Consider the following 46,989-nt stretch of genomic DNA (forward strand, 5'->3'; position numbering starts at 1 on the left):
ATTGGCATTAACTATCAAGCACACTGTTGAGTTCTCAAGCAACCGACACGCACCGACTCCAACCCGTTTCCAGGCCTTCACTCGGGGCAACTTCTTAAACCTACCAGACCGGCTTCTTCGTTTCAAACCCGACCGAACCGGGTCAAAACTGGAAGATCGGCTCCGTCGTCCGTCCTGGAGGCGCGAGGCGACCAGTTCAAGATCTCGGATTCCAACCCCGGGAACAGCCACTTCGCGGCGGCTCCGAGGAGCTTCGCAGTGGTGTCTGTTTCTCCCTGCCGGGCTGACTTCGAGAACATTACGGGGACGTGAACCCCCAGGTCAACCTGGCCGGAGGTGACCCCGGTCACCGCCGCTCCGGACCGTCCGCACCCGCGCCCCGCGAGGTCCTGCGCGTCCGCCACCGCCCGCCGTTCCACCAGCGCCGAGCCACGCTCACTGGTTCTCGAGCGCTCCTCGGTACCGCTCTCCCAGCTCACGCACCGCGTCGCGTAGCTCCTGCGGGCCGACCACCTCGAAGGGCACGTCGAACATCCCGACCCACGCCGCGAGGCCGCGCCAGGACCACGAGCCGGCGACCAGGCGGGACCTGTCCGGACCGATCGCCTCGACCACGCCCTGGTCCCCGACCCACGGCGCCAGCGCGTCGGCCCGTGCGTGCAGCACCACCTCGCCCTCGGCGGGCCACCGGGGGCGCGAGAAGACGTGCGCGACGTACGTGGCGACGTCGGGCTCCTCGTCCGTGCCCTTCCGCCCGCTCCCGCCCCCAGCCCGAGCGCCCGCACCCGCGGGCACCGCCGGTAGCGCCCTCGGTGCGAACCGTGGCCCCGTCGGGGTCCTGGGCGTCATGCGGTCGACGCGGAACGTCCGCCAGTCCTCGCGCTCGAGGTCCCACGCGACGAGGTACCAGCGGCCTCCCCACGTCACGAGGTGGTGGGGTTCGACCCGCCGCGGGGGCCGGAAGGCCGCGTCGCCCGAGCCGAGCAGGGGCGAGGACCCGCCGTCGTAGTCGAAGCGCAGCCCCTCGCGTGCCCGCACGGCACTCCCCACCGCGACCAGGACGGACGGGTCCACGACCGGCCGCGCCACATCGCGCGCGGACCGGACCGCGGTCACCTCGAGCGCGTCGATGCGCCCGCGCAGCCGCGCCGGCATGACCTGGCGGATGGTCGCGAGCGCACGCCGCGCGGGTTCCTCGATCCCACCCACCTGGGCCGTCCGGAGGGCGACCGCGACCGCGACGGCCTGCTCGTCGTCGAACAGCAGGGGCGGGAGCTCGGCGCCCGCGTCGAGGCGGTACCCGCCGTCGGGCCCCTTGGTCGCGCGCACGGGGTAGCCGAGCTCGCGCAACCGGTCGACGTCGCGCCGCACCGTGCGCGGGCTGACGTGCAACCGGTCGGCAAGGGCCTCTCCGGGCCAGTCCCGACGGGCCTGGAGCAGGGAGAGCAGGGCGAGGAGGCGGGCCGAGGTCTCGAGCATGCTCCCAGCGTCGCACGAGGTAGCGGACAGAACCTGACCTCTACCCCCGACACGATGGAGGTATCACCCACTCCTGGAGGACACCGTGATCCACACCCGCTCCCTCACGAAGGACTTCGTCGTGAGCCGCCACGAGACCGTGCACGCCGTGCGCGGCATCTCGCTCGACATCGAGCCTGGCGAGCTCGTCGCCGTCCTGGGCCCCAACGGGGCCGGCAAGACCACGACCCTGCGCATGCTGACGACGCTCATCGCGCCCACCTCGGGCAGCGCGACCGTCGCGGGGTACGACGTCGTCGCGCACCCCGCGCAGGTCCGTCACCACATCGGGTACGTCGGGCAGGGCAACGCCGCGGGCCACAACCAGCGGGCCGTCGACGAGCTCGTGACGCAGGGCGTCGTGTACGGCCTCGACCGCCGGTCGGCCCGGCGCCGCGCCGACGAGCTGTTCGAGGCGCTCGACCTGACCGCGCTGCGCACCCGCAAGGTCGCGGACCTCTCAGGCGGGCAGCGACGCCGGCTCGACGTCGCGATGGGCCTGGTCCACGCACCCTCGCTCCTGTTCCTGGACGAGCCCTCGACCGGCCTCGACCCGCACAACCGCGCCAACCTGTGGGAGCACGTCCTGCGCATGCGCGCCGATGCGCTCGCGTCGACGGGCGAGCCCATGACGATCGTCCTGACGACGCACTACCTCGACGAGGCCGACACCATGGCCGAGCGCGTCGTGGTCGTCGACCACGGCGAGGTCATCGCGGACGACACCGCGGAGGCGCTCAAGACGGACCTCGCCGGGGACCGCGTGGTCCTCGAGACCGCCGGGCCCGACGACGGCGCTCGCCTCGCACAGCTCGTCTCCCGGGCCGACGGCGTCCGGGAGGTCGGGACCGACGAGACCCCGACCGGCGGCACGCAGGTCACCGCGCGCGTCACCGACGGCCCCGCGCTGCTCCCCGCGCTGCTGCGCGCGGCCGACCACGCGGGCATCACCGTGGCCACGGCCCAGGTCCACCGCCCGACGCTCGACGACGTGTTCCTCGCCCTGACGGGACGCAGCCTGCGCGAGCCGGGCGCCGCGGACAAGGACGGCGCCTCGGGCGCCGGCGACCGCTCGGGCGCAGCAGACCACGCCACCGCACGGACCACCGAGGGCGCCGCGCTCTCCGGGAAGGACGCAGCATGAGCACCGTCGACACCACCACCTCCGCCCCCGGCCGTGGGGCGCCCACGGGCACGCGCCACGGTGCCGGCCCGACGGCTGGACGTCCCGGCACCCGCCCCGGGGGCCCGGTCGCGCGCCTGGCCCGGGACACGAGCATCGTCCTGGTCCGCGAGCTGCGCCCGTTGCTCCACGACCCGTTCTCGGTCGTGTTCGGCCTGGTGCAGCCGCTCGTGTTCCTCGCGCTGTTCGGCCCCCTGCTCGTCGGCACGCTCAGCGGGCAGGACGGGGGTGCGGCCGGGACGCTGGGCGGCAGCGTCTGGCAGTGGTTCGTGCCCTCGATCCTCGTGATGACCACGCTGTTCGGCACCTCGACCACGGGCGCCAACCTCCAGCAGGAGCTCAACACCGGGGCGCACGAGCGCATGCTCGTCTCCCCGTTGTCCCGCCCGTCGCTGCTCGTGGGGCGCGCGCTCAAGGAGATGGTGCCGATCGCTGCGCAGTCGGTCGTGGTCGTGCTCGTGATGCTGCCGTTCGGGTTCGAGCTCTACCCCGTCGGCGCGGTGCTCGGGCTGCTCATGCTCGCGGTCTTCGGCGTCGGCATCGGGTCGCTCAGCTACGCCCTGGCCCTCGCGGTCCGCAAGCAGGAGTGGATGTTCTGGCTCGTGCAGCAGACGCTGCTCTTCCCGCTCATGATCCTGTCCGGGATGCTGCTGCCCCTCGAGACCGGGCCGGGGTGGATGCGCGCCGCGGCCCACCTCAACCCCCTGACCTACCTGGTCGACGCCGAGCGCTCGCTGTTCGCGGGCGACCTGACCTCGTCGGCCGCCGCCTGGGGATGGGTGGCCGCGGTGGTGACCGCCGCCGTCGGGCTGGCCGTGGGGATCCGGACCATGGTGCGCAGCACGGACTGACTCGTCACGCGGCCGGGCCCCGGCCGCGTCCAGGCGTCAGGCGTACTGCTCGCGGAACGCGTCCGTGAGCGTGGGCCCGCCGTCGCCCAGGCGCCACACGCTCCACCCGTCGGCGGTCGCGGTCCCCGACACCGCGACCGCTGCCGCGTCCGGGTGACGGAAGCGGGCGCCGTCGGTCAGCTCGATGAATCCGTCCGGGTACAGGACCGCCTCGAAGCGCTGCCCGCGGCGCGGGCGCGACCAGACGAGCGAGACCGGTGTCCCGAAGGACCGTGCGAGCGCGTGGAGGTCGGGGTCGTCGTCCGGGTCGTCGTCGAGAGCCGGCGCGGGCGGAGGCGGCGGGGAGGGCACGAGGCCCTGCCCGAGCGGGTCGATCGTGCTCAGGGCGTCGACCACGGGGACGTTCGCGGGCGGCTGGTAGGACAGCGGGTCGTACGCGGGCTCCTCGGCCTGGAAGGACTCGCGCGTCAGCACCGACTCGCGCGTCCGGATCGACTCGCGCGTCCGGATGGACTCCCGGGTCAGGATCGAGGACCGGCTGGGCGTGCGCGACGAGAGGGCGTCGTCGGTCGGGCTCGAGTACGCCGACGACGACGAGTAGCGGCCCTGCTCCGACGCCTCGTCGCCCGGAGGGCTCGCCAGCAGCGGGACGGGCGGGACGGTGGGCGGGTCGGGGAGGACGGTCGGAAGGCTCGGCACCGGGCCGGGGACGACCGGCGGGACGCTCAGCTCGAGGTCCGCAGGGACCGGAGCGGCGGGCACGGGCGCGGGGAGCACCGGGTCGAGGACGGGCTCGAGGCGCCCCGTCTCGGCCATCGACCCCGCGGACGAGCCGTAGAGAGTCTCCGCGACGTCGAGCTCGGTGCCGCGCCGACGGTCCGCGCGCGAGCGCTGCGTGACGATCGGCAGCTTGCCGGTCAGCGCGCGGCCCACCGCGACGCCCTCCGCGAAGTCGGCCGTGGCGGCCGCGGACCGGGTCCCGACCGCAGGACGCGCCGGCGCCGCCGGAACCGTCGAGCGCGACCTGCGCTCGGGGACCAGTGGCGAGACGTCGACGAACCGGCGGCCGTCCGCGCCGTGCATGACCCCGAGCTTGAGGACCGAGACAGACGACCCGGGCTGGCGCAGGAAGTCGAGGGCGTCCACGATCCCGTCCTCCGCGCTCGAGCAGATGACGATCAGGCGGGCCCCGGTGGCGCGCGACGTGGCTTGCGAGCGGGTCAGCGGGACGTTGTCGTAGAACGTCGAGACGTCCTGCTGGAAGCGCCCCGCACCCCCGGCGTAGCGGCTCGCGAGCTCGGCGCGCGTGAGCTGGCCGGCCCGGCCCGCATGGTTCATGGCCCGGGTGAGCGTCTCCTCGGTCAGCTCGGCGACGACCTCGATGACCACGGGCAGCCCGGCCGCGTCGAGTGCCAGGAGATGCGGCTCGTCGGTCGACGAGCCCTGCCGCACGGGGAAGATCTGCTCACCGAGCAGGCCGTCCAGGTGACCGTCGACCACGCGCTGCGCGACCGTGCCGAACCCCCCGCCCGCCGGCTGCGACGGGCGGACGAGAACTGGACGCTCGGCGTCCACCTCGAAGAGGGGCATCGTGGTCTCCTGCGACTTGTGACACGGCTCGTAACGCAGCCTCGAACACTGCCGGGGACGGCGGCGTTGCCGCATAGCCTACGACGCCCATGGGTGCACGCCGTAAACGCCCGTTTCACCCTGTGGGATGCCGGTGGCGCACGGTGCTCAGTCGCGCGCGAGGCGCTCCTCGACGCGCTCGACCTTGCCCGTCAGCTCCCCCGTGTGACCTGGGCGGATGTCCGCCTTGAGGACGAGGGAGACCCGGTGCCCGCCCGCACCGACCGCCTCCGTCGCGCGCTTGACGACGTCCATGACTTCATCCCATTCACCCTCGATCTCGGTGAACATCGACGTCGTCCGGTTGGGCAGCCCCGAGGCGCGGACGATGCGGACTGCCTCGGCGACGGAGTCGGTGACGGACTCGCCGGCACCGAGCGGGGCGACGGAGAAAGCGAAGATGGCCATGCGTCCATCATGCCGCGTCCCTGTCGGTCGGCGGGCGGCCCGCGCGGTGCACGCCCGCCGTCATCTTCTGCCAGGCCCCGTGGCGCGCCGTAGCGTGGTCGCATGGTCACCAGACGCAGCACGCAGACGGTCGGGGACGACGCGGTCGTGGCCGCGACGGGACAGCCCCGGGCAGCATGGTTCGAGCTCCTCGACGCGCAGGGCGCGACCGGGTGGACGCACACCCGGATCGCCACCTGGCTCGTCGAGGAGCAGGGGGTCGACGCGTGGTGGGCGCAGTCGCTCACGGTCGCGTACGAGCAGGAGCGCGGGATGCGCGAGCCCGGTCAGCGTGCCGACGGCACGTTCGACGTCTCGGTCACCAGGACCGTGGACGCGACGCCCGCTGCGGTCTACTCCCTCGTGTCCGACGACGCCGCTCGCGCCGCGTGGTTGGGTCCCGCCCTGGCGGAGGTCGGGGTCGCGGGCGACCTGGACGTCGTCGGGCGGACGATCGACCGGTCCGTCCGGCTGCGCTGGCCCACCGAGGCCGTGGGCGGGGCGACCGGCCGCGCACGCCGGGTGCTCCTGACCTTCGACGCGACGAGCCCGTGCGTTGCGGGCGGTCCCGGACCCGGGTGGGGGTGAGCTACTCGGGGGTGCCGACGCTCGACGAGGTGGCGCCGCTCAAGGAGTTCTGGAAGGGCCGGCTCGACGCGCTCGCGGCGCTGGTCTGACGCTCCGGCACGGGCTCGCCGCGCCGGGCGTCCTGCCCTGCACGTAGCGTGGGCCCCATGCGTATCGGAGCACACGTCGACCAGGCCGACGCCGTCAACCAGGCACGAGCGATCGGCGCCGACCAGGTCCAGGTCTTCCTGGGCGACCCGCAGGGCTGGAAGGGCGCCGAGTTCACGTACCCCGGTGGCGCCGAGGCCCTGCGCGCGGACGCGGCGGCCGCGGACCTCGACGTCTACGTGCACGCCCCGTACGTCATCAACGTCGCGAGCACCAACAACCGCATCCGCATCCCGAGCCGCAAGTCGCTCCAGAAGATCGTCGACGGCGCGGCGGAGATCGGCGCCAAGGGTGTGATCGTGCACGGCGGCCACGTGACCGCGGCCGACGACGTCGCGGTCGGCTACGACAACTGGCGCAAGGCGATCGACGCGCTCGACGCCAAGGTCCCCGTGCTGATCGAGAACACCGCAGGCGGGGCCAAGTCGATGGCCCGGACGATCGAGAGCATCGGGCGGCTGTGGGACGCGATCGGGGCCGCGGAGGGCGGCGACCACGTCGGGTTCACGCTCGACACGTGCCACGCCTGGGCGGGCGGGATCGACCTGAGCACCGCCGCGGACCAGGTGCGCGCCGTGACGGGGCGGATCGACCTGGTGCACGCGAACGACAGCCGGGACACGTTCGACTCGGGGGCCGACCGCCACGCGCACTTCGGCGACGGGCTCATCCCGCCCGACGAGCTGGTCGCGGTCATCGCCTCGGCCGGGGCGCCCGTCATCTGCGAGACGCACGGCGACATGGGCCCGGACATCGCCTGGCTGCGCTCGCGCCTGGGCTGAGAGGCCCGACGGCGCAGCTCACCGCGGGCGTCCGGGTGCGGTGGGCGTCGGCCGAGCATGCGGAGGGCGTCGGCCGAGCATGCGCCGGGCGTCCGTCCTCGGGTCGAGGACGAACGCCCGGCGCATGTCCGGCGAGAGGTCAGCCCGTGTTCTGCAGGCCGGCCGCGACGCCGTTGACCGTGAGCAGCAGCAGGTGCTGCAGACCGTCCTTGTACTGGCCCTCGGCGCCCGAGCGCAGGCCGCGCAGCGCGCGCAGCTGGAGCAGCGAGAGCGCGTCGACGTACGGGCTGCGGAGCTGGACCGCGCGGCCCAGGACACGGCGACCGGCCAACGGCCACTCGCTGCCGGAGATCTTGAGGACCCACTCGCGCGTCAGGCGCAGCTCCTCGAGGATCTTCGCGGCCAGGTCGTCACGGTCGCCGAGCGCGAGGTAGCGCTCCGCGATCCGCTCGTCGGCCTTGGCGAGCGACATCTCGACGTTGTCGATGAGCGTCGCGAACAGCGGCCAGTCGCGGTGCGCCTCGCGCAGCCGCTCGAGGTCGCCGAACTCGCGGAGCGAGGTGCCCAGGCCGTACCAGCCGGCCAGGTTGATGCGGGCCTGCGACCACGAGAAGACCCACGGGATGGCGCGCAGGTCCTCGAGCGACTCGACCGACAGGCCGCGGCGGGCCGGGCGCGAGCCGATCGGCAGCAGGCCGACCTCCTCGAGCGGGGTGACCTCGGAGAACCACTGCGGGAACCCCTCGCTACGGACGAGCGCGTGGAAGTGCTCGCGCGACGACGAGTCGAGCGCGGCGGCCACGTCGGCGAAGCGCGCGGTGGCCTCGGCGTTGCGGCGCTCGACCGACGGCGCGGAGGCGAGCAGCGTCGCGGCTGCCACCTGCTCGATGTGCCGGGCCGCGATGGTCGCGTCGCCGTAGCGGGCCGTGATGACCTCGCCCTGCTCGGTCAGCTTGAACCGGCCGTCGACCGAGCCCGGGGGCTGGGCCAGGACCGCGCGGTTCGCGGGGCCGCCGCCGCGCCCGAGCGCGCCACCACGGCCGTGGAACAGCGTCAGGTTGATCTCGTGGCGCTGCGCCCACTCGGCGATGCGGCTCTGCGCGGAGTGCAGCGCGAGCGTGGCCGAGACCGGGCCGACGTCCTTGGAGGAGTCCGAGTAGCCGAGCATGACCTCGACCTTGCGGCCGTTCTCCGCGAGCCGGCGCTGGACCTGGGGCAGCTCGAGCGAGGCCTCGAGGATCTCGACGCTCGCCTCGAGGTCGGCGAAGGTCTCGAACAGCGGGATCGCGTCGATCACGGGCGCGTCGTCGGCGCCGTCGAACGCGTGCTCGGCGAGCTGGTAGACCGCGGCCAGGTGCTCGGGCTTCTGCGTGAACGAGACGATGTAGCGGCGCGCGGCACGGATGCCGTAGCGCTGCTGGATCGAGCCGATCGCGCGGTAGGTGTCGAGGACCTCGCGCGTGCGGTCGGACAGCTGGCCGTGCACGCCGTGCTCCGCGATCTCCGCGAGGGCGGCCTCGTGGACCTGCGAGTGCTGACGGACCTCGAGCTCGGCCAGGTGGAACCCGAAGGTCTGGACCTGCCACACGAGCTGCTGCAGGTCGCCGTAGGCAGCGCGGGGCGCACCTGCCGCGATGAGCGAGTCCTGGACGACCTTGAGGTCCGCCTCGAGCTGCTCGGGCGTCTGGTACGCGAGGTCCGCGTCGCGCAGGCGCGTCGCGGCGACGCGGCGGGCCACGACGAGCATGACCGCGCGGTGCGGCTCGGACGGCGACTCGGACGCCGCCTCGGCAGTGATGGCCTCGGAGAGCTGACGCTGCTTCTGCCACAGCGAGCGCAGGCCGTCGGACGCGGGCGTGCCCTGCTCGTCGAGCGTGAGCGTGCGCCCGATCCGCTGGGCCGCCTGCTCGAGGGCCCGGAGCGCGTGGTCGGCCGCGATGGCCGCGGCCTGGCGCGTGGTCTCGGCGGTCACGTTCGGGTTGCCGTCGCGGTCGCCGCCGATCCAGGTGCCCAGGCGCACGAACGGTGCGGCGAGCGGGCGGTCGTGGCCGGCCTTGTCGGCCAGGAGCCAGTCGTCGAGGCGACGGTAGACGGTGGGGAACACCGAGAAGAGGGTCGCGTCGAACACGCTCATCGCGGTGCGGACCTCGTCGAGCGGGGTCGGCTTCGCGGCGCGGATCGGGGACGTGCGCCACAGGCCGTCGATCTCGGCGAGGAGCTTGCGCTCGTTCTCGGCGAGCGACGCGCCGCCGGTCGGCAGGCCGTCGCGCTCGGTCAGCAGCGCGGACAGGCGACGGATCGAGGCGGACACGGCCCGACGGCGGGCCTCGGTCGGGTGGGCCGTCAGGACCGGGCGGAACTCGAGCCGCTGGAGCCGGGCGAGCGCCTCGGCGTGACCGACCTCGTCCGCGAGCTGCGTGAAGGCCTCGGGCAGCGTGTCGTCGACCACGGACGGGGCCAGCTCGGCCTCGCGGTCGTGCAGGACACGCACCCGGTGGTGCTCCTCGGCGAGGTTCGCCAGGTGGAAGTAGACCGTGAACGCGCGGGCGACCTGCTCGGCGCGCTCGTGGCTGAAGCTCTCGACGAGGCGTTCGGCCTCCTCGAGCGCGGCGTCGGCGTGCTCGCCGTACGCGCGGATCGAGAGCTCGCGCAGGTGCTCGACGTCGTCGAGCAGCGCGGGGTCCCCCGTCTCCGTCAGGACCGTGCCGAGCAGTCGGCCGAGGAGGCGGACGTCGTCACGCAGCGGCGCCGGGACCTCGTGCCGGGCGCCCGTGCGGCCGTTGCCGTCGGTGGATTCGGGGGGAAGGTTGTCGCTCACAGGTCGGAAGCCTAAGTGCTCCGGGTCCCGGCGCGTCCATGCGTCTGCCTGGTGGTCGGTCCGGGTCGGCCCGCGAGGGGCTCCCGGACCGCGAGAGCGCGCCCCGGGGAGCGGTCGGTTCCCCGGGCAGCACGACGCCCGGGCGAGGAGACCTCGCCCGGGCGCGTGACGTCGTCGGGCCGGGGCGCGACCACCCTGCCGCCGCGACGGCCCTGCCGTGCCGTGTCAGTCCGTGTACGCGCCCTGCCACACCGTGTCGAACGGCGCGTGCGAGCTCACGCGCGCCTCGATCGCCTCGGTGACCAGCTGCTTCGCGACGCCCACCGCGCGCTCGACGTCGTTGCCCTTGGCGAGCTCCGCGGTGATGGCCGCTGCGAACGTGCAGCCCGCACCGCTCACGCGCTCCTCGCCCACCTTGGGCACGGAGAAGACCGTGATCTCCTGGCCGTCGAACAGGACGTCGACCGCGTCCGGGCCCGGCAGCTCGACGCCGCCCTTGACGACCACGAAGTCCGGACCCAGCGCGTGGATGCGCTCGGCGGCCTCGACCAGGTCGTCGACCGACTCGATCGTGTCCATGCCCGACAGGATCTTGGCCTCGAACACGTTGGGGGTGATGACCGTGGCGAACGGCAGGATCTTCTCGCGCAGCGCGGTGTCGGTGTCGAGGGCCGCGCCCGGCTCCTGGCCCTTGCAGATCAGGACCGGGTCGAGGACCACGTGGTGCCAGCGCTGGCTCGCGAGCGACTCGGCCACGACGTCGATCGTCGCGGGCGTGCCGAGCATGCCGATCTTCACGACGTCGAGGTCGTACGTACTGGTCGCGGCCTCGAACTGGTCCGCGATGACCTGCGGCTCGACCGGGACGAACCGGTGGCCCCAGTCGTTCTGGGGGTCGAACGACACGATGCACGTCAGGGTCCCGACGCCGTAGACGCCCAGCTCCTGGAACGTCTTGAGGTCGGCCTGGATACCGGCTCCCCCGGTGGCTTCCGATCCGGCGATGACGTACGCGAGGTTGACCATGGTGCTGCCTGTGTCCTTCGAGGAAGAGTGGTGGGACGGGGCCGAGCCCCCGGGAAAGCCTACGCCGCGCGGCTCACCGACCCGGGCGGACCAGCTCCGCCTCGTACGCGAGGATCACGAGCTGGACGCGGTTCGTGAGCCCCACCTTGGTCAGGAGCGAGCGCACGTGGCTCTTGACGGTCGCCTCCGAGAGGAAGAGCTCGTCCCCGATCTCCTTGTTGGACAGGCCGCGCGCCACGGCCAGCAGGACCTCGCGCTCGCGCGGGGTCGCGAGCTCGAGCCCCGACCCGACGCCGGGGGCGCTCGCGACGCCCGAGCCCGCGTGCCAGTCGGAGAGCTCGACGTACCGCTCGATGATCCTGCGCGTGACACCGGGGTCGAGCAGGCTGTCGCCCGCCCGCACGCGGTGGACCGCGCTCACGAGCGACTCCGGGTCGGCGTCCTTGAGCAGGAACCCCGCAGCCCCGGCCCGCAGCGCGCCGTAGACGTACTCGTCGTCGTCGAACGTCGTCAGGACGAGCGTGCGCACGCCCGCGAGCGCCGGGTCGGCGGAGATCTGGGCCGCTGCGTCGATCCCGTTGAGGTGGGGCATGCGCACGTCCATGAGGACGACGTCGGGCAGCAGGGCGCGGGCCATGCGGACGCCCTGGACGCCGTCGGCGGCCTCGCCCACGACCGTGATGTCGGGCTCGTTGTCGAGGATCATGCGCAGGCCCAGGCGGATGGTCGCCTGGTCGTCGACCACGACGACGCGCACGGGCTCGCTGAACGGCCGGCTCTCCGCGACGACGTGCAGGGTGGCGGGGGCCGGTGGGCGCCGGTCCTCCGGGCGGGGGAACGGGACGGGGCTGTGGCTCATGGGGTCTCCCGGGGCAGGACGGCCTGGACGCGCCAGCCGCCGCTCTGGTCGGGTCCTGCGGACAGCGTGCCGCCGCAGGACAGGGCTCGTTCGCGCATGTTCAGCAGGCCGTTGCCGCCGTGCAGGTCGGGGTTGTCGGGCAGGGGTGGCCCGGGGTCGCGGACCGCGACGCGCACGTACCCGGGCGTCGCGACGATCTCGAGGCTCAACCGCTGCGCGAGCGAGTGCAGCAGCACGTTGGTCAGGCCCTCCTGGGCGATGCGCACGACGGCGAGGCTGACCTCGGGCCGCAGGTCGCCCAGGTCGTCGGGCAGGTCGAGCTCGACGTCTCGGCCGGCCTCGGTCAGGCGGGCGGCCGCGGCCCGGACGTCGTCGAGCGCGGGGGCGGGGGCGAGGTCGAGCGCCTCACCGGTCTCGCGGCGCAGCACGTGCACGACCGAGCGCATCGAGGTCAGCGCCTTCTTGCCCTCCTCGGCGATCCAGGTGACCGCCTCGGCCGGGGCCTGGGGCTGGTTGGGCGCGACGCGGTCCGCGGCCTGCGCCCGGACGACGATCGCGGACATGTGGTGCGCGACGACGTCGTGCAGCTCGCGCGCGATGCGCGTGCGCTCGGCGTGCACCGCCTGCTGGGCCAGGGCACCCTGCAGGGCCGTGAGCTCCTCGTTGCGCTCGCGCAGGGCCTCGCCCGTCACCGCGATGCGCCGGACCATCCACCCGAGCGCCACGGCCGCGAGCGCCAGGGAGACCGTGGTGAGGATCCCCGAGGGCGACGACATGCTCACGACCTCCCAGTGCCCGTACCAGTGCAGGCTGCTCATGTGCAGCGACCAGCCCGACAGGACGACACCGAGCGCCGCGAGCGGTGGGGGGACTGCTCCCTCGCGGGTCGCGCCGAAGCCCGCCACGAGGAGCGGGACGAGATGGAACTGGTTGCTCAGGGCGTCGTCCTGGAAGAGCGGGTAGAACACCACGGTGACCCAGAAGACCCCACCGGGCGCGACCCTCCTCAGGGCCAGCGTCAGGACGAGCCAGGCGCCGGTCCACCAGTACGACCGGATGTCCCGGGGCATCCAGTAGTCCCCCTGGTACATGAACCAGACTCCGCCGAACCAGACCAGCCCGACCGCGAGCGCGACGAGGAGGTCCTGGGCCCGCTCGGGCGCACGGCGGGTGGGCTGCACGCTCCCACCGTATCCAGGACGGGCACGGCGGCGAGTCCGCCCTGGGGCTGGTGTCCGACGGCGCCGCGTCCGTCCCCGGGACCAACGCACCCGGGCGAGACGCGCCCTGTGGCGAGGGGGACGACGGCCCCGGGGGGCGATGCCCCGGGCAGGGGCGCGCGGCGAGGGTCGAGGCATGACCTTCGACGTCCCTCCCCCGCCCCCTGTCGCTGCCGGCTCCCGGCCCGTGCCGCCGAGCCCCGTGCCCCCACCCCCTCCGCCGGCCTTCGACTCGCTCGTGCCGGGCCCGGGCGCCGCGGGCCCACGACCTGCGCGACGTGGCAGGCCGCGAGCCCGGTCCGGTCGGGCGTGGCCGTCGGGTCGCTCGTCCGCGGGCTCGGCTCGTCGACCCCGGAGCCCCGCGGACCGCGTGTACGCCGCGGTCGTCGTCGCCGCGCTCGTCGCGTGCGGGGTCTCGGCGTACCGGCTGCTCGCGCCCGACACCCCGTCGTCCGGGGCCGGGGCCGTCTCCGAGGCCGGCCGTGGCGCCGGAGCAGCCCCGGACGCGACCGGCTCGGCGGCCGAGGCACCCGCGACCGGGCTCGATCCCGAGCTGGTCCGCCGGTTCGAGCAGGCGCAGGCGCTCGCGGCCGCGGACGGGATCGAGCTGACGCTCGTCTCGGGGTGGCGGTCGGCCGAGGAGCAGGCCCAGGTGGTCGAGGACGTGGTCCGCAAGCGTGGCTCGCTCGAGGAGGCCAAGCGGTGGGTCCTGCCCCCCGAGGCCTCGGCGCACGTGGCGGGCACGGCGATCGACGTCGGGGCGACCGACGGCGCGCTCTGGCTCGGCGAGCACGGCGCGGAGCTGGGCCTGTGCCGGACCTACGCGAACGAGATGTGGCACTTCGAGGCCGTCATCGAACCCGGCGGGACGTGCCCCGAGATGCACGAGGACTCGCGCGTGGGGTGGGAGTGAGGTCGGGGCGACCCCTTGGACGCGGTCCGGCTAGGGCGTCCCGGTCCGCGGTCCCGGCACGGGGCCGTCAGCTGAGGGGTGGCCCGTCGGGGTCGGGGGGTCCTCCGACGGGTCGGGAGCAGCCAGCATCTCGGGAGCGCTGCGCACCAGGAGCCACACGGGCAGGATCGCGATGCACAGCAGCGGCAGGACGCCCACGTCGCCCACGACCGCGACCGCGACGAACAGCGCGACCCACCCGTCGCGTCCCACGGCCAGCACGACCCCGAGCACCCCGCTCGCGATCGACAGTCCGAGCGGGATCCCCGGCAGCGCGGCGTTGACGGTGACGCCGGCCGCGACCCCGATGAACACCGCGGGGAAGATCCGCCCTCCCCGGAAGCCTGCGGCCGCGGCGACCACGAGCGCGACGAGCTTGATCGCGAAGATGAGCACGAGGTTCCACGTCGAGAAGTCGGCACGCTGCTGGACGAGCTCGAACGACTGCTCCGACCCCTTGAACAGCGTGAGCGGCCCGCCGATCGCCCCCAGGACGCCCAGCACCACGCCGCCGAGCGTCACGTAGAGCACGGGGTTGCGCATCGAGTGGAAGAAGCGGTGCACGTGCGGGAACGCGAGGACCCCGAGCAGCGCCAGGCCCGCCGCGGCGGTCGCGATCAGGAGGGAGGTCCCCACGTCGCCGATGTCCGGGATGCCGAGGTCGGGCAGGTCCATCGCGGCGAACGGGCGGCCGATCGCGTCCATGGTGATGGCGCCCGCACCGGCCGAGACGAGCGGCAGGAACAACCGGTCGAACAGCGGGCCCCCGCTGCGGAAGCCCGCGACGACCCCCGTGAACACGAGCGCGGCCGCGACCGGGGTGCCGAACAGCGCGCCGATCGTCGCTGACGCCGCGAGCATCACGACGAGGTCCGTGGGGACCTTGGGCCACAGCCGCGCGACGACGGCCACGAGCAGCGCGGTGTTGATCGCGATGATCGGGTTCTCCGGGCCCAGGCTCACGCCGCCGGCCAGCCCCAGGACCGTGACGATCACGAGGCTCGGCAGGACGTGCAGCGGCAGCGGGGGCGCGATGAGCTCGGTCGTCGCCGAGTCCCGGCCCCCGTGCCCCGGCACGAGCCACACGACCAGGCCCACGAGCAGCCCCGCGCCGGTCAGCATCGCGAAGATCCACCAGCGCGCGTCGGGGTCCACGCCCAGGGCGCCCGGCAGGTCCGTCCACAGGACGTCCTCGACCGCTGCGGACGCCTGGTCGAGCGCCCACAGCACGACCGCCGCGACGATCCCGATCAGCACGGCCGGGAGCGAGAGCTCGAGCAGCGTGCGCAGCGCGGGGGCGTCCGGCGGGCTGGGGGCGGGCGTCGGTGGAGGCGTGGCTGACGCGTCGTCGTGCCGGTCGGGCATGCGCCCAGCGTGGCACGCAGGGCGCGAGCGCGCCCGGGGAGGGCCCATGGCCCCGGGAGGAGGATCGGAAGACCCGACGACGGCGCATCAGCCCCCGGGCTGAACCCGCCCCGCGCGGACCGCACCCACGGGCCGAGGTGCGAGCCGCCGTCGGGCCGATGTCCCTCTCCCCTCCCCCTTGGGAGGGTCGAGACGTGACCCTCCGCAACGACGCGCGCACCGCGCAGAGCCGCCGACCCGCGTGGGCCGCGCCGTGGCCCGACGCAACCACGCGAGCGGCCGCGCCCGCCTCCCCGTCGACCGGCCAGCGCCGCGCACGCCTCGTGACCTACGGGCTCGTCCTCGCTCTCCTGCTCACCGCCGCCGTCGAGGCCGAGCTGTGGCCGTTCACGGCGTACCGGCTCTTCAGCGAGGTGCGCACGGGCACGACGGTGAGCCTCGACCTCGTGGCCGCGACCGCCGAGGGGGACGTCGTCGTGCGGCCGGCCGACCGCGCCGCCCCCCTCGCCACCACGACCCGCCAGTACCAGGACCTTGCGGGCGCCGCGCCCGACCGGCGTCAGGAGATGGTGACGGCCTGGCTGGGGCTGGCCGGGATCGACCCCCGGACCGTGCGCTCGGTGCGGCTCGAGCGCACCGTGCGGACCCTGCCCGCGGGGGCCGACCAGTGGGTCGAGCGGTCCCGCGAGACGGTCCTGGACGTCACACCGTGAGCGGTGCCGCCGGGTCGTCGCTGCGCCGGACCGCGCTCGCCGTCGACCGGGCGCTGCTCGCCCCCGGCCCGGCGCACCGGCTGCTCGAGGTCCGCACGCTGCTCGCGCTCGTGATCGGTCTGCGTCTGGCCACGCGCGACTGGACCGCGATCGCCCGCCGCCCCGTGGCGCTCACCGACCACGGCAACGTCATGGGCTGGCTGGCCCTGACCCCGCCCGCGTGGCTGCTCGTCGCGGTCCAGGTCGCGGGGCTCACGGGTGTCGCGCTCGTCGTCGCGCACCGCAGGGGGCGTGCCGGGTTCGTGCTCGCGTGGTGCACCTACACCGCGCTCACCGCCCTGTGGGGCAGCTCGGGCAAGGTGCTGCACAACGACGTCCTGACCGTCACGGTCGCGGTCGCGCTGCTGCTCGCCGCCGATCCACCACGCCCCGCGCGCACCGCGCTGCGTGGCTCGGCCTGGGGATGGCCGCCGCGGGCTGCCCTCGCGACCCTCGCCACGGTGTACTTCCTGACCGGAGCGCAGAAGCTGCGGCACAGCGGCCCCGAGTGGGTCTTCAGCGACAACATGTCCTGGGTGCTGCGCCAGGGAGCGGGCGGGTCCCCGTTCGGCGCCCGGTGGGTCCAGACCGTCGCGGACCAGCCCGTGCTCACGCAGGCCCTCGCGGGCGGGGCGCTCGCGCTCGAGCTCACGGCTCCCCTGTGGCTCGCGATCCGGGTCACGCGGATCCCGTTCGTGCTCGCGGTCGCCGCGATGCACGGCAGCATCTGGGTGTTCCTCGGGCTGGACTACTCGGCGTGGGTCCTGACGGCGGCCGCGGTCGCGGTTCCCCTCGCGCTGCGGCCCGACCAGCGGCTGCTCGGTGGTGTGATCAGCCCTGGCAGGGGCACGGGTCGGCGGCCCGGGACGGGGGCCGAGGGCGCCGAGGCCCCCGGGGCGCCCGGGGCGCCCGACGACGAGGAGCGGCCGGTGGTGCTCGTCTGCTGGTGGGTCGCTCAGCTCGTGCGACGCAGCCGGGCGCCGAGCGCGTAGGCCCCGACGACCGTCGCGGCGGCGACCAGGACCACGTCCTTGAGCACGTACTGCCCCAGGAGCGTCATGCCCGAGCCGAACAGCTCGTCGAAGAACAGGACCGTCGGGGCGAGGATGCCCACGAACGCGCCGGCCAGGACCACGAGGCCCGCGCGCAGCAGGTACCCCGTGACGAGCGTGATCCCGATGAAGCACTCGACGACCGCCGTGCCGACCACGGCGACCGAGCCGTGGACCAGCCCGAGGGTCAGGGTGTCGATCGTGCGCTCGGCGACGACCTCGGCCGGGCTGGCCCCGGGGAAGAACTTCAGGATCCCGAACCCGAGGAAGACCAGCCCGAGCGAGACGCGCAGCGCCGGGACGGACCAGCGGGTCAGGAGGCGAGCGAGGGCGTCGACGGCGTCGCTCAGGTGGGTGGAGACGGAGCCTCGGCGGGAGATCGCCGGGCCGTCGACGGAGAGGGTGGACATGGACGTGCCTTTCTGGATGTGGTGGGTTGTCGGCGCCTCGTCGTCGGGCGCACATCCAGAAGGAGACCGCGGACCGGGTGAGTGATGCGGGTCACACCGCGTTTTCACCCGGTCGGCGCGGCTACCGGCCGAACATCTGCGCGAACGAGGGCACGCCGTCGAACATGCCCGTCGTGGTGCGCGGGTCGCGGGCCGCGACCGTGCCCGCGAGCTCCTTGGCCGCCCTGCGGATACGGGCCGGGAGCGGGCCCGCGCCGTCCGTGCTGTCACCCTCGGCGGCCCAGTCGTCCGTGGCCGCGAACACCGACGTCGTCGCGACGTCCGCGTGCAGGTACGTGAACAGCGGGCGCATCGAGTACTCGACGGCCAGCGAGTGGCGCGACGTGCCGCCCGTCGCACCCAGCAGCACGGGCACGCCCTGGAGCGAGTCCTTGTCGAGGATGTCGACGAAGGACTTGAAGAGCCCCGAGTAGGTGGTCGTGAACAGCGGGGTGACCAGGACGAGCGCGTCGGCGCCCGTGACCTTCTCGATCACCTCGGCGAGGTCGCCGCTCGCGAAGCCCGTGAGCATCGCGTCGGTGATGGCGTGGGCGACGTCGCGCAGCTCGACCGTCGTGACCTCAGCGGCCACGCCCAGGTCGCCGAGCGCGGCCACCGTGGCGGCGGAGAGACGGTCGGCGAGCAGGCGGGTCGAGGACGGCTGGCCGAGGCCGGCGGAGATCGCGACGATCTGGCGAGCGGTCATGAGGTGGTGCTCCTGGTTCGTGAGTGTTCTTCGAGTGTGCCGCACGATGCGTGCGGCGGGCGGTGCGTGGCGCTCTCGTGGCCTGCCGGGTGGTGCTGGGGTCCGGGCCGCCCCTGGCCACAAGGGCGGCCCGGGCCGCCCGGGGTCTCCCCCGGGCGGGCGTCCGGTCAGAGACCGAACGCGGAGCCCTTGCGGGCGGTGTCCACGGCGCCCTCGGCGGCCTCTGCCGCCTGGATGTCGTCTTCTGCGGTCTTGCCCGTCCAGTGGTCGGCGGCCGCGACGACCTGCTCCGCGATCTTGCCCTCGGCACGGGCCTTCGCGACGCGCTGGGCGTGGCTCGGCGGGTCGCTCGGGACGTGGGCGGGACGCTTGGCCTCCATCTCCTTGCGGAGCACGGGGACGACCTCGCCGGCCAGCAGGTCGATCTGCTCGAGGACCGTCTTGAGCGGCAGGCCCGCGTGGTCCATGAGGAAGAGCTGGCGCTGGTAGTCGCCGACGTGCTCGCGCATGGCGCCGTAGCGGTCGATGACCTCCTGCGGGCTGCCCACGGTCAACGGCGTCTGCGCGCTGAAGTCCTCGAGCGACGGGCCGTGCCCGTAGACGGGCGCGTTGTCGAAGTAGGGCCGGAACTCGCGCACCGCGTCCTGCGAGTTCTTGCGCATGAAGACCTGGCCGCCGAGCCCGACGATCGCCTGGTCCGCCTGTCCGTGCCCGTAGTGCTCGAAGCGCTGGCGGTAGTACTGGACCATCTGCTGGGTGTGGCTGATGGGCCAGAAGATGTTGTTGTGGAAGAAGCCGTCACCGTAGTAGGCGGCCTGCTCGGCGATCTCCGGGGTGCGGATCGAGCCGTGCCACACGAAGGGTGCGACGCCGTCGAGCGGGCGCGGCGTGGCCGTGAAGCCCTGGAGCGGAGTGCGGTACTTGCCCTGCCAGTCCACGACCTCCTCCTCCCAGAGGCGGCGCAGCAGCGCGTAGTTCTCGATCGCGAGGTTGACGCCCTCGCGGATGTCCTTGCCGAACCACGGGTAGACGGGGCCGGTGTTGCCGCGGCCCATCATGAGGTCCATGCGACCGTCCGAGATGACCTGGAGCATCGCGTAGTCCTCGGCGATCTTCACCGGGTCGTTCGTGGTGATGAGCGTCGTGGAGGTCGACAGGATGATGTTCTTCGTCTGCCCGGCGAGGTAGCCGAGCATGGTCGTGGGGGACGACGGGACGAACGGGGGGTTGTGGTGCTCACCCGTGGCGAACACGTCGAGGCCGGCCTCGTCCGCGTGCTTCGCGATGGTGAGCATGGACCGCACGCGCTCGGTGTCGTTGGGCGTGCGACCGGTGACGGGGTCGGTGGTGACGTCGCCGACGGTGAAGATTCCGAACTGCATGGGGGTTGCTCCCTCGTCCTACAAGTTGATGCATTTGCATGTACTTGGAGGAGAACCGGGAGGGTGCCGAGGTTATTCCCCGTGCCAGGGAGTGGCGTGGGTCACTCCGGGCGCGGCGCGTACATGATGACCGCGACCCCCACGAGGCACAGCAGCGCGCCGGCCACGTCCCAGCGGTCGGGCCGGAAACCGTCGACCGCCATGCCCCACACGAGCGACCCCGCGACGAACACTCCCCCGTACGCCGCGAGGATCCGCCCGAAGCTCGCGTCCGGCTGGAGCGTCGCGAAGAACCCGTAGAGCCCGAGCGCGACGATCCCCGCCCCGATCCACACCCACCCCTTGTGCTCACGGACGCCCTGCCAGACCAGCCACGCGCCACCGATCTCGAACAGCGCGGCAGCACCGAACAGCAGGATCGAGCGCAGGACGGTCACGGGGTCTCCTCGGGGTCGCGCGGGCAGCGGGGCGAGCGGCGCTCGGCAGCGCACCACATCTTCGCGCACAGTCCCCTCACAGGCTCCGGGACCAGACTGGCGAGAGGCCACAGCCCCGAGGACCGGAGACCCGATGCCCGACGCCACGCACCCCACCGCCCAGCCGGGTGGCGCACACAGCGCGACGGAAGCGCGCCTCGCGCCGCCCGGGTCCGTCGAGACGTCCGTCGAGACGCCCGCCATGGCGCCGCACGTGACCGTCCGGCGCGCGCGCTTCGTCGACGTGCCCGGCGTCGCCCGGCTGCTCACGGCCGACCACCCCGTGGTCGACCTCGACGGCGACGGCCGTCCCGACGCTCCCGTCGACCCCGAGCAGCTCTCGTCCGCGACGCGCCTGGTCCTGAGCCACGGGATCCTCGAGCAGGGCGAGATCTGGGTCGCCGAGGACACCGACGGGCTCCGGGCCGCGACCGTGTGGCTACCCCCTGAGGTCCCCGCCTTCGAGGACGAGCTCCGCGAGGTCCTGGTCCGCGAGGTGGGCGTCGACCCGCTCGACGAGCCGGCCGACGACGAGCCGGTCCGTGTCGCGACCCGCCAGGCGCTGGGCGTCGCGCAGTCCGCGATCGCCGACGCGCTCGACGCCGTGCGCCCGCGCCTCGTCCTCGTCGCGGCGGCCGTGGCCCCCGACGTCGAGGGCGCGGACCGGACGGACACGCTGCGCCGCCTCGTCGACGCGCCCGCGAGCGCCCAGCACTCCCTCGACGGGCTCCCCGTGGACGGGCCCCTGTTCACGGCGATCGTCGACCCGGCACGCGTCGAGGGGATGCGGTCGATCGGGTTCGTCGAGCACCGCAGCGTCGGGCTCGAGCACGGGACGCTGTGGATCGGCGTGCGGGCCTGAGGCTCGCCCGCGGGTGGGCCTACGCGACCGCCGCGACCGCGAGCGCCCCGGCGACCACGGCCAGGGGCGCGAGGACCAGGCCCTGGCGCACGAGCGGCCACCAGCCGACCTCGCGGAAGCCCATCCAGTGCCGTGAGCACTGGACCCACCAGAGCACGGTCGCGACCGAGGCCCACGGCGTGATCAGCGGGCCGGCGTTCACCCCGACGAGGAGCGCCGCGAGCCGCGCGGGGTCGCCCGCGGCCGCGGGCTCGAGCGCGAGGTAGGCGGGCAGGTTGTTGACCGCGTTGGCTGCGACGGCCCCCGCCCCGGCGACCTGGAGCAGGTCCCCGGTCCCGTTCCCGGTCCCCGCGAACCGGGCGAGCAGGTCGCCGAGGCCGTGGACCTGCCACGCCTCGACCGCCACGAAGAGCGACGCGACGACAAGCACGGTCCGCCACGGCACGAGCTCTCCGACGGGGGCCACGAGGTCGCGACGCCGCACGAGCGTCACGGCCAGGAGCAGCACGGCCCCGGCCAGCGCGACGAGCGCCACGGGCAGCCCGACGGCGAAGCACACCCCGAGCGCGACCGTCACCAGCGCGGCCAGCGGCAGGAGCACGGGGTCCCGCTCCGTGGTGGGCGCGACCGCGTCGAAGGTCCCGCGCAGGTCCCGGTGGTGGGCCACGAACAGGTAGAGGACCGTCACGGCGATCACGACCAGGGCGGGCAGCCACATGGTCGCGGTGTACGAGGTCCCGGGCTCGAGCCTCGCGAAGCGGTGGGCCGCGAGCAGGTTCGTCAGGTTGGAGACGGGCAGCAGCAACGACGCGGTGTTGGCGAGCGCGAGGACCGTGAGCGCGAAGGGCAGGGGCCTGCTCCCCGTCCGTCGCGCGAGGGTCAGGACCACGGGCGTGACGAGCACGGCCGTGGTGTCGAGCGAGAGCACGATCGTGCACACGCACGCGAGCAGGACCACGAGGCCCCACAGCCGTAGACGGCTCCCCCGGGCGAGCCGGACCGCCCAGGAGGCTGCGGCGTCGAACAGGCCTGCGGCCGCGCACATCTCCGCGACGACCGTGATCGCGACGAGGAACAGCAGGATCGGCCCGACCCGCTCGGCCAGCTCCCCGGCCGCGTCGAGCGGGAGCCACCCGACCGCGACGACGATCCCGGCCAGCACGACGGCGACCGACCACAGCGGCACGCGCACCCGACGACCGGCCATCCGACTCTTCCCTCCCGGCACCCCGTCTCGTCCCGCGCACCGCTACCCGACGAGCGGCTGGGTCACTATCGCACGCGCCGCGCCGTCTGCCACGGGCGTCGCGGGCTTTCGCACCCGCCTCGCAGCGTGCAGAGTCGGGGTATGACGGACGGGACGCGGTTGCTGGTGCTGGGCGGGACGGAGTTCGTGGGTCGGGCGGTCGTCGACGACGCCCTGGCCCGTGGCTGGGACGTCACCATGTTCCACCGGGGGACGCGCGACGCACCGCCCGGGGTGCGGGACCTGCGCGGCGACCGCTCCGCCGTCGGGGGCCTGGACGCCCTGGCCGCGGGCGAGTGGGACGTCGCGGTCGACACGTGGTCGTGGGCGCCGAGCGCGGTGCGCGACGCCGCGCGCCTGCTCGACGACCGCGTGGGCCGGTACGTGTACGTGTCGAGCCGGTCGGTCTACACGTACCCGACGGGCGCGGGCCTCGCCGAGGACGCCCCCGTCGTGGAGGCCTCTCCCGACGACGGCGCCGACGTCGACTACGCGCGCGCCAAGCGCGGCGGCGAGCTGGCCGTCGAGGAGTCGTTCGGGCACCGCGCGATCCTCGCGCGGGCGGGCCTGATCCTGGGGCCGTGGGAGAACGTCGGGCGCCTGCCGTGGTGGTTGCAGCGCGTCGCGCGCGGCGGACCCGTGCTCGCCCCCGGGCCGCGCGAGCTGCCCCTGCAGTACGTGGACGCGCGCGACCTCGCGGCGTTCGTGCTCGACGCGACCGAGCAGGGCCTGAGCGGGCCGTTCAACGTCGTGAGCCCCAGCGGGCACGCGACCATGGGCGAGCTGCTCGACGCGTGCGTGGCCGCGACCGGCTCGGACGCCGAGCTGCGCTGGACCGCTCCCGACGTGATCGAGGCCGCGGGCATCGCGCCCTGGACCGAGCTGCCCGTCTGGCTCCCCCCGGGCGAGCTGCACGACACGCTGCACCGCGGCGACGTGTCGCGCGCGATCGCGGCGGGCCTGCGCAACCGGCCTGTCGAGGAGACGGTCGCGGACACGTGGGCCTGGTTGCAGACCCGGCCCGACGGCGGAGCCCCCCAGCGCGCGGACCGCCCCCGGGTGGGGCTCGACCCGGACAAGGAGGCGCGGGCGCTCGCGCTCTGACGGCCCCGGGACGGCACAAGTTGCCGACGCGACGTTGGTATCCTTACCGACAAGGCGTCGGCAACCCGTGCCGGCCCGGAAGGAGCACCATGTTTCTCGCGTGGCGCGAGCTGTCGTTCGCGCGCTCACGATTCGCCCTGATGGGGGGTGTCGTCGCGCTCGTGTCCGTGCTCGTCGTCCTCCTGTCGGGCCTGTCCTCGGGACTCGTCAACGACGGCGTGTCCGGCCTCAAGAAGCTGCCCGTCGCGGCCTTCGCGTTCGGCGCGGACACCTCCGTCGACTCCGCGTTCTCCCGCAGCACGGTCGACCGCGAGCAGGCCGAGCACTGGGCCGCCCGCGACGACGTCGCCGACGCAGCACTGTTCGGCAACCAGCTCGTCAACGCCGAGGGCCCCGGCGGCGAGGCCGTCGACCTGGCCCTCTTCGGCGTCGAGCCGGGGTCGTTCGTCGCGCCGTCCACGGCCGACGTGGCCACCGGGGAGATCCTCGGGGACCCGCACGGGATCGTCGTCAGCGAGACGGTGGCCGACCTGGGCCTCGGCATCGGGGACACCGTGACGATCGAACGGCTCGGCACCGAGCTCACGATCGTCGGCGTGCTCGACGGGCAGCACACGTTCGGGCACGTCGACGTCGCCTACGTACCGCTGACGACCTGGCAGGAGATCCACGCCGGCGCGACCGACGCCGCCGAGGTGCGTCCCGAGGCGTACGACGAGGCGACCGCCGTCGCGCTCGCCCCCGCCGACGGCACCGAGATCGACCTCGCGGCCGGCGACGCCGCCGCGGGCACCACGGCCGTCTCGCTCACCGAGTCCTTTGACGGGTCGCCGGGCTACGCGGCCGAGACGCTCACGCTCAACCTCATCCAGGTCTTCCTCTATGCGATCTCGGCCCTCGTCGTCGGTGCGTTCTTCACGGTCTGGACCATCCAGCGCAAGCACGAGATCGCCGTGGCCCGCGCCATGGGCGCCTCGACGTCGTACCTCGTGCGCGACGCCCTCGGCCAGGCGGCGGTGCTCCTCGTGGTGTCCACCGCGGTGGGCATGGTCGCGGGCGTGGGCTTCGGCGCGCTGCTCACCTCGACCCCCATGCCGTTCGCCCTCGAGGCCGGGCCCCTCGCGCTCGCCGCGGTGCTGCTCGTCGGTCTCGGCCTCGCGGGCGCCGCCGCCTCGGTCGGTCGCATCGCCCACGTCGATCCCCTGACGGCTCTCGGAGGCCAACGATGACGCACCCCACCCAGCAGATCGCAGACACGTCCGCGCCGACCGGCGCCGGGCTCGTGCTCGACGACGTCTCCCTCACGCTCGGCGACGGCGACTCGACCGTCAGGGCCCTCGACCACGTGCACCTCGACGTCGCACCGGGCGAGCTGCTCGCGGTGCTCGGCCCCTCGGGGGCAGGCAAGTCGAGCCTCCTCGCGGTCGCCGGGGCACTGACCCGGCCGACCTCGGGGACGGTCCGCATCGACGGCGCCGACATCTCGGCCCTGCCCTCGTCCGGCCAGGCCGCGCTACGACGCGAGCGGATCGGCTTCGTGTTCCAGTCCGGCAACCTCCTGCCGGCGCTGACCGCGCTCGACCAGCTCCGGTTCGCGCTCCACGTCTCGGGCGGGAAGGACCGGGGGCGCGACCCCCTGACCCTGCTCGAGCAGGTGGGCATGGGGCACAAGGCCGGCCGACGACCGCACGAGCTGTCCGGCGGAGAGCGACAGCGCGTGGGGATCGCCCGTGCCCTGGTCACCGCGCCCGCGCTGCTCCTCGTCGACGAGCCCACGGCGGCCCTCGACCGTGCGCGCAGCCACGAGGTGGTCCGGCTGCTCGCAGCAGAGACCCACGAGCACGGCGTCGCGACCGTCATGGTGACCCACGACCACGACGTGCTCGAGCACTGCGACCGCGTCGTCCACATGGAGGATGGGAGACTGAGCGCTTGATCCACGCTTCCCTGCCCCGGGCGGGGCAGGGAAGCCACCGTGAGGAGAGCCGTGCCCCGCATCAGCGCCCCGACCGTCGCCGAGCACCGTGCGGCGCAGATGCGCGTGCTCCTCGATGCCGCCCGGTCGCTCCTCGCCGAGACGGGCCGACCGCCGACGTTCGCGGCGCTCGCCGAACGTGCGGGTCTGGCCCGCCCCAGCCTGTACCAGTACTTCCGGTCGGCGGACGACCTGCTGCTCGCCATGGTCGAGGACGTCTTCCCCCGGTGGTCCGCCACGGTCGCACGAGCCATGGACGCGGCTCCCGACGACCGCGACCGCGTCGTCGCCTACGTCCGCGCGAACCTCGAGCTCGTCGCCCAGGGCGAGCACGCCCTCGCGACGGCCCTCGCGACCATCGGTCCGACGAACGCCGTGATGGAAGGTTCTCGCGCCATGCACGACGAGCTCGTGCGGCCGCTGGGTGACGCGCTGCAGGCGCTCGGGGCCCGAGACGCCGCCCGCTCGGCGGAGCTGGTCAACGCGGTGGTGAACTCCGCCTCACGCATGATCGAGTCCGGCACCCCCCTCGACGACGTGTGGAGCAGCGTCGAGGAGCTCGTCGCACCGTTCCTCGACCGTCTGGCCGACGAGCGAGGCGACGCTCAGGGCTTGAGGTAGTCGAAGATCAGCGTCGTGCTCGTGCCCGCGACCTCGGGGCGCACGCTCAGCGTGCTCGCGACCAGGTCGCGCAGCGCGGCCGAGTCCCGCACCGCGACGTGCACCATGAAGTCGCGGTCCCCCGTCACGAAGTAGATGCCCTCGACGTTCGGCAGGCCCGCGAGGTAGTCGCGGAACGCCGTGAGCCCCGAGCGGGCGTGCGAGTGCAGGCGGATCGCGATGAGCGCCTGGAGGCTGCGCCCCATGGCCGCGGGGTCCACCTCGGTGCGGAACCCCTGGATGACCCCGCGCTCCTGGAGCGAGCGGATGCGCGTGTGGCACGTCGACGGCGCGATCCCCACGGCGTCCGCGACGGCCTTGTTCGTGGCCCGCGCGTCGGCCTCGAGGAGCGCGAGGATGCGGCGGTCGGTCTCGTCGAGGACCACGGCCTGGACGTGGGCCGCCCCGGCCCGAACGTCGTTCGGCATGCTCGCCCTTTCGTCCTGCTCGGCAGAAGGATGTTCGTGGAGCGGGCCAGTTGCCGAAGATCGGGCTGCTCGCCTTGAACCCTACCGAAGATCCCTCCAACATTGGAGGTGAGGCGCAACCCGTCTCCCACGACCCGGCCTCAGCATCCTCGAGGCCGGGTCGAATTCGTCCCAGGGCAAAGGAGCCCCGATGGCCACCCCGTCTCGCACCACCCCCACCGGTTCACGCGCTCCCCGCACGGCAGTCGTCGTCGGGGCAGGCATGGTGGGTCTCGCGACCGCCTGGCACCTGCAGGAGCGCGGTGTCGAGGTCACGGTCCTCGACCGCGAGGGCGTCGCCGCAGGCTCGTCGTGGGGCAACGCCGGCTGGCTCACGCCCGGCATGGCCATGCCGCTCGCCGACCCCACGCTGTGGACCTACGCCCCCAAGGCGCTGCTCGACCCGGCAGCGCCCCTGCACGTCCCGGCACGGCTCGACCCGCGCCTGTGGTCGTTCCTCGCACGCTTCGCGGCGCACGCGAACAGGCGCGCGTGGGACCGCGCCATGGCGGCGCTCACCCCGATCGACCGGCTCGCGCTCGACGCGTTCGACGAGCTCAGCGCGCACGGCGTCGCCGCGCGCTCGACCCCCGGGCCGTTCGTCATCGGGTTCGAGGACGAGAGGCAGGCCGCGCCGTTCCTCCACGAGATCGCCCAGGTCGAGGCTGCGGGGCAGGTGGTCCCGCTGCGACGCATCGACCAGCCCGACGGCGCAGCTCACCGCTCCGGTCCGTCGCACCCGGACGCGGGTCTGGGCACCGGCGCGAGCGATGCCGTCGGGCACGCCACCCCCGCGACACGGCCAGGCGGGGGCCGAGAACCTGGGGCGAGCGGCGCCGTCGGGCACGCCTCCGCCTCGACGTCCCCGGACGCGAGCCGAGCACCCGGAGCGAGCGGCGCCGTCGGACGTCCTGCGCAGCTCACCGACCGCGTGCGCGCGGTCTACGCCCTCGAGGGCCAGCGGTTCATCGAGCCCGGGCCGTTCGTCGGCGCGCTGGGCGACGCGGTCTGTGCGCGCGGCGGGCGCATCGTGACCGGTGCGACCGTCACCGGGCTGCGCGCCCAGGAGGGGCGTGGCGCGCAGGCGCTCGTGGACGGGCAGGACCCCGTGGTCGCCGACGTCGCGGTCCTCGCGACCGGTGCCTGGCTGCCCGGGCTCGCGCGACCGCTCGGCGTGCGCACGCTCGTCCAGGCCGGGCGCGGCTACTCGTTCACGGTCAAGACCGACCTGCCCGTCGAGCAGCCGATCTACCTGCCGTCCCGCCGCGTCGCGTGCACGCCGTACCAGGGGCGGTTCCGCATCGCGGGGACCATGGAGTTCCGCGGTCCCGACGAACCGTTCCAGCCGCGGCGCATCGACGCGATCCTCGCGTCGGTGCGCGACCTGTTCCAGGGCGTCGACCTCGACGACCGGCACGACGAGTGGGTCGGCTCCCGGCCCGTGACCCCCGACGGGCTGCCGCTCGTCGGTGCGACGCGGGCTCCCGGCGTGTACGTCGCGGGCGGGCACGGGATGTGGGGCATCGTGCTCGGCCCCGCGACGGGCAGGCTGCTCGCCGAGCAGATCGTGACGGGGACGGTGCCGCAGGAGATCAGGGCGTTCGACCCGCTGCGGTGAGGTGGCACGGGCGTTCGGCGGCCCGGTTGGCCACCCGGTAGCCGGGCCACCGAGAAGTGAGTAGATGCCCCTGGATCGCCCGGATCAGGGGCATCTACTCACTTCTCGGCGAGAGCGCCGGTTGATTTCACCCGTTCGCGCGCCTGCGTCCTGCCACGTCCACGGTCCGGCCGACCTCTCTACCCTCAGGGGCAGGGCCAGCAGGTCCGCCGGGCGACGGCTCGGCGCAACCACGACGAGGTGGCCGACATGCGCGCTCGATCAGCTCTTCCGCTCCTCTCCGCCCTCGCCCTCAGCACCTTGCTCCCGCTCGGCGCGAGCGCCCAGGCAGCTGTCGACGAGTCGCCGCCGCCCTCGTGCCAGAACGTGATCGAGCTGGCGACCTCCCATCGTCCGAGCGCAGCGCTCGTCGCCGCGGCCCAGGTCGAGGCCGCAGGTGAGACTGCCTGCGACGCCACGGTCCTGGCCGAGGCCGAGGGGTCGGTCGCCGAGGCCGCGGTGCTCCTGCGTCGGGCACAGGGGCTGGACGCGGAGGCCGGCCGCGTCGCCACCGACACCGAGGCGGCAGCCGAGCTCCGCAGCGCAGCCGACACCTCCTACGCCCGGGCGCTCGCGCTCGACCTGGGGCTGACTGCAGCGTTCGACGGACTGACGTCGGACCCGGGGTCCGAGGCCCCGCCGGCCGAGGCCGCAGTGGCCGCCGCCCGGCTCGTCGACCTGGGCCACCGCGCCGAGGCCCGCGAGCTGCTCCTCACGGCGGTCGAGGAGGGCAAGGTGGACCCGAAGAAGCTCGACCAGGCCCTGCAGGACCTGTTGGCCCCGAGCCCTCCGGAGACCGTCGTGGACTGGTGGGACGAGGACGGCAGGACGTGGCTCACGGTCGTGGCCTGGTGCCTCGCAGGGCTCGCACTGATCTACCTCGTGCTGTGGACGTGGGTCCGTCGCCCGCCCTACCGGATCGACCCCGCGACCCAGGCAGTGACCGCGGGGAAGGCCGACGACGTCGCCCAGGCATGGGCCGAGATGCTCCCGCGCCGGCTCGACGACCTCGCCGAGTCGACACCTGCCATGCGGATCTCGACGGGCCCGGACACCGACCTCACGCTCCCCGACATCGACGGGATGCCGTCGGGCTTCAAGGCCGTCGTGGAGTTCTGGACGTGGTTCCGACGTCTGCGCGTGCGGCACGTCTCGGCCCTCCTGCACGACGAGGGCGGGAAGGTCGGTGTGACGGTGTCGATCAGGAAGCGGTCCGGCAGGCTCCTCGAGACCCGGACGCTCCACCCCCTGGACGACACCGCCCCCGTCGAGCGGGCGACGTACCTCGGCCTGCTGCCACAGGCCGCCGTCTGGATCGCGTTCCAGACCACCGTGAAGCGCCACCGGGTCGCCGTGCTCGGGACGAGGTCCGAGGTCGCGGTCCTCCGTTTCGCCGACTCCGCCGCGCTCCTCGCCGCCGGCGACAAGGGGGCCGCCCGCCAGGCTCTGCTCCGGGCGCGCGCCGCAGATCCCCAGATGCTCGCGGCCCGGCTCAACCTCGCGGTCCTCGACCTCCGGAGGGAGGGCGACGATCCGGCCGCCGCCCCGCAGGACTGGCAGGTGCGACTCGGGGCGCTCCACGGCGTCGAGCAGGCAGCGTCGGCACGGCTCGACGAGCTCTTCGGCTATGCCCCGCACGTCCTCCCGGCCGCACGCGACCGGTGGCTGAGGGAGGCGGTCCGGTGCCGCGCGACCATCATGCGAGCCTGCTACAACCGGGCGATCAGCAGCCTCAACTGGTCGGCCGCTGGTGGTACGGGCGAGATGCGGCACGACCTGGCAGCGGCGTTGGAGTCCACGAGGAAGGCCGCCGTCGACCTGCGCGAGAGCACCCCGCGGCGGGCGCGGTGGGACGCTATCCGACGGACCGCGCACAACGTCGAGCGCCACGCGGAGCTCATGCGCCGAGGGCATCTCGACCCAGGTCCGGCCGTGTTCCTGTCCGACGCCTCGCACCAGCTCACGACGATCGAGCCCGACTGGGGGGCCGCCTACCCGGACGTCCTCCCGGGCTGGGTCGACTACGGCATCGCCTGTATCGCGGCAACCGTGGTGCCGCCCGACCCGGGGGCGCCGACCAGGCAGGCCGCCGTCGCGCGCGTGCAGTCGTGGTTGGACCGCGCCTTCGCCAAGCAGCCCGGGCACTACGTCTCGGCCGCTCGACGCGACCCGTTCTTCGCGCACCTCGTGCCCGACCCACCTGAACGGGCCAGCGCCGGACCCCGACCGGCGCCGAGCGGTCCGACGACGGAGGTGTGAGCGAGAAGTGAGTAGATGCCCCTGGATCGCCCGGATCAGGGGCATCTACTCACTTCTCGGCGAGAGCGGCCGACCCGCGCACCACATCGGCCGGCGCCGCATCGACCCTGATGGCCTCGAGGTAGTCCGCGATCGCGTCACGGTTCCTCGTGAGGGTTTCGATGCGCTCGGTCATCCGGGCCAGCTCGGTCTCGAGCAGCGCGATCTTGTCCGGGAACGCGTTCTGCAGGTGGATCTCGCGGGGCTGGTTGAGGCAGGGCAGCAGCTCGGCGATGATCCGCGTCGGGAAGCCCACCTCCAGCAGGCCCCGGATCTGGAGCACCCGGTCGACGAGGTGCTCGCCGTACTCGCGGTAGCCGTTCTCCTCGCGCTGCGGGGTCAGGAGCCCCTGCTCCTCGTAGTACCGCAGCAGGCGTGTGGCCGTGCCGGTGCGGCGGGACAGCTCGCCGATGCGCATGTGATGCACCCCTCTCGCGGGTCGGGCTTGACCTTCACACCCATGTCAGACATTCATGCTAACCCTATGACCACGTGCACCACTCCGACCGAGCCGTCGACCGACGCTCCCCCGACGTCCACCGCGTCTGTCTCGCCCGCTGCGCTCGCCACGCCGGCGGGTCCCTCGACGTCCGCTGCGCCCCCTGCGCCCCGGACGACCACGCTCCCCGACCGGACCGACGCGCCCGCGGACGCTCCGCCGTCGGGCACGCGCTTCCCCCTGCTGCCCCTGCTCGCCCTGGCCGCGACCGGGTTCGTCACGCTCCTCACCGAGGTGCTGCCCGCAGGTGTGCTGCCCGCGCTGGGCGCCGACCTCGGCGTGTCCGCGAGCGCCGCCGGGCAGACTGTCACGGTCTTCGCGATCGGGGCGATCGTCGCCGCGATCCCCCTCAGCCGCGCCACGGCCCGCTGGCCCCGGCGCCGCCTGCTGCTCACGACGATCGCCGGGTTCGTGGTCGCCAACACCGTGACGGCCGTGTCGTCGAGCTATGCGCTGACGCTCGGCGCGCGCTTCGCGGCCGGGCTCGTCGCCGGGCTGACCTGGGCCCTGCTCGCCGGGTACGCACGGCGCCTCGCCGCGCCGGAGCAGGCCGGGCGGGCGCTCGCGATCGCGATGGGCGGGGCGCCACTCGCGCTGGCTCTCGGCGTCCCGGCCGGGACCGCGCTGGGCGCGACCGTCGGGTGGCGCTGGGCGTTCGGCGCCATGACGATCCTCAGCCTCGGGCTGGCGGCGTGGGTGCGCTGGGGCGTGCGGGACTTCCCGGGCGAGCCGCGCGGCACCCAGGTGCCGATCGGGCGGGCGCTGCGGCTGCCCGGCGTCGCGCCGGTCGTGGTCGTGACGGGCCTGACGGTCCTGGCCTACAACGTGTTCTCGACCTACGTCGCGGTGTTCCTCGAGGACGTCGGGCTCGGCGCGCAGACCGGGGTGCTGCTCGCGGTGCTTGGTGCGACGTCGTTCGCGAGCCTCGTCGTGATCGGCGCCCTGATCGACACGCACCTGCGCGTCATGACGGTCCTCGCCGCTTCGCTCCTGGGGGCCGCAGGCCTGACGCTCGCGGTCGCGGCGGACTCCCCCGTCGCGGTCTACGCCGCGGTCGCCGCGCTGGGCTTCGCGTTCGGCGGCAGCGGGACCCTGTTCCAGACCGCGCTCGCGCGGGCCGCCGGTCCTGCCGCGGACGTGGCGCAGTCCGCATTCGTCACCTCGTGGAACGGGGCGCTCGCGCTGGGCGGGATCGTGGGCGGCGTGGTGCTGGGTGCGGGCGGGTCCGGTGCGCTGCCGTGGGCGACGCTCGCGCTCGCGGTGCCGGTCGTGGGGATCGTGCTGGGGGCGCGGCGGCACGCGTTCCCGGGTGGCACGGGGGGCACTGGGGGCGTGCGGCCTACCGAGAAGTGAGTAGATGCCCTTGATCCGCGGGGATCAGGGGCATCTACTCACTTCTCGGCGACGCGGGCGGCAGCAGCAGCTCAGCCGTTGAACGTGTCCGGGTCCGGCCCGATCCGGCCGTCGGTCCGGTCGAGCCCGTCGATCGCCGCGACCTGCTCGGCCGACAGCTCGAAGCCCAGCACGTCGAGGTTCGCCGCGATGCGCTCGGGCGTGACCGACTTGGGGATCGCGACGGTCCCGGCCTGCAGGTGCCAGCGGAGCACGACCTGCGCGGGCGTCACGCCGTGCGCGTCGGCGATCGCCCCCAGGACCGGGTCACCCAGCACCGTGCCCTGGCCCAGCGGGCTCCACGCCTCGGTCACGATCCCGAGCTCGCGGTGGCGCTCGCGCAGGGCGCGCTGCGCGAATGCCGGGTGCAGCTCGACCTGGTTCACGGCCGGTGTCACGCCCGTGGCCGCGATGATCGCGTCGAGGTGCGCGGGCTGGAAGTTCGAGACCCCGATCTCGCCGACGAGCCCCGCCTCGCGCAGCGCGACGAGCTCCTCCCACGCCTCGACGTACCGGCCCAGGCCCGGTGCGGGCCAGTGGATCAGGTACAGGTCGAGGCGGTCGAGCCCGAGCAGCTCGAGGCTCTTCTCGTACGCGGGGCGCACGGCCTCGCGCGACAGCGAGTCGATCCACAGCTTGCTCGTCACGAAGACCTCGTCACGGGGCAGGCCCGACGCCGCGATGCCCGCGCCGACGCCCGCCTCGTTGCCGTAGACCGCGGCGGTGTCGATGCTGCGGTAGCCCGCGTCCAGGGCGAGCGAGACGGCCTGGGCGGTCTCGCCGTCGGGCACCTGGAAGACGCCGAAGCCGAGCTGCGGGATGCTCGTCCTGCCGGGCAGTGCGACCGCGGGGACGGTGGTGGTGCTGGTCATGGTTTCTCCTGAGGGTGGCGGGGGCGGCGGGTCAGGCCGCGGGGACGGTGGTGAGCGGAGCCGGGGTGGGCGTCACGGCCGTGCGCCGCTCCTGGAGCGTCGCGACGCCCAGCGCCACGACCGCGAGCAGCGTGAGCGCGGCGCCCGCCCACAGGGGCGAGGTGAAGCCGAGCCCGGCCGCGATGGCCAGGCCGCCGATCCACGCGCCCAGCGCGTTGCCCACGTTGAACGCGGCGATGTTGGCGCCGGACGCCATGGTCGGGGCGGCCTGCGCGTGGCCCATGATGCGCATCTGGAGGCCGGGGACGGTCGCGAACCCGAACGCCCCCATGAGGAACAGCGAGACCAGGGTCATGACCTGGCTCGTCGCGGTGAGCGCGAAGACCGCGAGGATCACGGTCAGCACGGCGAGGATCACGAGGAGGCTCGTGGTCAGGTACCGGTCCGCGGCCTTGCCGCCCAGGAAGTTGCCGACGAACAGCCCCACCCCGAACAGCACGAGCAGCCAGGGCACGCTCGTGGTCGCGAACCCACCGACCTCGGTGACCGTGAACGCGATGTAGGTGAACGCGCCGAACATGCCGCCGAACCCGAGCACGGTCACGAGGATGGACCACCAGACCTGCGGGTTGCGGAAGGCTGCGAGCTCGGTCCGCAGGGACGGGGTGCCCGACGGCGTCGCTCCCGCCGGGAGGGCGGGGTCGCCGTGCGCGGGGGGCGTCGAGGTGGTGCGGGCGGCCGCAGCGCCGTGCGCGCCGGACGCCCGGCGCGTGGACGGCACGAGCAGCAGGATCCCGACGAGCGCGACCACGCCGATGGCCGTGATGGCCCAGAACGTCGAGCGCCAGCCGTACTGCTGGCCGAGGAACGTCCCGAACGGCACGCCCAGGACGTTGGCGGTCGTGAGGCCCGCGAACATCATCGCGATGGCGCCCGCACGCTTGGAGGGGGCGACCATGTCGGCCGCCACGACCGCGCCGATCCCGAAGAACGCACCGTGGCACAGCGCCGCGAGGACGCGTCCGGCGAGCAGCAGCTCGTAGGTGGGGGCGAGGGCCGAGACCAGGTTCCCGGCGATGAACAGGATCATGAGGCTGCCGAGGACCGTCTTGCGGTCGAGGCGGATCACGGCGGCCGTGAGGCCGATCGCGCCGACGGCGACCGCGAGTGCGTAGCCCGAGATGAGGTAGCCGGCGACGGCCTCGGTCACGCCGAACTCTGCCGCGACCTCCGGCAGAAGTCCCATGATGACGAACTCGGTGAGCCCGATCCCGAAGCCCCCGACGGCGAGGGCGAGAAGACCCAGCGGCATGCGCTGCTCCTTGTCTGTGTCAGGCACCGCGCGCCGCAGCGTGTGTGCAACAACCGGCGCGTGCAGTAGTTGCAGGCGCCTCCTAAATAGTTGCACGCGCCGGTAGTTCACACAAGCGGTATAGTTGAGAGCGACGTCACGACAGGCACAGGAGGCACGCATGGGCATCGGGGACGACGCGGTCGAGATCCGCTCGCAGGGCTGGCGCACGCTCGCTGCGCTGCACGGCATCCTCGACGCCGCGCTCGAACGAGCGCTCCAGGCCGGCCACGGGCTCTCGGTCGTCGAGTACACCGTGCTCGACGCGCTCTCGCGCCAGGACGGCTGGCACATGCGCATGCAGCAGCTCGCGCGGGCCGCGGCCCTGAGCAGCAGCGCCACGACCCGCCTGGTCAACCGCCTCGAGGACCGCGGCCTGCTCACGCGCATCCTCTGCCAGGACGACCGCCGCGGCATCTACACCGAGCTCACCCCGCAGGGTGAGCAGCTCCTGCGCCAGGCCCGGCCCACCCACGACGCGGCCCTCGAGGAGGCGCTCGACGAGGCCTGCCAGGTCGAGGAGCTCGCACCCCTCGTCGCGGCCCTGCACGAGCTGCCGGTCGAGCTGCCGGTCGAGCCGTCGGCGAGCACGACCCCCGTGGGCGCGACGGCCTGACCCGGGGGGTCCGCCGGGCACCTGACAATCCCCCGCCGATCTGGGACCCTCGTCCCCATGGGGGACATCATGACGACGCCGGCAGGGCACCACAGCCGGGACGACCTGACCTTGCTCGACCCCGCGGACGCCCCGCCGTTCGGACCGTACGCACGGTGGTCGCGGCGCGTTGTGGCCTTCCTGCTCGACAACGCGATCCTGGCCGGGCTCATGTTCGTCGTCGTCGGCCCCGGCCTCGCCCCGAGCATGCTCCCCGGTCTCGACAACGACGGAAGTCTCGGCCTCGCGATCGCCGACCTCCGGTGGTCCGAGAGCGCGTGGATGCTCGGCGCGGTGCTCACGACGACGCTGCTCCAGGCCTACACCGGCGCGACGCCCGGCAAGCGGGCCGTGGGAATCGTCGTCGTCAACCGGGACTCGGGGCGACCCGTCGGGCTCGTGACCACGGTCCTGCGCTGGCTCGCGCACTTCCTCGACGCGATCTTCTGCATCGGCTACCTCCGTCCGCTGTGGGACGCGGAGCGCCGCACGTTCGCCGACAGCCTCCTCTCGACGGTCGTCGTGCAGTCCCGCTCCCCCGCGCCGCACCCGTGGATCGCTCCCCTCGTGCGACCGGGGCGACCGGGCGCACGGGTCGTCACCGCGAGCGCCGTCGTCCTGTGCACCGCAGGCGCCTTGTTCACGGTGGGCCCCACCTCGTCCACGAGCGGCAACTTTGCGTCGTCGGCCATGTGCACCACGGGCGACCCGACGACCGGACCCGGCATGCCGCAGATCAGCGAGGCGACCTTCACCTCGGCCGGTACGGGCACCATCTCGCGCTGGGGAGTCACCCACCCGCTGCCGTCCACGGGCGAGAGGTCGGAGATCACCCTCGCCTGGGACGGCAGCCTCCCGGCCGACGCCGACGTGTCGCTCGAGGCGGTCCTCACGAGCCCGGACGGCAGCCGGCTCGAGTACTCGAGCCGGCTCGACACCGACGGCACCGGCTTCGGTGCGGACCCGACGAGTCCCGGGACGATCGAGATCCCCGCGAACGACCTCCTGGGCATCGACGCAGGGTGGAGCTGGCGCGTGCAGATGCGCGTGGACGGTGTCGCGATCCCGGGGTGTGGCGGCCGCGTGCCCTTCTGACCCCGGCCCCTGGCGACACCGGCCCAGCAGCATTCCCCTCACCCGCCGCCCCGCCGCTTCGCCGAGCCGAACGCCCCGGCCCGCCCTAGGGTGTGGGCCATGAGCCCCCTCGCCCTGTTCGAGGTCTCCCTCGACTGCCCTGTCCCTCGTGACCTCGCGGAGTTCTACCGTCGCCTCCTCGGCTGGGAGTACGTGCCGGGCCACGAGACGTCGGACCCGGACGGCGACGAGTGGCTCGCGATCGTGCCGCCCGGCCCCGGCCCACGGCTCGCCTTCCAGCGGTCCGACGCCGAGGTCCCGCCGTGGCGGACGGGCGCGCGGGTCCACTTCGACGTCGCGGTCCCCGACCTGGACGCGGGCCACGCGCACGCGGTCGCAGCCGGTGCTCGGCCGCTGACCGGGACCCCCGCCGAGGAGGGCCACGCCGACGACCCGTTCCGCGTCTACGCGGACCCTGTGGGGCACCCGTTCTGCCTGACGCTGGTCGCGGCGCCCGCGCCGGCTGCTCCGACCGCGCCCGGTGCAGCCGAGGAGTCGACACGATGAACGCCAAGAAGATCGGCCTGGTCCTGCTGCTCGTGGCCCCCATGGTCGCGCTCATGCTCTCGCCGTGGAAGCACGACGGCACGCTCGTCTACCTGGGGATGCTGCCCGCGGGAGTGGGCCTGCTCGTGGGCCGGGGCCCCGCGCTCGTGGCGGGGCCGCTCACGGCGGTCTGCATGGCGATCGGCGTCTCGCTGAGCGACTGGCCCCTCACGGGGGCTCTCTTCATGGCTGTCCTCGGGGCGTGCGTGGGCCTGTCCGCGGTCAAGGGGTGGCACGGTATCGGCGGGTTCGTCGGCCCGCAGACGGCGTTCGCCCTCATCGGCGGACCGCTCGTGGCCCTGCCCGCGGGCACGGTCAGCGCCTCGTCGTCGGCCGGAGCGCTCTGGGCCATGGCCGGCTGGGTCGCGTTCGGCGGGCTGTGGACCGCGATCGTCGGCGGGTTCCTCACGCGGGGCATGCACCTGCCCGGCCCCAAGCCCGTCCCGCAACGTGCCGCGACGTACTTCGCGGTCGCGCTCGCGATCCTCACGGGCGTGGCGACCTACGTCGCGATGGGCTGGATCGACTCGCCGAACTCCTGGTGGCTGCTGCTCACGCTCTTCGTGATCGTCCAGCCGTACTTCGCGGCCACGCTCTCGCGCACGGCCGCGCGGGTCGGTGGGACGCTCGCCGGTGCGGTGCTCGCCGGGCTGGTCGCGCACCTGCTCAGCGGTTCGCCCGGCGTCCTGTCCGCCGTGGCGCTCCTGCTCACGGGGGCAGCGGCGTGGGCGTACCTCAAGCGTCCGTACTGGGTCTTCACGCTCTTCCTCACTCCCGCGGTGATCCTGCAGACCTCGGGCGGCAAGGACGTGCTCCTCTCGGCAGACCTCGAGCGCACCCTCTTCACAGCCGCGGCGGCCGTGGTCGCGGTCGCGGTCCTCGCGGTGGGGCACGGGATCCTCTCGGCCCGCACACGCACCACGGCCTGACTACCGTCACCGGGCTCACCGGTCACGGCCCGCCCGCGGTCGGCCAACGCGCGCCGTCCCGGCCCGTCCGCCCTACTGTGACCGTATGACCGCTCGGCGGATCGCCCTGGCGCTGGTGCTCGTCGCTCCGGCGGTCGGGCTGCTGCTCTCGCCGTGGCGCCCCGACGGCACGCTCGTCTACCTGGGGATGCTGCCTGCGGGGCTGGGTCTGCTGTTGAGCCGCCGGGCGGCCCTGACCGCGAGCCTCCTGACCCCCGCGAGCATGCTGGCGGCGACCGCTCTGCGGGACCTTCCGCTCGGCGCGGCTCTCTTCATGCTGGTGCTCGGCGCCGCAGTCGGCCTGTCCGCGGCGGTCGGGTGGCACGGGATCGGGAGCCTGGTCGGTCCGCTGGCCGCGTTCGCCCTGCTCGGGACGCCGCTCGTGGCCCTACCGTCCGGCACGGTGAGCGCGGTGAGCTCGCCTGCGGCGATCGCCACGATGACGGGGCTCGTCACGTTCGGCGGCCTGTGGACGACGTTCGTGGGCGGTGTCCTCGCGCGCAACGTCCGGGGGATCGGTCCTCGCCCCGTCCCGCGTCCGGCGTCGGCGTACTTCGGCCTGACCCTGGGGATCCTGGCCGGTCTCATCACCTACACGGTCGACGACTGGACCGACGCCCGGAACCGGTGGTGGCTGCTGCTCACGGTCTTCGTGATGATCCAGCCGTACTTCACCGGGACGCTCCGGCGCGCGGGCGCCCGCGTGGTCGACGTCCTGGCCGGCACCGTCCTCGCCGCGATCGTCGCGCACACGCTCGACGAGCTCCCCGTGGTGCTCGTCGTGGTCGCGCTCGCCCTGACGGGGTTCGCGGTGCGTGCTCTGCTGCGGAGCCCGTTCTGGGTCGTGCCGCTCTTCCTGACGCCCGCGGTGGTGCTCCTCACGTCGGGCGGCGAGGACGTCCTGGTCGCCGCGGACGTCGAGCACGCCGCGTTCATCGTGGCTGCCTCGTTGGCGACGGTCCCGATCCTCGTGATGGGCTGGCGCATCATGGCCGCCGCTCCGCTGGTCCCCACCTGACGGGCGCGCCGTCGGTGGCCGCCGGGAACGCGGCCGGCCCGACGGCGCCGCTCACCCCGCCAGCGCGACGTCCGGTCCCGCGAGGACCAGCCGGACCGCGCACACCGCCGCGACGGCCATACTCAGCGCGAACGGCAGCCGGCTCGTGGTCCGTCGCACGGCCACCACGCCCGCGGACACCGCGAGCACGACCGCGACCGTTCCGGCCGCCCACGCGACCGCGGTCGGTGGTCCGGGCGGCCCGAGCACCACGACCCCGACCGCCGTGACGAGCACCGCCGGCGCCAGCACGCTGGCCCCCGTCCGGCCGAGCCGGTGCGGCAGCCCCCGGACCCCGGTCGCCCGGTCGTCCTCGAGGTCGGGCAGCGTGTTCGCGACGTGCGCCCCGACGCCCAGGAGCGCGGTCGCGGTCATGGCCCAGGGGGCCGCGACCCGGTCGCCGGGCGAGGCGAGCACCACGAACAGCGGCAGGAGCCCGAACGAGATGGCGTACGGAGCCCAGGACCACACGGTCGACTTGAGCCACGCGTTGTAGGACCACGCGCTCGCGACGGCCACGAGGTGCACCAGGCCCGCGACGAGCCCGGTCGCGAGCGACAGCACCACGCACGCCGCTGCCGCACCGAGCGCGGCCGCGTGCACCTGCCGCACCGAGACCAGCCCCGCGACGACGGGCTTGTCCGCCCGATCGACGGCCCGGTCGCGGCGCGCGTCGAGCCAGTCGTTGGACCACCCGACCGAGAGCTGTCCGGACAGGACCGCGGCGGTGACGAGCGCCGTCGTGCCTGCACCCGACCCGACGCCCGCCGCGAAGAAGCCCGCGAGGACCGTGACCACGACCGTGGGCCCCGCATGGCTCGCGAGCGCGAGCCCCCGCAGCGTCGTCGTCGCTGCTCGCGTCATCACGATGCCTCCACCCGCCCGACGCTAGCAACGCGCGGGCCGCGCGTCCCCGTGACACGATGCGGGAATGTCGCGGTTGCTCGCGGTCGCTCCGGTCCTGCCGGGGCCCGCGCACCCTCAGAGCGAGATCACGGACACGATCGGGCCCCTGCTGACCCGCTCGCCCGCGACCCGCGCCGTGCTCCGCAGGCTCCACGCCGCGTCCGGCGTCGAGACCCGCCACACGGCCCTGCGCCTCGACGAGTACGCGGGGCTCACGTCGTTCGGCGAGGCCAACGACCACTTCATCCGGGTCGGCACGGACCTCGCCGAGGAGGCGTGCCGGACCGCGCTCGACGACGCGGGCATCGACCCCGGCGAGGTCGACTTCCTGCTCTTCACCTCGGTCACCGGGATCGCGGCCCCCTCGATCGACGCGCAGCTCGTGACCCGCCTGGGGCTGCGGACCGACGTCAAGCGGCTGCCGTCGTTCGGGCTCGGCTGCGTCGCGGGCGCCGCGGGGATCGCGCGCGTGCACGACTACCTGACGGGCCACCCGCAGGACGTGGCCCTGCTCGTGTCGGTCGAGCTGTGCTCGCTCACGCTCCAGCACGGTGACGACTCCATGGCGAACCTCGTCTCGACCGGGCTGTTCGGCGACGGCGCGACGGCCGTGGTCATGGTCGGGGACGCGCACCCCGCGGGCCGCACACCTGGACGGCCCGACGACGCCGCACGGGCCCCGAGGCCACGTGGCTCCCGGGCGGCGCGCACCACGGCAGCAGGTGCGGCGCCCCGGGGCGTCGAGGTCGTCGACACCCGCAGCCGCCTCTACCCCGAGACGGCCGACCACCTCGGTTGGACGATCCGCGACAGCGGGTTCGGGATCGTGCTGTCCGCGGGCCTGCCGGAGGTCATCGCGGCCCACCTCGCGGGCGACGTGAAGTCCCTGCTCGTCGAGCACGACCTGACGACCGAGGACGTCGGGACCTGGGTCGTGCACGCGGGCGGGCCGCGCATCCTCGACGTCGTGCGCGACTCCCTGGGGCTCGACGAGGCCGACCTGCGGCACAGCAGGGAGTCGCTCGCCGCCGTCGGGAACCTGTCCTCCTCCTCGGTGCTGCACGTGCTCGCCGCGACCCTCGCGGCGCACGACGTCTCGCCGGACGGGGGCGCAGGGCCGCACGGTGTCCTCATGGCGTTCGGCCCCGGGGTCTCGGCCGAGCTCGTGCTCCTGCGCCGGACCGCGTCGCTGGAGGGTTGATGCTCGCCTTCTTCTACGTCGTGCTCGGGGCGACCGCGCTCGAACGCCTCGCCGAGCTCGTGGTCTCGGCGCGCAACGCAAGGTGGTCGTTCGCGCGCGGGGGCGTCGAGACCGGCCGGGGCCACTTCCCCGCGATGGTCGCCCTGCACACGGGCCTGCTCGTCGCGTGCGTGGTCGAGGTCAACGTCGCGGACCGGCCGTTCCTCCCGTGGGTCGGGTGGCCCGCGTTCGCGCTCGTGCTCGCGAGCCAGGCGCTGCGCTGGTGGTGCATCGCCTCGCTCGGGCCGCGCTGGAACACGCGCGTCATCGTGGTCCCCGGTCTGCCGTGGGTCGACAAGGGCCCGTACCGCTGGATCGCCCGGCACCCCGGGCAGCGCTGGTTCCGGCACCCCAACTACCTCGCGGTCGTCGTCGAGGGCTTCGCGCTCCCCCTCGTCCACTCGTGCTGGACCACCGCGCTCGTGTTCACGGTGCTCAACGCCGTGCTGCTGCTGCGGTTCCGGCTCCCGGCCGAGGAGCGCGCGCTCGACGCGCTGCCGCACGCGTGAGGACGGGCACCCATGGGACGAGACGTCGCGAGGCGGGCACGAGCCGACGGGGCGACGACCGGCCCGGGTGCACCATGAGCGCAGGCGCAGCATGACCGACACCGACGTCCTGATCGTGGGCGGCGGCCCGATCGGTCTCGCCGCCGCGATCGAGGCACGGCTCGCGGGATACGACGTCGTCGTGGTCGAGCCCCGCGAGGGCCCCGTCGACAAGGCGTGCGGCGAAGGCCTCATGCCCGGCGCGCTGCTGGCCCTCCATGCCCTCGACGTCGACCCCGACGGACACGTCCTGCACGGCATCAGCTACCGCGACGCCCACCGCCACGCCGACCACCTCTTCACGGACGGGCCGGGCCGGGGCGTGCGCCGCACCACGCTGCACGCCGCGCTCGCCGAGCGCGCGGCCGCCCTGGGCGCGACGACGGTCCGCGGCCGGGTCGAGCAGATCGAGGAGGGGGCGGGGTCGGTGACCGCGGCCGGGATCAGCGCGCGCTGGCTCCTGGGCTGCGACGGGCTGCACTCGACCGTCCGGCGCCTCGCGGGGCTCGAGGTGGGCGCCGACGCCCACGCGCACGAGTCGCTCCTGGCGCGCGCGCACCACGACACCGACGCTGCAGGTGCCGAGGCGCGGGACACGGGCTCGCTCGCCGCCGGGGTGGCGCCGTCGGCCGCCGGCACCGCGGACCCGGCCGCTCCGCCTGGCTCGGGTCTGCCCGCTCCGCCCGGCTCGGGCCTGCCCACTCCGCGTGCCGCTGCTCTACCGACTCCGCGTGCCGCTGCCATACCCACCGAGCTCGGCGGCACCGCCCCACCCGTCCGCCCTGGGCCCGACCCGCGGCGCCGCTTCGGCCTGCGCCGCCACTTCCGCGTGCCCGCGTGGACGGACCTGGTCGAGGTCCACTGGGGAGACCGCGTCGAGGCGTACGTGACGCCCGTGGCGCCGGACGTCGTCGGGATCGCGATGCTCGGCCCCACCGGGACGCACTTCGACGAGGCCCTCGCGGGGTTCGCCGAGCTGAGCGAGCACCTGCGGGGCGCCGAACCGCTGGGCCCGGTCCGCGGGGCGGGCCCGCTCAGGCAACGGTCCCGAAGGCGCAGCACGGGCCGGGTGCGCCTCGTCGGGGACGCCTCGGGGTACGTCGACGCCCTGACGGGCGAAGGACTGCGGGTCGGGCTCGCGCAGGCGAGCGCCGCCGTCGGGCACCTGGACGACCCCGACGCGTACGAAAGCGACTGGACCCGCGTGACGCGTGACTACCGCGTGCTGACCTCGGGGCTCGTCGCCTGGGCGACCTCGCCCGCCAGGCGAGCGATCGTGCCGCTCGCGGCGCACGCGCCCTGGCTCTACGGGAGGGTCGTGGAGCGGTTGGCGCGCTGACCGGTGCCGTCGGGACCCTGCCGGACGTCCTGTCGTGTGCCGTCACGCGCGACCTCTCGCGCGACCATGTACTCGCTTGCCCACACGCCGACCGCAGCGAGGGCGACCACCCAGGTCTCGGTGAACCGGAACGCCAGGTACACAGCCACCAGGAAGAGCAGCAGCACGGCCACCCAGACCCCGGTCCGCGACGGGGCGTCGGCGGCGCCGACGACGTGCTCTCCCCGACGACGGACCACCGCACCGAACGTGAAGAGCCCACCGGGCACCCCGGCCAGAGCCATCACGAGGACCAGGAACGGGACGTCGAGAAGCGCGCCCGTGACCACACCCCCGACAGACATGACGAAGGCCGAGTACCACGAGAGCCGTCGGACCTTCTCGTTCAGCCGCTGCATGCCCGCGAGCGCCCGGTCCTGGTCGATGGTTTCCCCCTCGTCATGGTGCCGTCGAGCCAGCAGAGCGACGGGTCGAGGCTCCTTCGCCCTCCGACGTGGTGACACTACTCCTTGAGCTCGAAGAAGATCGCGTGGGTCGCCGTCGACCCCGTGTTCTCGCCCACGTGCACCTGGTCGGGCAGCCAACGCGTCTCACCAGGTTCGAGCGAGACCTCCATGACGCGGTCCCCCGCCGAGATGCGGCGTTCGAACCCGCTCAGGGTGTACATGACGCTGTCGGGGTGGTGGTGCGGGTGCGTCCGGGTCCCCGGCACGTCGCGGTACTCCAGCACGCGCACCCGCTCGTTCTCGAAGATCGTCCGGTAGTGGTCCGGGTCGGTCACGGTCGGGTCGTCCGGCGCGGTGCTCTGGTCGTGTCCCATGCTCGCCTCGGAAGGTCGAGGCCCGCCGTCGGCAGGCGCTCCCTCGATCGTCCCACCGCGGGCGCTCGTCGCACGCCGACCGGCACGCAGGGCCTCGACGGCGGTCCGCCACGTCGCGTCCGTGCACGGCGCAGGACCGGTCAGCGAGCAGAGACGCCGTTCGCCCGCGCCCACGCGACCGCCTCGGAGCGCGTCGAGACACCGAGCTTGCGATAGATGCTGCGCAGCTGGGACTTGACCGTGTTGCGCGTGACGAACAGGCGCGCGGCGACCTGTTCGAGGGTCGCGTCCTCCGACAGGTTCGCCAGGACGACGAGCTCGCGCCGCGACAGCGCGACGTCCTCCTCGACCTGTGGTGGCTCGGGTGACACTCGCTCGGTGATGGACATGATTCCTCCGCTCCGCCGGCCGCCCGCAAGTCCATGTCACGGTCGAGCCAGTGCTGTCTATATGGGAAGAGACAGCCGGATCGGGGATCATGACGCGACTTTCCGTCATCTCGTCCGGGGAGCGCGCCGCGAGGCCCTGCGAGCACGTCAGGAGAACGTGGTCGAGGTGGTCGACGAGGCCTCAGGCCGCTGTCAGGCGCAGTCCCCGCGCGACCGCGAGCAGGCAGCCCGCGCACAGCACCGCGACCACCGCGAGGAGCACGGTGTACCCCGCGAGCGCCGTCGCACCGGCCAGGACCACGGGCAGCAGGAAGCCCACGTAGGACAGGCTGTAGTAGACGCCCGTGAGTCCCGCGAGGTCGGTCGGGGTCGCGATGGCCTGGACCTCGATCAGGCCCGCGACCACGCAGATCCCGTACGCGGCCCCCAGCGTCACCGCCGCGACGCCGCCGAGCACGGGCGACAGGACCGCGCCGTTGGTCGCGGCGAGGACCATGCCGACGAGCATCAGGACCATGCCGACGACGATCGCGCGCCCGCCCGTGCGGACGTTGATCCCCTTGACGAACGGCTGGACCGCGGCGCCCGTGCCCAGCGTCAGGACCGTCAGCAGCGTCGCGTACGCGAGCGACAGGTCGCCCGTCTGGTCGGACACGAGCTGCGGCATGACCGCGTAGGCGATCCCGGCGGCCCCGAAGATCCATGGCGCGGCAGGCACCACGACCCGCACGAACCGGCGGTGGTGCGCGACGGGGACCCGCAGGTCGGCGAGGAGCGACGTCGTCGAGCGATGACCCCCGATGGTCTCGGTCGCGGTCGCGAGCAGTGCGAGGGCGAGCACGCTCAGGACCACGTGGCCGACGTAGGGCGTGATCGTGGGCCACGGCCCCCACTGGGCCAGCGCCCCCGAGACACCGGCGCCGACCCCGAACCCCAGGGTGAGTGAGAGGGACGGGCGCCGCGCACCCGCGGTCGCGTCGGCGACCAGGTCGAACGGCGCGCTCGACAGCTCCTTGACCCAGCTCGTGCCGACCGACATCGCCACGCCCACGCTCAGGCCCGCGAGGAGCCGGCCCAGACAGATGACGAGCTCGCTGCCGAAGCCCAGCGCCAGCAGGACGCTGGCCCCGATCCCGCCCAGGACCCCGACGACGGCGAGCGGCTTGCGCCCGTACCTGTCGGACAGCGGGCCGGCGACGAGCAGGCCGGGCACGAGCCCCACGACGTACATGCCGAGGAACAGGTCGACCGTGACCACGGAGTAGTTCCCGAGGTCCTGGTACATGTGCAGGAGGGGCGTGAAGTGGTTGCCACCCCAGGCCATGACGACGAGGGCCGGTGCGACACGCAGCCAGCCGGGGAGCACGCGAAGGCGGTTCATGATCTTTCTCGAGGGACGACGAAACGGGTGGAACGGGTGGAACGGGTCGTGCGGGTGGTCGGCGGGACGTCAGCCGTAGTTGCCGCGCTGGACGTGCGCGCGCAGCGCGGCCTCGTAGGCGTCCGCGTCCCCGGCGCGGGCGAGCGTCGCGAGCTCGCGGTGGTCGGCCAGGAGGCGCGTGGGGGAGGTCGCGTCGCGGCGCACGGCACGGTGCGTGAGGAGCTCGAGGCGCGGGCCGAGCTGCGTGAAGAGGTCCTCGATCACGTCGTTGTCCCCGGCCCGGATGACCCGGGAGTGGAACGCGAAGTCCGCCTGCGAGAACGCGAGCAGGTCGCCGTCGTGCTCGGCGACCACCTGCTGGGCGACGAGGTCGTCGAGGTCGCGCGCGACGCCGTCGGGCAGGGGCTGCCCGCCCAGGGCGCGGATCGCGGACGACTCCAGCATGATCCTGACCGCCAGGAGGTCCGCGACCTCCTTGTCCGGGACCGAGGCGACCACCGCGCCACGCTTGGGGAACAACGTCAGCAGGCGGCACGTCTGGAGCTGGAGGAACGCCTCGCGGACCGGGGTGCGGCTGATACCGAGCTCGTCGGCCACCTCGCCCTCGGTGAGGAGCGCCCCGGGCGCGATCTCCCCGGTGATGATCGAGGCGGACACCGCGGCGAACGCACGCTCGACCGCGCTGGGGGCCAGATCCTCGGGCTTCTTGCGGGGCGACATCTTTCGACGATAACACCTTAGATGCAAGGGGGCATCTAAGGTGCTCGTGCAACGGAGGGGTCACGGTCCGCGCGCCGGTTCGCCCACCCCGGCCACGACGCATAGCCTCGTCCGACCAGCCGACCCCACCGGACGGAGCCTTCCGTGCAGAAGACCGGCAACGACCCCGACGAGTTCCTCGCCAACGTCCCCGAACGATTCCGCGCCGACGCCCTCCAGCTCGACGCCGCGATCTCGGAGGTGATGGCGGGCCGGTCCCGGGTCCTGTGGGAAGGGGTCTTCTGGGGCGGGACCGACCAGAAGATCATCGGGTACGGCGACCTGCTCCAGGCCCGCCCCCGCGGCGGGAGCGTCGAGTGGTTCGCGGTCGGGCTCGCCGTCCAGCAGAACTACCTCAGCGTGTACATCAACGCCGTCGAGGACGGGCAGTACGTCGCCCAGAAGTACGCCGAGACCCTGGGGCGCGCCAAGATCGGCAGCTCGAGCGTGGGGTTCAAGGCGCTCGCGGACATCGACCTCGAGGCGCTGCTGCGCCTCGTGCGGATCGCGCGCGACCAGACGGCGTAGCGCGGCGGGGCGGCGCGAGCCGGGCACCGGGCGGGCACCGGCTGGCCGAGAAGTGAGTAGATGCCCCCGGATCGCCGGGCGGACGCGGGGCCGATAAAGGGGCGGGTGGGCGCGCCGGGTGGGGGCGCCCCCCC

At 73.8% G+C, this 46,989-nt stretch carries 47 protein-coding genes; 24 read left to right on the plus strand and 23 right to left on the minus strand.

All coding sequences use genetic code 11. The features are described from left to right. Window positions 1-435: 435 nt before the first annotated feature. The gene (locus tag ACFWGN_RS02010) at window positions 436-1,479 is read right to left on the minus strand and encodes a helix-turn-helix transcriptional regulator (RefSeq protein ID WP_377615456.1); all 1,044 of its coding nucleotides are present in this window, start codon (window positions 1,477-1,479) and stop codon (window positions 436-438) included. An 85-nt stretch (window positions 1,480-1,564) separates the two neighbouring features. Here ACFWGN_RS02010 and ACFWGN_RS02015 point away from each other — a divergent pair, with 85 nt between their 5' ends. Together ACFWGN_RS02015 and ACFWGN_RS02020 are read left to right on the plus strand one after the other, a co-directional pair. After that, window positions 1,565-2,662 carry an ATP-binding cassette domain-containing protein gene (locus tag ACFWGN_RS02015; RefSeq protein ID WP_377615457.1) on the plus strand — a complete coding sequence of 366 codons (1,098 nt, stop codon included), beginning with the start codon at window positions 1,565-1,567 and terminating at the stop codon, window positions 2,660-2,662. Continuing rightward, window positions 2,659-3,552 (plus strand): ABC transporter permease, encoded by an 894-nt coding sequence (locus ACFWGN_RS02020; RefSeq protein ID WP_377615458.1) that lies wholly within the window; start codon window positions 2,659-2,661, stop codon window positions 3,550-3,552. Before ACFWGN_RS02015 ends, ACFWGN_RS02020 begins: the two co-directional genes overlap by 4 nt. A 36-nt stretch (window positions 3,553-3,588) precedes the next feature. On the opposite strand, the gene ACFWGN_RS02025 is transcribed toward ACFWGN_RS02020, so the two are convergent. Both ACFWGN_RS02025 and ACFWGN_RS02030 read right to left on the minus strand, forming a co-directional pair. After that, window positions 3,589-5,142, minus strand: a complete 1,554-nt coding sequence (locus ACFWGN_RS02025) for a hypothetical protein (RefSeq protein ID WP_377615459.1) — start codon at window positions 5,140-5,142, stop codon at window positions 3,589-3,591. Window positions 5,143-5,289: 147 nt separating this feature from the next. Next, entirely contained in the window at window positions 5,290-5,589 is a 300-nt protein-coding gene (locus ACFWGN_RS02030; protein ID WP_068627689.1) for an MTH1187 family thiamine-binding protein, read from the minus strand. A 102-nt stretch (window positions 5,590-5,691) separates the two neighbouring features. Here ACFWGN_RS02030 and ACFWGN_RS02035 point away from each other — a divergent pair, with 102 nt between their 5' ends. Together ACFWGN_RS02035 and ACFWGN_RS02040 are read left to right on the plus strand one after the other, a co-directional pair. Beyond that, window positions 5,692-6,216, plus strand: coding sequence for a hypothetical protein (locus ACFWGN_RS02035; protein ID WP_377615460.1), 525 nt, complete (start codon window positions 5,692-5,694; stop codon window positions 6,214-6,216). A 146-nt stretch (window positions 6,217-6,362) separates the two neighbouring features. Further along, window positions 6,363-7,145, plus strand: coding sequence for a deoxyribonuclease IV (locus ACFWGN_RS02040; RefSeq protein ID WP_377615461.1), 783 nt, complete (start codon window positions 6,363-6,365; stop codon window positions 7,143-7,145). 139 nt (window positions 7,146-7,284) lie between these two features. On the opposite strand, the gene ACFWGN_RS02045 is transcribed toward ACFWGN_RS02040, so the two are convergent. From ACFWGN_RS02045 to ACFWGN_RS02060, 4 genes are all read right to left on the minus strand, one after another. Beyond that, entirely contained in the window at window positions 7,285-9,963 is a 2,679-nt protein-coding gene (locus ACFWGN_RS02045; RefSeq protein ID WP_377615462.1) for a phosphoenolpyruvate carboxylase, read from the minus strand. Window positions 9,964-10,188: 225 nt separating this feature from the next. Next, on the minus strand, window positions 10,189-10,989 hold the full coding sequence (thiD, locus tag ACFWGN_RS02050) for a bifunctional hydroxymethylpyrimidine kinase/phosphomethylpyrimidine kinase (protein WP_191801566.1): 801 nt from the start codon (window positions 10,987-10,989) through the stop codon (window positions 10,189-10,191). Window positions 10,990-11,062: 73 nt separating this feature from the next. Next, on the minus strand, window positions 11,063-11,848 hold the full coding sequence (locus ACFWGN_RS02055) for a response regulator (RefSeq protein WP_377615463.1): 786 nt from the start codon (window positions 11,846-11,848) through the stop codon (window positions 11,063-11,065). Continuing rightward, window positions 11,845-13,029 (minus strand): sensor histidine kinase, encoded by a 1,185-nt coding sequence (locus ACFWGN_RS02060; protein ID WP_377615464.1) that lies wholly within the window; start codon window positions 13,027-13,029, stop codon window positions 11,845-11,847. The genes ACFWGN_RS02055 and ACFWGN_RS02060 overlap by 4 nt, the downstream gene beginning before the upstream one ends. Before the next feature lie 409 nt (window positions 13,030-13,438). On the opposite strand from ACFWGN_RS02060, the gene ACFWGN_RS02065 reads away from it, so the two are divergent. Beyond that, complete coding sequence (locus tag ACFWGN_RS02065; protein ID WP_377615465.1) at window positions 13,439-13,981, plus strand: M15 family metallopeptidase; 543 nt, start codon at window positions 13,439-13,441, stop codon at window positions 13,979-13,981. A gap of 30 nt (window positions 13,982-14,011) precedes the next feature. Here the strand turns inward: ACFWGN_RS02065 and ACFWGN_RS02070 are convergent, their stop codons facing one another. Beyond that, entirely contained in the window at window positions 14,012-15,385 is a 1,374-nt protein-coding gene (locus tag ACFWGN_RS02070; protein WP_377615466.1) for an ion channel protein, read from the minus strand. A 194-nt stretch (window positions 15,386-15,579) separates the two neighbouring features. Between ACFWGN_RS02070 and ACFWGN_RS02075 the strand changes: the two genes are divergently transcribed. After that, the gene (locus ACFWGN_RS02075) at window positions 15,580-16,098 is read left to right on the plus strand and encodes a hypothetical protein (protein ID WP_377615467.1); all 519 of its coding nucleotides are present in this window, start codon (window positions 15,580-15,582) and stop codon (window positions 16,096-16,098) included. Continuing rightward, entirely contained in the window at window positions 16,095-17,129 is a 1,035-nt protein-coding gene (locus ACFWGN_RS02080) for a hypothetical protein (RefSeq protein ID WP_377615468.1), read from the plus strand. Before ACFWGN_RS02075 ends, ACFWGN_RS02080 begins: the two co-directional genes overlap by 4 nt. Here ACFWGN_RS02080 and ACFWGN_RS02085 read toward each other — a convergent pair. The 4 genes from ACFWGN_RS02085 to ACFWGN_RS02100 all read right to left on the minus strand — a co-directional run bounded on the left by ACFWGN_RS02085 (window position 17,093) and on the right by ACFWGN_RS02100 (window position 20,163). Beyond that, the gene (locus tag ACFWGN_RS02085) at window positions 17,093-17,599 is read right to left on the minus strand and encodes a DoxX family membrane protein (protein WP_191801573.1); all 507 of its coding nucleotides are present in this window, start codon (window positions 17,597-17,599) and stop codon (window positions 17,093-17,095) included. The two genes, ACFWGN_RS02080 and ACFWGN_RS02085, sit on opposite strands and share 37 nt — an antisense overlap. A gap of 121 nt (window positions 17,600-17,720) precedes the next feature. Continuing rightward, entirely contained in the window at window positions 17,721-18,344 is a 624-nt protein-coding gene (locus ACFWGN_RS02090; protein ID WP_377615469.1) for an FMN reductase, read from the minus strand. A 167-nt stretch (window positions 18,345-18,511) separates the two neighbouring features. Continuing rightward, the gene (locus ACFWGN_RS02095; RefSeq protein ID WP_377615470.1) at window positions 18,512-19,726 is read right to left on the minus strand and encodes an LLM class flavin-dependent oxidoreductase; all 1,215 of its coding nucleotides are present in this window, start codon (window positions 19,724-19,726) and stop codon (window positions 18,512-18,514) included. 101 nt (window positions 19,727-19,827) lie between these two features. Continuing rightward, window positions 19,828-20,163, minus strand: a complete 336-nt coding sequence (locus tag ACFWGN_RS02100; RefSeq protein ID WP_377615471.1) for a YnfA family protein — start codon at window positions 20,161-20,163, stop codon at window positions 19,828-19,830. A gap of 133 nt (window positions 20,164-20,296) precedes the next feature. On the opposite strand from ACFWGN_RS02100, the gene ACFWGN_RS02105 reads away from it, so the two are divergent. Then, complete coding sequence (locus ACFWGN_RS02105) at window positions 20,297-21,064, plus strand: hypothetical protein (protein WP_377615472.1); 768 nt, start codon at window positions 20,297-20,299, stop codon at window positions 21,062-21,064. A gap of 19 nt (window positions 21,065-21,083) precedes the next feature. On the opposite strand, the gene ACFWGN_RS02110 is transcribed toward ACFWGN_RS02105, so the two are convergent. Then, window positions 21,084-22,271, minus strand: a complete 1,188-nt coding sequence (locus ACFWGN_RS02110; RefSeq protein ID WP_377615473.1) for an SLC13 family permease — start codon at window positions 22,269-22,271, stop codon at window positions 21,084-21,086. 141 nt (window positions 22,272-22,412) lie between these two features. Here ACFWGN_RS02110 and ACFWGN_RS02115 point away from each other — a divergent pair, with 141 nt between their 5' ends. The 4 genes from ACFWGN_RS02115 to ACFWGN_RS02130 all read left to right on the plus strand — a co-directional run bounded on the left by ACFWGN_RS02115 (window position 22,413) and on the right by ACFWGN_RS02130 (window position 26,010). Further along, a complete protein-coding gene (locus ACFWGN_RS02115; protein ID WP_377615474.1) occupies window positions 22,413-23,414 on the plus strand; it encodes an NAD-dependent epimerase/dehydratase family protein in 1,002 nt (333 codons plus the stop codon). Window positions 23,415-23,503: 89 nt separating this feature from the next. Beyond that, window positions 23,504-24,643, plus strand: a complete 1,140-nt coding sequence (locus tag ACFWGN_RS02120; protein WP_377615475.1) for an ABC transporter permease — start codon at window positions 23,504-23,506, stop codon at window positions 24,641-24,643. Beyond that, entirely contained in the window at window positions 24,640-25,350 is a 711-nt protein-coding gene (locus tag ACFWGN_RS02125; RefSeq protein WP_377615476.1) for an ABC transporter ATP-binding protein, read from the plus strand. The genes ACFWGN_RS02120 and ACFWGN_RS02125 overlap by 4 nt, the downstream gene beginning before the upstream one ends. Before the next feature lie 51 nt (window positions 25,351-25,401). Beyond that, a complete protein-coding gene (locus ACFWGN_RS02130) occupies window positions 25,402-26,010 on the plus strand; it encodes a TetR/AcrR family transcriptional regulator (protein WP_377615477.1) in 609 nt (202 codons plus the stop codon). Here ACFWGN_RS02130 and ACFWGN_RS02135 read toward each other — a convergent pair. Further along, window positions 25,995-26,477 carry an Lrp/AsnC family transcriptional regulator gene (locus ACFWGN_RS02135; RefSeq protein WP_191801589.1) on the minus strand — a complete coding sequence of 161 codons (483 nt, stop codon included), beginning with the start codon at window positions 26,475-26,477 and terminating at the stop codon, window positions 25,995-25,997. The two genes, ACFWGN_RS02130 and ACFWGN_RS02135, sit on opposite strands and share 16 nt — an antisense overlap. 190 nt (window positions 26,478-26,667) lie before the next feature. On the opposite strand from ACFWGN_RS02135, the gene ACFWGN_RS02140 reads away from it, so the two are divergent. After that, window positions 26,668-28,134, plus strand: coding sequence for an FAD-dependent oxidoreductase (locus ACFWGN_RS02140; protein ID WP_377615478.1), 1,467 nt, complete (start codon window positions 26,668-26,670; stop codon window positions 28,132-28,134). Window positions 28,135-28,383: 249 nt separating this feature from the next. Next, a complete protein-coding gene (locus ACFWGN_RS02145) occupies window positions 28,384-30,432 on the plus strand; it encodes a hypothetical protein (protein WP_377615479.1) in 2,049 nt (682 codons plus the stop codon). A gap of 49 nt (window positions 30,433-30,481) precedes the next feature. Here the strand turns inward: ACFWGN_RS02145 and ACFWGN_RS02150 are convergent, their stop codons facing one another. Further along, window positions 30,482-30,889 (minus strand): MerR family transcriptional regulator, encoded by a 408-nt coding sequence (locus ACFWGN_RS02150; RefSeq protein WP_377615480.1) that lies wholly within the window; start codon window positions 30,887-30,889, stop codon window positions 30,482-30,484. Between the two features lie 66 nt (window positions 30,890-30,955). Between ACFWGN_RS02150 and ACFWGN_RS02155 the strand changes: the two genes are divergently transcribed. Beyond that, window positions 30,956-32,323, plus strand: coding sequence for an MFS transporter (locus tag ACFWGN_RS02155; protein ID WP_377615481.1), 1,368 nt, complete (start codon window positions 30,956-30,958; stop codon window positions 32,321-32,323). 71 nt (window positions 32,324-32,394) lie between these two features. Here the strand turns inward: ACFWGN_RS02155 and ACFWGN_RS02160 are convergent, their stop codons facing one another. Both ACFWGN_RS02160 and ACFWGN_RS02165 read right to left on the minus strand, forming a co-directional pair. Next, window positions 32,395-33,234, minus strand: coding sequence for an aldo/keto reductase (locus tag ACFWGN_RS02160; RefSeq protein WP_377615482.1), 840 nt, complete (start codon window positions 33,232-33,234; stop codon window positions 32,395-32,397). Between the two features lie 31 nt (window positions 33,235-33,265). Beyond that, window positions 33,266-34,546 carry an MFS transporter gene (locus ACFWGN_RS02165; RefSeq protein WP_377615483.1) on the minus strand — a complete coding sequence of 427 codons (1,281 nt, stop codon included), beginning with the start codon at window positions 34,544-34,546 and terminating at the stop codon, window positions 33,266-33,268. Window positions 34,547-34,706: 160 nt separating this feature from the next. Here ACFWGN_RS02165 and ACFWGN_RS02170 point away from each other — a divergent pair, with 160 nt between their 5' ends. The 5 genes from ACFWGN_RS02170 (at window position 34,707) to ACFWGN_RS02190 (ending at window position 38,906) form a co-directional block, all read left to right on the plus strand. Then, window positions 34,707-35,201 carry a MarR family winged helix-turn-helix transcriptional regulator gene (locus tag ACFWGN_RS02170; protein ID WP_377615484.1) on the plus strand — a complete coding sequence of 165 codons (495 nt, stop codon included), beginning with the start codon at window positions 34,707-34,709 and terminating at the stop codon, window positions 35,199-35,201. A gap of 57 nt (window positions 35,202-35,258) precedes the next feature. Further along, entirely contained in the window at window positions 35,259-36,335 is a 1,077-nt protein-coding gene (locus tag ACFWGN_RS02175) for an RDD family protein (protein WP_377615485.1), read from the plus strand. Window positions 36,336-36,434: 99 nt separating this feature from the next. Next, window positions 36,435-36,881 (plus strand): VOC family protein, encoded by a 447-nt coding sequence (locus tag ACFWGN_RS02180; RefSeq protein WP_377615486.1) that lies wholly within the window; start codon window positions 36,435-36,437, stop codon window positions 36,879-36,881. Beyond that, window positions 36,878-37,849: an FUSC family protein gene (locus ACFWGN_RS02185; protein WP_377615487.1), complete on the plus strand. Its 972-nt coding sequence runs from the start codon at window positions 36,878-36,880 to the stop codon at window positions 37,847-37,849. The genes ACFWGN_RS02180 and ACFWGN_RS02185 overlap by 4 nt, the downstream gene beginning before the upstream one ends. 85 nt (window positions 37,850-37,934) lie before the next feature. Next, entirely contained in the window at window positions 37,935-38,906 is a 972-nt protein-coding gene (locus ACFWGN_RS02190; protein ID WP_377615488.1) for an FUSC family protein, read from the plus strand. Window positions 38,907-38,957: 51 nt separating this feature from the next. Here ACFWGN_RS02190 and ACFWGN_RS02195 read toward each other — a convergent pair whose 3' ends face one another. Then, entirely contained in the window at window positions 38,958-39,809 is an 852-nt protein-coding gene (locus tag ACFWGN_RS02195; protein WP_377615489.1) for a UbiA family prenyltransferase, read from the minus strand. 67 nt (window positions 39,810-39,876) lie between these two features. Here ACFWGN_RS02195 and ACFWGN_RS02200 point away from each other — a divergent pair, with 67 nt between their 5' ends. The 3 genes from ACFWGN_RS02200 to ACFWGN_RS02210 all read left to right on the plus strand — a co-directional run bounded on the left by ACFWGN_RS02200 (window position 39,877) and on the right by ACFWGN_RS02210 (window position 42,978). Further along, on the plus strand, window positions 39,877-41,052 hold the full coding sequence (locus ACFWGN_RS02200; protein WP_377615490.1) for a type III polyketide synthase: 1,176 nt from the start codon (window positions 39,877-39,879) through the stop codon (window positions 41,050-41,052). Further along, on the plus strand, window positions 41,052-41,600 hold the full coding sequence (locus tag ACFWGN_RS02205) for an isoprenylcysteine carboxyl methyltransferase family protein (protein WP_377615491.1): 549 nt from the start codon (window positions 41,052-41,054) through the stop codon (window positions 41,598-41,600). Before ACFWGN_RS02200 ends, ACFWGN_RS02205 begins: the two co-directional genes overlap by 1 nt. Window positions 41,601-41,691: 91 nt before the next feature. After that, entirely contained in the window at window positions 41,692-42,978 is a 1,287-nt protein-coding gene (locus ACFWGN_RS02210; protein WP_377615492.1) for an FAD-dependent monooxygenase, read from the plus strand. Here the strand turns inward: ACFWGN_RS02210 and ACFWGN_RS02215 are convergent. The 5 genes from ACFWGN_RS02215 to ACFWGN_RS02235 form a co-directional block, all read right to left on the minus strand. Beyond that, on the minus strand, window positions 42,945-43,376 hold the full coding sequence (locus ACFWGN_RS02215) for a hypothetical protein (RefSeq protein WP_377615493.1): 432 nt from the start codon (window positions 43,374-43,376) through the stop codon (window positions 42,945-42,947). The two genes, ACFWGN_RS02210 and ACFWGN_RS02215, sit on opposite strands and share 34 nt — an antisense overlap. Before the next feature lie 104 nt (window positions 43,377-43,480). Beyond that, window positions 43,481-43,798: a cytoplasmic protein gene (locus ACFWGN_RS02220; RefSeq protein WP_377615494.1), complete on the minus strand. Its 318-nt coding sequence runs from the start codon at window positions 43,796-43,798 to the stop codon at window positions 43,481-43,483. Window positions 43,799-43,938: 140 nt separating this feature from the next. After that, complete coding sequence (locus ACFWGN_RS02225) at window positions 43,939-44,187, minus strand: LuxR C-terminal-related transcriptional regulator (RefSeq protein ID WP_377615495.1); 249 nt, start codon at window positions 44,185-44,187, stop codon at window positions 43,939-43,941. Window positions 44,188-44,368: 181 nt separating this feature from the next. Next, window positions 44,369-45,568, minus strand: coding sequence for an MFS transporter (locus ACFWGN_RS02230; protein WP_377615496.1), 1,200 nt, complete (start codon window positions 45,566-45,568; stop codon window positions 44,369-44,371). A gap of 69 nt (window positions 45,569-45,637) precedes the next feature. After that, the gene (locus tag ACFWGN_RS02235; protein WP_377615497.1) at window positions 45,638-46,288 is read right to left on the minus strand and encodes a GntR family transcriptional regulator; all 651 of its coding nucleotides are present in this window, start codon (window positions 46,286-46,288) and stop codon (window positions 45,638-45,640) included. A 144-nt stretch (window positions 46,289-46,432) separates the two neighbouring features. On the opposite strand from ACFWGN_RS02235, the gene ACFWGN_RS02240 reads away from it, so the two are divergent. Beyond that, window positions 46,433-46,855 (plus strand): hypothetical protein, encoded by a 423-nt coding sequence (locus ACFWGN_RS02240; protein WP_377615498.1) that lies wholly within the window; start codon window positions 46,433-46,435, stop codon window positions 46,853-46,855. The last annotated feature ends 134 nt before the right edge of the window (window positions 46,856-46,989 follow it).

It is taken from the genome of Oerskovia sp. NPDC060338, assembly GCF_042726295.1.
Lineage (GTDB): Bacteria > Actinomycetota > Actinomycetes > Actinomycetales > Cellulomonadaceae > Oerskovia > Oerskovia merdavium.

What these genes read in the sequence shown, in the direction of transcription:
- ACFWGN_RS02010 (WP_377615456.1), bottom strand. Translation starts at nt 1,479, where the DNA reads ATGCTCGAGACCTCGGCCCGCCTCCTCGCCCTGCTCTCCCTGCTCCAG.
- ACFWGN_RS02020 (WP_377615458.1), top strand. Translation starts at nt 2,659, where the DNA reads ATGAGCACCGTCGACACCACCACCTCCGCCCCCGGCCGTGGGGCGCCC.
- ACFWGN_RS02025 (WP_377615459.1), bottom strand. Translation starts at nt 5,142, where the DNA reads ATGCCCCTCTTCGAGGTGGACGCCGAGCGTCCAGTTCTCGTCCGCCCG.
- ACFWGN_RS02030 (WP_068627689.1), bottom strand. Translation starts at nt 5,589, where the DNA reads ATGGCCATCTTCGCTTTCTCCGTCGCCCCGCTCGGTGCCGGCGAGTCC.
- ACFWGN_RS02035 (WP_377615460.1), top strand. Translation starts at nt 5,692, where the DNA reads ATGGTCACCAGACGCAGCACGCAGACGGTCGGGGACGACGCGGTCGTG.
- ACFWGN_RS02040 (WP_377615461.1), top strand. Translation starts at nt 6,363, where the DNA reads ATGCGTATCGGAGCACACGTCGACCAGGCCGACGCCGTCAACCAGGCA.
- thiD (WP_191801566.1), bottom strand. Translation starts at nt 10,989, where the DNA reads ATGGTCAACCTCGCGTACGTCATCGCCGGATCGGAAGCCACCGGGGGA.
- ACFWGN_RS02055 (WP_377615463.1), bottom strand. Translation starts at nt 11,848, where the DNA reads ATGAGCCACAGCCCCGTCCCGTTCCCCCGCCCGGAGGACCGGCGCCCA.
- ACFWGN_RS02070 (WP_377615466.1), bottom strand. Translation starts at nt 15,385, where the DNA reads ATGCCCGACCGGCACGACGACGCGTCAGCCACGCCTCCACCGACGCCC.
- ACFWGN_RS02085 (WP_191801573.1), bottom strand. Translation starts at nt 17,599, where the DNA reads ATGTCCACCCTCTCCGTCGACGGCCCGGCGATCTCCCGCCGAGGCTCC.
- ACFWGN_RS02090 (WP_377615469.1), bottom strand. Translation starts at nt 18,344, where the DNA reads ATGACCGCTCGCCAGATCGTCGCGATCTCCGCCGGCCTCGGCCAGCCG.
- ACFWGN_RS02095 (WP_377615470.1), bottom strand. Translation starts at nt 19,726, where the DNA reads ATGCAGTTCGGAATCTTCACCGTCGGCGACGTCACCACCGACCCCGTC.
- ACFWGN_RS02105 (WP_377615472.1), top strand. Translation starts at nt 20,297, where the DNA reads ATGCCCGACGCCACGCACCCCACCGCCCAGCCGGGTGGCGCACACAGC.
- ACFWGN_RS02110 (WP_377615473.1), bottom strand. Translation starts at nt 22,271, where the DNA reads ATGGCCGGTCGTCGGGTGCGCGTGCCGCTGTGGTCGGTCGCCGTCGTG.
- ACFWGN_RS02115 (WP_377615474.1), top strand. Translation starts at nt 22,413, where the DNA reads ATGACGGACGGGACGCGGTTGCTGGTGCTGGGCGGGACGGAGTTCGTG.
- ACFWGN_RS02120 (WP_377615475.1), top strand. Translation starts at nt 23,504, where the DNA reads ATGTTTCTCGCGTGGCGCGAGCTGTCGTTCGCGCGCTCACGATTCGCC.
- ACFWGN_RS02125 (WP_377615476.1), top strand. Translation starts at nt 24,640, where the DNA reads ATGACGCACCCCACCCAGCAGATCGCAGACACGTCCGCGCCGACCGGC.
- ACFWGN_RS02135 (WP_191801589.1), bottom strand. Translation starts at nt 26,477, where the DNA reads ATGCCGAACGACGTTCGGGCCGGGGCGGCCCACGTCCAGGCCGTGGTC.
- ACFWGN_RS02140 (WP_377615478.1), top strand. Translation starts at nt 26,668, where the DNA reads ATGGCCACCCCGTCTCGCACCACCCCCACCGGTTCACGCGCTCCCCGC.
- ACFWGN_RS02145 (WP_377615479.1), top strand. Translation starts at nt 28,384, where the DNA reads ATGCGCGCTCGATCAGCTCTTCCGCTCCTCTCCGCCCTCGCCCTCAGC.
- ACFWGN_RS02150 (WP_377615480.1), bottom strand. Translation starts at nt 30,889, where the DNA reads ATGCGCATCGGCGAGCTGTCCCGCCGCACCGGCACGGCCACACGCCTG.
- ACFWGN_RS02155 (WP_377615481.1), top strand. Translation starts at nt 30,956, where the DNA reads ATGACCACGTGCACCACTCCGACCGAGCCGTCGACCGACGCTCCCCCG.
- ACFWGN_RS02160 (WP_377615482.1), bottom strand. Translation starts at nt 33,234, where the DNA reads ATGACCAGCACCACCACCGTCCCCGCGGTCGCACTGCCCGGCAGGACG.
- ACFWGN_RS02165 (WP_377615483.1), bottom strand. Translation starts at nt 34,546, where the DNA reads ATGCCGCTGGGTCTTCTCGCCCTCGCCGTCGGGGGCTTCGGGATCGGG.
- ACFWGN_RS02170 (WP_377615484.1), top strand. Translation starts at nt 34,707, where the DNA reads ATGGGCATCGGGGACGACGCGGTCGAGATCCGCTCGCAGGGCTGGCGC.
- ACFWGN_RS02175 (WP_377615485.1), top strand. Translation starts at nt 35,259, where the DNA reads ATGGGGGACATCATGACGACGCCGGCAGGGCACCACAGCCGGGACGAC.
- ACFWGN_RS02180 (WP_377615486.1), top strand. Translation starts at nt 36,435, where the DNA reads ATGAGCCCCCTCGCCCTGTTCGAGGTCTCCCTCGACTGCCCTGTCCCT.
- ACFWGN_RS02185 (WP_377615487.1), top strand. Translation starts at nt 36,878, where the DNA reads ATGAACGCCAAGAAGATCGGCCTGGTCCTGCTGCTCGTGGCCCCCATG.
- ACFWGN_RS02190 (WP_377615488.1), top strand. Translation starts at nt 37,935, where the DNA reads ATGACCGCTCGGCGGATCGCCCTGGCGCTGGTGCTCGTCGCTCCGGCG.
- ACFWGN_RS02195 (WP_377615489.1), bottom strand. Translation starts at nt 39,809, where the DNA reads ATGACGCGAGCAGCGACGACGACGCTGCGGGGGCTCGCGCTCGCGAGC.
- ACFWGN_RS02200 (WP_377615490.1), top strand. Translation starts at nt 39,877, where the DNA reads ATGTCGCGGTTGCTCGCGGTCGCTCCGGTCCTGCCGGGGCCCGCGCAC.
- ACFWGN_RS02205 (WP_377615491.1), top strand. Translation starts at nt 41,052, where the DNA reads ATGCTCGCCTTCTTCTACGTCGTGCTCGGGGCGACCGCGCTCGAACGC.
- ACFWGN_RS02210 (WP_377615492.1), top strand. Translation starts at nt 41,692, where the DNA reads ATGACCGACACCGACGTCCTGATCGTGGGCGGCGGCCCGATCGGTCTC.
- ACFWGN_RS02215 (WP_377615493.1), bottom strand. Translation starts at nt 43,376, where the DNA reads ATGCAGCGGCTGAACGAGAAGGTCCGACGGCTCTCGTGGTACTCGGCC.
- ACFWGN_RS02220 (WP_377615494.1), bottom strand. Translation starts at nt 43,798, where the DNA reads ATGGGACACGACCAGAGCACCGCGCCGGACGACCCGACCGTGACCGAC.
- ACFWGN_RS02225 (WP_377615495.1), bottom strand. Translation starts at nt 44,187, where the DNA reads ATGTCCATCACCGAGCGAGTGTCACCCGAGCCACCACAGGTCGAGGAG.
- ACFWGN_RS02230 (WP_377615496.1), bottom strand. Translation starts at nt 45,568, where the DNA reads ATGAACCGCCTTCGCGTGCTCCCCGGCTGGCTGCGTGTCGCACCGGCC.
- ACFWGN_RS02235 (WP_377615497.1), bottom strand. Translation starts at nt 46,288, where the DNA reads ATGTCGCCCCGCAAGAAGCCCGAGGATCTGGCCCCCAGCGCGGTCGAG.